The sequence below is a fragment of the Caulobacter sp. HJHS_5 genome (genome assembly GCF_056683955.1).
The window spans coordinates 441,707-497,242 of sequence record NZ_JBWZNC010000002.1; the positions used below are offsets into that span (position 1 = coordinate 441,707).

General features: G+C 68.6%; 50 protein-coding genes, 1 tRNA gene and 1 pseudogene (2 of these 52 only partly in view). 37 read left to right on the forward strand and 15 right to left on the reverse strand.

Annotation, left to right across the window (positions count from 1 at the left end; all coding sequences use genetic code 11):
* Positions 1 to 33: the 5' portion of an ArsR/SmtB family transcription factor gene (locus tag ACFLIT_RS05825; RefSeq protein ID WP_479910258.1), read on the reverse strand. 327 nt of this gene lie to the left of the window's left edge; 33 of the gene's 360 nt are visible here — the first part of the coding sequence; its start codon is at positions 31 to 33; the stop codon falls past the left edge of the window.
* A gap of 48 nt (positions 34 to 81) precedes the next feature.
* Between ACFLIT_RS05825 and ACFLIT_RS05830 the strand changes: the two genes are divergently transcribed.
* The 9 genes from ACFLIT_RS05830 (at position 82) to ACFLIT_RS05870 (ending at position 10,216) form a co-directional block, all read left to right on the forward strand.
* Positions 82 to 978, forward strand: a complete 897-nt coding sequence (locus ACFLIT_RS05830; protein ID WP_479910259.1) for an MBL fold metallo-hydrolase — start codon at positions 82 to 84, stop codon at positions 976 to 978.
* A gap of 167 nt (positions 979 to 1,145) precedes the next feature.
* Positions 1,146 to 1,856 (forward strand): VIT1/CCC1 transporter family protein, encoded by a 711-nt coding sequence (locus ACFLIT_RS05835; protein WP_479910260.1) that lies wholly within the window; start codon positions 1,146 to 1,148, stop codon positions 1,854 to 1,856.
* 135 nt (positions 1,857 to 1,991) lie between these two features.
* Positions 1,992 to 2,669 (forward strand): winged helix-turn-helix domain-containing protein, encoded by a 678-nt coding sequence (locus tag ACFLIT_RS05840; protein ID WP_479910261.1) that lies wholly within the window; start codon positions 1,992 to 1,994, stop codon positions 2,667 to 2,669.
* The gene (locus ACFLIT_RS05845; RefSeq protein ID WP_479910262.1) at positions 2,666 to 3,673 is read left to right on the forward strand and encodes a sensor histidine kinase; all 1,008 of its coding nucleotides are present in this window, start codon (positions 2,666 to 2,668) and stop codon (positions 3,671 to 3,673) included. The genes ACFLIT_RS05840 and ACFLIT_RS05845 overlap by 4 nt, the downstream gene beginning before the upstream one ends.
* Before the next feature lie 63 nt (positions 3,674 to 3,736).
* Positions 3,737 to 4,852: an efflux RND transporter periplasmic adaptor subunit gene (locus ACFLIT_RS05850; RefSeq protein WP_479910263.1), complete on the forward strand. Its 1,116-nt coding sequence runs from the start codon at positions 3,737 to 3,739 to the stop codon at positions 4,850 to 4,852.
* 5 nt (positions 4,853 to 4,857) lie between these two features.
* Positions 4,858 to 7,929, forward strand: a complete 3,072-nt coding sequence (locus ACFLIT_RS05855; RefSeq protein ID WP_479910264.1) for an efflux RND transporter permease subunit — start codon at positions 4,858 to 4,860, stop codon at positions 7,927 to 7,929.
* Complete coding sequence (locus ACFLIT_RS05860) at positions 7,922 to 8,221, forward strand: DUF3240 family protein (protein ID WP_479910265.1); 300 nt, start codon at positions 7,922 to 7,924, stop codon at positions 8,219 to 8,221. The genes ACFLIT_RS05855 and ACFLIT_RS05860 overlap by 8 nt, the downstream gene beginning before the upstream one ends.
* A 164-nt stretch (positions 8,222 to 8,385) precedes the next feature.
* Complete coding sequence (locus ACFLIT_RS05865; RefSeq protein WP_479910266.1) at positions 8,386 to 9,462, forward strand: TolC family protein; 1,077 nt, start codon at positions 8,386 to 8,388, stop codon at positions 9,460 to 9,462.
* A 190-nt stretch (positions 9,463 to 9,652) separates the two neighbouring features.
* Positions 9,653 to 10,216 carry a cytochrome b gene (locus ACFLIT_RS05870; RefSeq protein WP_479910267.1) on the forward strand — a complete coding sequence of 188 codons (564 nt, stop codon included), beginning with the start codon at positions 9,653 to 9,655 and terminating at the stop codon, positions 10,214 to 10,216.
* 329 nt (positions 10,217 to 10,545) lie between these two features.
* Here ACFLIT_RS05870 and ACFLIT_RS05875 read toward each other — a convergent pair.
* Positions 10,546 to 10,619, reverse strand: a tRNA-Cys gene (locus tag ACFLIT_RS05875).
* Positions 10,620 to 10,786: 167 nt separating this feature from the next.
* Between ACFLIT_RS05875 and ACFLIT_RS05880 the strand changes: the two genes are divergently transcribed.
* The 5 genes from ACFLIT_RS05880 (at position 10,787) to ACFLIT_RS05900 (ending at position 17,256) form a co-directional block, all read left to right on the forward strand.
* Positions 10,787 to 11,359: a protein-L-isoaspartate O-methyltransferase family protein gene (locus ACFLIT_RS05880; protein ID WP_479910268.1), complete on the forward strand. Its 573-nt coding sequence runs from the start codon at positions 10,787 to 10,789 to the stop codon at positions 11,357 to 11,359.
* Between the two features lie 146 nt (positions 11,360 to 11,505).
* A complete protein-coding gene (locus tag ACFLIT_RS05885; RefSeq protein WP_479910269.1) occupies positions 11,506 to 12,999 on the forward strand; it encodes a TolC family outer membrane protein in 1,494 nt (497 codons plus the stop codon).
* 145 nt (positions 13,000 to 13,144) lie between these two features.
* Complete coding sequence (locus ACFLIT_RS05890; RefSeq protein ID WP_479910270.1) at positions 13,145 to 13,735, forward strand: DUF2497 domain-containing protein; 591 nt, start codon at positions 13,145 to 13,147, stop codon at positions 13,733 to 13,735.
* Between the two features lie 124 nt (positions 13,736 to 13,859).
* Positions 13,860 to 16,517, forward strand: a complete 2,658-nt coding sequence (locus tag ACFLIT_RS05895) for a valine--tRNA ligase (protein ID WP_479910271.1) — start codon at positions 13,860 to 13,862, stop codon at positions 16,515 to 16,517.
* Positions 16,518 to 16,521: 4 nt separating this feature from the next.
* On the forward strand, positions 16,522 to 17,256 hold the full coding sequence (locus tag ACFLIT_RS05900) for a TlyA family RNA methyltransferase (protein ID WP_479910272.1): 735 nt from the start codon (positions 16,522 to 16,524) through the stop codon (positions 17,254 to 17,256).
* Between the two features lie 64 nt (positions 17,257 to 17,320).
* Here the strand turns inward: ACFLIT_RS05900 and ACFLIT_RS05905 are convergent, their stop codons facing one another.
* Positions 17,321 to 18,241: a glycine zipper 2TM domain-containing protein gene (locus ACFLIT_RS05905; RefSeq protein ID WP_479910273.1), complete on the reverse strand. Its 921-nt coding sequence runs from the start codon at positions 18,239 to 18,241 to the stop codon at positions 17,321 to 17,323.
* Between the two features lie 258 nt (positions 18,242 to 18,499).
* Here ACFLIT_RS05905 and ACFLIT_RS05910 point away from each other — a divergent pair, with 258 nt between their 5' ends.
* Positions 18,500 to 19,810, forward strand: coding sequence for a class I SAM-dependent RNA methyltransferase (locus ACFLIT_RS05910; RefSeq protein WP_479910274.1), 1,311 nt, complete (start codon positions 18,500 to 18,502; stop codon positions 19,808 to 19,810).
* Between the two features lie 119 nt (positions 19,811 to 19,929).
* Entirely contained in the window at positions 19,930 to 21,276 is a 1,347-nt protein-coding gene (gene gdhA, locus ACFLIT_RS05915; protein ID WP_479910275.1) for an NADP-specific glutamate dehydrogenase, read from the forward strand.
* A 57-nt stretch (positions 21,277 to 21,333) separates the two neighbouring features.
* Here the strand turns inward: gdhA and ACFLIT_RS05920 are convergent, their stop codons facing one another.
* Positions 21,334 to 22,398: a PA0069 family radical SAM protein gene (locus ACFLIT_RS05920; protein ID WP_479910276.1), complete on the reverse strand. Its 1,065-nt coding sequence runs from the start codon at positions 22,396 to 22,398 to the stop codon at positions 21,334 to 21,336.
* Between the two features lie 101 nt (positions 22,399 to 22,499).
* On the opposite strand from ACFLIT_RS05920, the gene ACFLIT_RS05925 reads away from it, so the two are divergent.
* The 4 genes from ACFLIT_RS05925 (at position 22,500) to ACFLIT_RS05940 (ending at position 25,701) form a co-directional block, all read left to right on the forward strand.
* Positions 22,500 to 23,798 (forward strand): Hsp70 family protein, encoded by a 1,299-nt coding sequence (locus tag ACFLIT_RS05925; RefSeq protein ID WP_479910277.1) that lies wholly within the window; start codon positions 22,500 to 22,502, stop codon positions 23,796 to 23,798.
* Between the two features lie 77 nt (positions 23,799 to 23,875).
* Positions 23,876 to 24,331, forward strand: a complete 456-nt coding sequence (locus tag ACFLIT_RS05930; protein WP_479910278.1) for a carboxymuconolactone decarboxylase family protein — start codon at positions 23,876 to 23,878, stop codon at positions 24,329 to 24,331.
* Between the two features lie 4 nt (positions 24,332 to 24,335).
* A complete protein-coding gene (locus tag ACFLIT_RS05935; protein ID WP_479910279.1) occupies positions 24,336 to 25,214 on the forward strand; it encodes a sigma-70 family RNA polymerase sigma factor in 879 nt (292 codons plus the stop codon).
* A 31-nt stretch (positions 25,215 to 25,245) separates the two neighbouring features.
* Positions 25,246 to 25,701 carry a hypothetical protein gene (locus ACFLIT_RS05940; protein WP_479910280.1) on the forward strand — a complete coding sequence of 152 codons (456 nt, stop codon included), beginning with the start codon at positions 25,246 to 25,248 and terminating at the stop codon, positions 25,699 to 25,701.
* Here ACFLIT_RS05940 and ACFLIT_RS05945 read toward each other — a convergent pair.
* A complete protein-coding gene (locus ACFLIT_RS05945; RefSeq protein ID WP_479910281.1) occupies positions 25,698 to 27,398 on the reverse strand; it encodes a lytic transglycosylase domain-containing protein in 1,701 nt (566 codons plus the stop codon). The genes ACFLIT_RS05940 and ACFLIT_RS05945 overlap by 4 nt on opposite strands.
* Before the next feature lie 55 nt (positions 27,399 to 27,453).
* The gene (locus ACFLIT_RS05950; protein WP_479910282.1) at positions 27,454 to 28,284 is read right to left on the reverse strand and encodes a uracil-DNA glycosylase; all 831 of its coding nucleotides are present in this window, start codon (positions 28,282 to 28,284) and stop codon (positions 27,454 to 27,456) included.
* A 111-nt stretch (positions 28,285 to 28,395) separates the two neighbouring features.
* Between ACFLIT_RS05950 and ACFLIT_RS05955 the strand changes: the two genes are divergently transcribed.
* The 4 genes from ACFLIT_RS05955 to ACFLIT_RS05970 all read left to right on the forward strand — a co-directional run bounded on the left by ACFLIT_RS05955 (position 28,396) and on the right by ACFLIT_RS05970 (position 33,592).
* Positions 28,396 to 30,057 (forward strand): electron transfer flavoprotein-ubiquinone oxidoreductase, encoded by a 1,662-nt coding sequence (locus ACFLIT_RS05955; RefSeq protein WP_479910283.1) that lies wholly within the window; start codon positions 28,396 to 28,398, stop codon positions 30,055 to 30,057.
* A 94-nt stretch (positions 30,058 to 30,151) separates the two neighbouring features.
* Complete coding sequence (locus ACFLIT_RS05960; RefSeq protein WP_479910284.1) at positions 30,152 to 30,874, forward strand: class I SAM-dependent methyltransferase; 723 nt, start codon at positions 30,152 to 30,154, stop codon at positions 30,872 to 30,874.
* Between the two features lie 110 nt (positions 30,875 to 30,984).
* Positions 30,985 to 32,724 carry a tetratricopeptide repeat protein gene (locus ACFLIT_RS05965; RefSeq protein WP_479910285.1) on the forward strand — a complete coding sequence of 580 codons (1,740 nt, stop codon included), beginning with the start codon at positions 30,985 to 30,987 and terminating at the stop codon, positions 32,722 to 32,724.
* Positions 32,725 to 32,731: 7 nt separating this feature from the next.
* On the forward strand, positions 32,732 to 33,592 hold the full coding sequence (locus ACFLIT_RS05970) for a 4-(cytidine 5'-diphospho)-2-C-methyl-D-erythritol kinase (RefSeq protein WP_479910286.1): 861 nt from the start codon (positions 32,732 to 32,734) through the stop codon (positions 33,590 to 33,592).
* Between the two features lie 62 nt (positions 33,593 to 33,654).
* On the opposite strand, the pseudogene ACFLIT_RS05975 reads toward ACFLIT_RS05970, so the two are convergent.
* Positions 33,655 to 35,055, reverse strand: a pseudogene (locus tag ACFLIT_RS05975) (ammonium transporter); the annotation flags it as partial.
* A gap of 67 nt (positions 35,056 to 35,122) precedes the next feature.
* On the reverse strand, positions 35,123 to 35,461 hold the full coding sequence (locus ACFLIT_RS05980; RefSeq protein ID WP_479910287.1) for a P-II family nitrogen regulator: 339 nt from the start codon (positions 35,459 to 35,461) through the stop codon (positions 35,123 to 35,125).
* Positions 35,462 to 35,787: 326 nt separating this feature from the next.
* On the opposite strand from ACFLIT_RS05980, the gene ACFLIT_RS05985 reads away from it, so the two are divergent.
* The 7 genes from ACFLIT_RS05985 (at position 35,788) to ACFLIT_RS06015 (ending at position 44,260) form a co-directional block, all read left to right on the forward strand.
* Entirely contained in the window at positions 35,788 to 36,102 is a 315-nt protein-coding gene (locus ACFLIT_RS05985) for a DMT family protein (protein WP_479910363.1), read from the forward strand.
* A 125-nt stretch (positions 36,103 to 36,227) separates the two neighbouring features.
* The gene (locus ACFLIT_RS05990) at positions 36,228 to 36,614 is read left to right on the forward strand and encodes a hypothetical protein (protein WP_479910288.1); all 387 of its coding nucleotides are present in this window, start codon (positions 36,228 to 36,230) and stop codon (positions 36,612 to 36,614) included.
* Between the two features lie 87 nt (positions 36,615 to 36,701).
* A complete protein-coding gene (locus ACFLIT_RS05995) occupies positions 36,702 to 37,421 on the forward strand; it encodes a fasciclin domain-containing protein (RefSeq protein WP_479910289.1) in 720 nt (239 codons plus the stop codon).
* Between the two features lie 116 nt (positions 37,422 to 37,537).
* Complete coding sequence (locus tag ACFLIT_RS06000; RefSeq protein WP_479910290.1) at positions 37,538 to 38,455, forward strand: glycine--tRNA ligase subunit alpha; 918 nt, start codon at positions 37,538 to 37,540, stop codon at positions 38,453 to 38,455.
* The gene (glyS, locus tag ACFLIT_RS06005) at positions 38,455 to 40,440 is read left to right on the forward strand and encodes a glycine--tRNA ligase subunit beta (RefSeq protein ID WP_479910291.1); all 1,986 of its coding nucleotides are present in this window, start codon (positions 38,455 to 38,457) and stop codon (positions 40,438 to 40,440) included. Before ACFLIT_RS06000 ends, glyS begins: the two co-directional genes overlap by 1 nt.
* An 84-nt stretch (positions 40,441 to 40,524) precedes the next feature.
* Positions 40,525 to 43,215, forward strand: a complete 2,691-nt coding sequence (ppdK, locus tag ACFLIT_RS06010; RefSeq protein ID WP_479910292.1) for a pyruvate, phosphate dikinase — start codon at positions 40,525 to 40,527, stop codon at positions 43,213 to 43,215.
* Positions 43,216 to 43,282: 67 nt separating this feature from the next.
* Positions 43,283 to 44,260, forward strand: coding sequence for an ATP-dependent DNA ligase (locus ACFLIT_RS06015; RefSeq protein WP_479910293.1), 978 nt, complete (start codon positions 43,283 to 43,285; stop codon positions 44,258 to 44,260).
* A gap of 34 nt (positions 44,261 to 44,294) precedes the next feature.
* On the opposite strand, the gene ACFLIT_RS06020 is transcribed toward ACFLIT_RS06015, so the two are convergent.
* Positions 44,295 to 44,771 (reverse strand): VOC family protein, encoded by a 477-nt coding sequence (locus tag ACFLIT_RS06020; RefSeq protein WP_479910294.1) that lies wholly within the window; start codon positions 44,769 to 44,771, stop codon positions 44,295 to 44,297.
* 90 nt (positions 44,772 to 44,861) lie between these two features.
* On the opposite strand from ACFLIT_RS06020, the gene ACFLIT_RS06025 reads away from it, so the two are divergent.
* Positions 44,862 to 45,773 (forward strand): M20/M25/M40 family metallo-hydrolase, encoded by a 912-nt coding sequence (locus ACFLIT_RS06025; protein WP_479910295.1) that lies wholly within the window; start codon positions 44,862 to 44,864, stop codon positions 45,771 to 45,773.
* A gap of 32 nt (positions 45,774 to 45,805) precedes the next feature.
* Here ACFLIT_RS06025 and ACFLIT_RS06030 read toward each other — a convergent pair whose 3' ends face one another.
* The 3 genes from ACFLIT_RS06030 to ACFLIT_RS06040 are packed head-to-tail and all read right to left on the reverse strand — an operon-like array spanning position 45,806 to position 49,351.
* On the reverse strand, positions 45,806 to 46,345 hold the full coding sequence (locus ACFLIT_RS06030; protein ID WP_479910296.1) for a hypothetical protein: 540 nt from the start codon (positions 46,343 to 46,345) through the stop codon (positions 45,806 to 45,808).
* Between the two features lie 3 nt (positions 46,346 to 46,348).
* A complete protein-coding gene (gene purL / locus ACFLIT_RS06035; protein WP_479910297.1) occupies positions 46,349 to 48,547 on the reverse strand; it encodes a phosphoribosylformylglycinamidine synthase subunit PurL in 2,199 nt (732 codons plus the stop codon).
* Between the two features lie 39 nt (positions 48,548 to 48,586).
* Positions 48,587 to 49,351 (reverse strand): hypothetical protein, encoded by a 765-nt coding sequence (locus tag ACFLIT_RS06040; RefSeq protein WP_479910298.1) that lies wholly within the window; start codon positions 49,349 to 49,351, stop codon positions 48,587 to 48,589.
* Positions 49,352 to 49,473: 122 nt separating this feature from the next.
* Here ACFLIT_RS06040 and ACFLIT_RS06045 point away from each other — a divergent pair, with 122 nt between their 5' ends.
* From ACFLIT_RS06045 to ACFLIT_RS06065, 5 genes are all read left to right on the forward strand, one after another.
* On the forward strand, positions 49,474 to 50,019 hold the full coding sequence (locus tag ACFLIT_RS06045; protein WP_479910299.1) for a peptidylprolyl isomerase: 546 nt from the start codon (positions 49,474 to 49,476) through the stop codon (positions 50,017 to 50,019).
* 169 nt (positions 50,020 to 50,188) lie between these two features.
* Positions 50,189 to 51,163, forward strand: a complete 975-nt coding sequence (locus ACFLIT_RS06050) for a sugar phosphate isomerase/epimerase family protein (RefSeq protein ID WP_479910300.1) — start codon at positions 50,189 to 50,191, stop codon at positions 51,161 to 51,163.
* A gap of 22 nt (positions 51,164 to 51,185) precedes the next feature.
* Positions 51,186 to 52,886: a GMC family oxidoreductase gene (locus ACFLIT_RS06055; protein ID WP_479910301.1), complete on the forward strand. Its 1,701-nt coding sequence runs from the start codon at positions 51,186 to 51,188 to the stop codon at positions 52,884 to 52,886.
* Positions 52,883 to 53,473, forward strand: a complete 591-nt coding sequence (locus ACFLIT_RS06060; protein ID WP_479910302.1) for a gluconate 2-dehydrogenase subunit 3 family protein — start codon at positions 52,883 to 52,885, stop codon at positions 53,471 to 53,473. The genes ACFLIT_RS06055 and ACFLIT_RS06060 overlap by 4 nt, the downstream gene beginning before the upstream one ends.
* An 8-nt stretch (positions 53,474 to 53,481) precedes the next feature.
* Positions 53,482 to 54,279 carry an alpha/beta fold hydrolase gene (locus ACFLIT_RS06065; RefSeq protein WP_479910303.1) on the forward strand — a complete coding sequence of 266 codons (798 nt, stop codon included), beginning with the start codon at positions 53,482 to 53,484 and terminating at the stop codon, positions 54,277 to 54,279.
* 141 nt (positions 54,280 to 54,420) lie between these two features.
* Here the strand turns inward: ACFLIT_RS06065 and purQ are convergent, their stop codons facing one another.
* The 3 genes in view from purQ to purC are tightly spaced (each overlapping or abutting the next) and all read right to left on the reverse strand, a layout consistent with a single transcriptional unit that may run on beyond the window.
* Complete coding sequence (gene purQ / locus ACFLIT_RS06070; protein ID WP_479910304.1) at positions 54,421 to 55,083, reverse strand: phosphoribosylformylglycinamidine synthase subunit PurQ; 663 nt, start codon at positions 55,081 to 55,083, stop codon at positions 54,421 to 54,423.
* Positions 55,080 to 55,310 (reverse strand): phosphoribosylformylglycinamidine synthase subunit PurS, encoded by a 231-nt coding sequence (purS, locus tag ACFLIT_RS06075; RefSeq protein WP_479910305.1) that lies wholly within the window; start codon positions 55,308 to 55,310, stop codon positions 55,080 to 55,082. Before purS ends, purQ begins: the two co-directional genes overlap by 4 nt.
* Positions 55,310 to 55,536 carry the final stretch of a phosphoribosylaminoimidazolesuccinocarboxamide synthase gene (gene purC, locus ACFLIT_RS06080; protein WP_479910306.1) on the reverse strand. It continues 532 nt past the right edge of the window, so 227 of the gene's 759 nt are visible here — the last part of the coding sequence; its start codon lies beyond the right edge, outside the window; it ends in the stop codon at positions 55,310 to 55,312. The genes purS and purC overlap by 1 nt, the downstream gene beginning before the upstream one ends.

Consider the following 55,536-nt stretch of genomic DNA (forward strand, 5'->3'; position numbering starts at 1 on the left):
CTGGGTGGTGTCGAACTTTGAGAGATCGATCATTTGGCCCATATATGCGCTTGTGCTAATTTAGCAAGTTGCCATATATCGATGGCAACAGGAGCCTTACCCGTGCAACTCGACATTCAGACCTTCTTCGACCAAGCGACGTCCACCGCAAGCTATCTTGTCAGCGATCCAGCGACGAAGGCGGCGGCGATCATCGATCCCGTGCTGGACTTCGAACCGAAGTCTGCTCGTCTCTCCACGGCCTCCGCCGACCGGGTGCTAAGCGTGGTCCGAGAGCGCGGACTTCGACTGCTTTATGTGCTTGAGACCCACGCGCACGCGGATCATCTCTCCGCCGCCGACTACATTCGCAACCGGACAGGCGCAGCCGTCGCCATCGGCGCGCAGATCGTCCAGGTGCAGAAGCAGTTCATCCCGGTGTTCGAGGTGGATGACATCCAGCCCGATGGCCGCGCCTTCGACCGCCTGCTCAACGAAGGCGACGAACTTCCGTTGGGCGAATTCAAGATCCGGGTTCTGCATACGCCGGGCCATACCCCCGCCGACGTGACCTACCTGATCGGTGATGCGGCCTTCATCGGCGATACAATGTTCATGCCTGACTATGGGACGGCTCGAGCCGATTTCCCCGGCGGCGATGCCCGCACGCTCTATCGCTCGATCCGGAAGATCCTCGACCTGCCGGCCGAAACCCGGCTGTTCGTCGGACATGACTATCTGCCGAAAACGCGCTCTGAGTTCAGGTGGGAGACAACGGTCGCGCAGCAACGCGCCGAGAATGTCCACGCTCGTCTGGGCGTGAGCGAGGACGAGTTCGTCGCCATGCGCGAGGCGAGGGACGCCACGCTGGCGGCGCCGGTGCTTATCCTGCCGTCACTCCAAGTGAATATCCGTGGAGGGGCGATGCCAACGCCGAGTTCTTCGGGACGATTTTTTCTGAGAATTCCAGTGACCGGCGCTGAAGGTCTATCCAGTTAGCGGGCAATATAGCCTTAACTGAAGAAATGCGTCGCGTTCTCATGGCGTGATGAGGATCCGCGAGTCAGTGGGTGGGGGATATGGTGATTCTATATTGTATTTTTCTACGTTCAGGCGCTCTATTGGCCAGCTTCGACGTGTGCGATTAATAGCTAATCTCAACGAATATGCCATCTAACGCCCGAACCGTCCGGCACCGCGAAGTTCACGCTGTGGACCGGATCGCGTGGTTGCGCCCAGCGGTACTCGGCGCCAACGACGGAATTATCTCAACCGCGAGCCTGATCCTGGGGGTCGCAGCCTCCTCCGCGGGGCGTGACGGCGTGGTGCTCACCGGCCTCGCCGGCTTGGTCGCCGGAGCCCTTTCAATGGCTGCGGGCGAATTTGTGTCGGTCAGCTCGCAGGCCGACACCGAGGCGGCGAGCCTGGATCGCGAACGCGAGGAGCTGCACAGCCAACCGGAAGCAGAAGAGCGCGAACTGGCGCGCATCTACGTGGAACGAGGCTTGGAGGTCGATCTTGCCGGACAGGTCGCGCGTCAGCTCACCGCCAACGGCGCCTTGCGCGCCCATGCTCGGGACGAACTCGGCATCCTTGAGCTCACCAAGGCGAGGCCTCTCCAAGCCGCCATGGCCTCGGCCCTAACCTTCGCCTTGGGCGCCGTCGTCCCGGTGATCGTCGCGATGACGGCGCCGCGCTCATGGCTCCAGCCCCTGACGGCTGGAACTTGTCTGGGGCTGTTAGCCATCCTCGGTGCAATCGGCGCTTACGCAGGCGGAGCGCCTCTCGGCAGGGCCAGCCTTCGCGTTGTTTTTTGGGGCGCCCTGGCGATGTCGGTCACCAGCGGCGTGGGTCATTTGTTTGGTGTCGCGGTTTGATCCGGGCGACCACCCCATGTGCACACTCCGACCTTGCGGGCGCGGGCTGGATGGCGGCGTAGGACACCCGTTCATGAACGTCAGGACGTTGTCAGGATCGTTAGCGGATAGATCGAGGCGGCAGTAGGGGGCGCCATGCGGTTGCTGGTGATCGAGGACAATCGGCGTATAGCCGCGCTCCTCGCGGAGGGCCTGCAGAAGCGCGGCTATGCCTGTGACGCTGTTCTGACGCTCGCTGAGGCGGACAACGCGCTCGCGGCCGCCAGCTACGATGCGATGCTTCTCGATCTCGGCCTACCGGATGGTGACGGTTTGACTTGGTTGTCGTCGAGACGGGCTCTCAGCTCGACGCCGCCGGCCATCATCCAGACCGCGCGGGGCGCCCTGGGCGATCGGGTCAAGGGCCTGGACGCCGGCGCCGACGACTATGTCGTAAAGCCCGTCGAACTCGAGGAACTGGCTGCCCGACTGCGCGCGTTACTGCGCCGTCCCGGGGCGCGGACGCATCCTGTGATCGAGGTCGGCGACCTTCGGTTCGATACCGCCTCCCGCTCGGCGACGGTGGACGGCGCGGGACTGGAGCTTTCCCGCCGCGAATCCGACCTGCTCGAGCTGCTGATGCGTCGGGCCGGCGCGGTCGTGCATCGCGCGGCGATCGAGAACGCATTGTACAGCTTCAACGACGCCGTCACGCCCAACGCCGTGGAGGCTTTGATCTCTCGGCTGCGGCGGAAGCTGGAGGACGTCGGTCTGGACGGCGTGCTCCACACCGTGCGTGGCGTCGGCTACGTGTTGAGGGACGCCTCGCGATGATCCAGCGGCGATCGGTGGTGCTACGCCTGAAGCGCGACCTCGCTCTGGTCGGGTTGGTCGGCGCCGTTACGCTGCTTATTGCGGTGGGGTACTTTTACAGCTTCGCCTTCAAACGCTTTCCGTTCGAGGTCGCTTTGGCCCGGACATTTAGGGAGATTTTGGAACACGTCGCGCTGCCCGTGGCGGTGCTGATGATCCCCGTCACGGTAGTCGTCCTGACAATTATCCGCCAGGCGCTCGCGCCCCTGGCGGAAGCGGCCGCCCATATCACGAACGCTCAGACTCAGGAGCGCGGCTATCGCGTGGATGACTCGCGGATGCCCTCTGAGGTCCTGCCCTTCACCTCGGCGGTCAATGATCTGCTGGCTCGAACCGATGAGGCGGCGCGGCGTCACGAAGCCTTCGCAGCCGATGTCGCCCACGAACTTCGCACCCCGCTGGCCCTGCTGTCGCTTGAACTCGACCGTCTGGACGATCCGGCCGCGTACCGGCTTCAGGCGGACGTCGCCGCCATGCGGCGCCTGATCGAGCAACTGATGCTCCTGGCGCAGATCGACGCGGACGCCATCGCCCAGACGCCCCTCGAGCGAGTCTGCTTGTCGCAGGTCGCCCGCGAAGGCGTCGCCTCCCTGGCGCCAGCGATCATCGACGGCGGCGCTACCCTCAATCTTGAGGACCATGGCGCGGACGTGGTCGCGGGGCGCCGCGAGGCGATTGCGGCGGCGTTGCGGAATCTCATCGAAAACGCCGCGCGCGTGACGCCGGCCGGCGGGGTGGTTGAGGTGATCGCTGGCCCCGGTCCGCTCATCGGCGTTCGCGATCAGGGGCCCGGCCTGGCGGCGGAGCAGCTCAGGGTGCTGGCTCGCCGGCATCATCGGGCCGACCACGCCAGCGCGTCCGGGGCCGGCCTGGGCCTGGCGATCGTCGATCGGATCATGGCCTCTCATGGCGGTGCGTTGGAAACCGCGCCTGAGCGGCGGGAACTGATCTTGCGTTTTCCATAGCCGCATTGCGCGGATTTGATCCGCGTCAGGTTGGCGTCAGGCGCCGCGACGTAGCTTGACCTTATGGTCAAGGGGTACCGTCTCGCCGCCCTCGCGGTTGTTTTCGCCGCCGCTGTCGCCCTGGCGATAGCGTGGGCGATTCATCGGCCTGCTCCCAAGCCGGCGGAGCCGCTCGAGAGCACGTCGGGCAGGGCCGGCGACGTGTTGATCGTCGATCCGGCGCGCGCCGCCCAGATGGGCCTCCTGGTGCAGGGCGTCGAGCCTGCGGGCGAGATTCCCCTGGCCGCGATTCCCGCCGTCATCCAGCCGCCGGTCAATGCGCGGGTGGCGGTGACGCCCATGGCGGCGGGCGTCGTCGAGCGCGTTCTCGTGGTTGAGGGGGATGCGGTGCGCCGGGGTCAGCCTCTCGCGCTCGTCGCCAGCCGCGAGGTTCTGAGCGTGGCCGCTGACCTGGCGGGCGCCCAAGCGCGCCTAAAGGTCGCCGAGGCGAACGCAGCGCGCCTGTCGACCCTCGCCGAGGAAGGCGTCATCGCCGCGGCGCGCGCCGACGAGGCGGAGGCCGCGGCGGCCGAGGCGCGGGCTGTGGCGTCCGAGCGCTCGCGTCTGCTGCGGATGATCAACGGTCGCGGCTCGAGCGGCGCATACACCCTGACGGCGCCGATCGCCGGCCGCGTGACCCACGCCGGAGTCGAGGCCGGAGTGGCGGTCGACGCCAGCGCCGCCGCCTTCATCATCGACGCGGCCGACCGCTACGAGGTCGTGGGCCAGGCGCCCGAACGGCTGGTCGGACAGATCCGGACCGGCATGGCCGTGCGGCTGCCGCCGGATGTCACGGGGCGGGTCATCGCCGTGGGCTCGACCCTCGATCCCCAGACGCGATCGGCCCTGGTGAAGGCTGAGATTCCGGCGGGTCCAGGGGTGATGGCGGGGCGCGCCACGACGATTCTCGTGTGGGGCGCCGCGCCCGCCGGCGCGGTCGTCGTGCCCGAGAACGCCGTGACCGAGATCGACGGACGGTCCGTCGTCTTCGTGGCGGAGCAGGGGGGCTACGCCGTCCGGCCCGTGTCCCGCGGCGGCGCCAGCGACGGCAAGGCGGTCCTGCTCTCGGGGCTGAAACTGGGGGAGCGGGTGGTGACAGTGGGGACGAGCGCCTTGAAGGCGCTCGCCCTGGCTCGGTAGGCGACATGCTTCGTCTTCTGGTCGCGCAGGCGCTCTCCTACCGAATCCTCGTCTTCGCCCTCGCGCTGGTCGTGGCGGCGCTCGGCGGTTGGGCGTTCCTCAAGCTGCCCGTCGACGCCTACCCCAATATCGCGCCGACCCAGGTCAAGCTGATCCTAAAGGCGCCCGGCATGACGCCCGAGGAGGTGGAAAGCCGGGTCATCATTCCGATCGAAATGGAGATGCTCGGCATTCCCAGCCAAGCGATCCTGCGCTCGACGGCGAAGTACGCCATCGCCGACGTCACCATCGACTTCAATGAGGGCGTCGACATCTACTGGGCGCGCCAGCAGGTGGCCGAACGCCTGGCCGGGGTCCTGAGCGATCTTCCCGCGACCGTGAGCGGAGGCCTGGCCCCAATCTCGACGCCGCTTTCCGACGTCTACATGTTCACGATCGAAGGGCCGCTTTCGCTCCAGGAAAAGCGTGAGTTGCTTGACTGGACAATCCGTCCAGCCCTGCGGACCGTGCCGGGCGTCGCCGACGTCAATGCGCTCGGCGGCCATGTGCGATCCTTCGAAGTGCGCCCTGATCCGCTGGCGCTCGCCAGCGCCGGGCTTTCGATCTCCGATCTGAGCGGGGCGATTCAGGCCGGCAATCGCAATGACGGCGCGGGCAGGCTGGTCAATGGCGAGGAGGCGCTCATCGTTCGCGCCGTCGGCGCGATCCGCGGCGTCGAAGACCTTCAGTCGATCATCGTCGCCAGTCGCAACGGTCGCATCGTGCGCTTGAGCGATGTCGCGACGGTTGGGACCGGCAGCCTGACCCGATACGGCGCGGTGTCTCGGGGAGGATCGACCGAGGCGGTGGAGGGCTTGGTCATCGCCTTGCGGGGCGCCGACGCGCGGCAGGTCGTCGACGGCGTCCGGGCGCGTCTCGCCGAGGTCGAGCGCAGTCTGCCGCCAGAGGTCAAGCTTCACGTCTTCTATGACCGGTCCGAGCTGATTGAGCGGGCGGTCGGCACGGTGGAGGAGGCGCTCCTCGAGGCGACGCTGCTCGTTGTCGTCCTGCTGATGCTGTTTCTGGGCGACTGGCGCGCGGCGGCGATCGTCGCCGTGACCCTGCCCATGGCGGCGCTGATCACCTTCCTCCTTATGCGGGGCATGGGACTTTCCGCCAACCTGATGAGCCTGGGCGGCCTTGCGATCGCCATCGGCATGCTGGTCGACGGCGCCGTCGTGGTGGTCGAGAACGTCGTCGAGCGCCTATCCCACGCCGATGCTGGCGACACGCACCGTCTCAATATCGTCTTTCGGGCCACCAGCGAGGTGGTCGTGCCGGTCTCGGCGGGTCTGTTGATTATCGCCCTGGTCTTCTTGCCCCTGCTCTCGCTGCAGGGTCTGGAGGGCAAACTCTTCGCTCCTGTGGCGCTGACCATCGTCTTCGCCCTGCTCGGCGCCCTGCTGATCGCCGTCACCCTGGTGCCCGTGCTGGCCTCGTTCGGTCTGAAGCCCGGCACGCATGGCGAACCGTGGTTCATGCGCCGTATCGCCCCGCCGTATCGCCGTCTTCTCGACGCCGCCTTCGCCCACAAGACCATCGTGTACGCCCTAGCGGCCGTGAGCCTGGCGTTGGCCGGTGTCGCCTATACGGCCGTGGGGAAGACCTTCATGCCGACCATGGACGAAGGTTCGGTGATCGTGCAGCTGACCAAGCTTCCGTCGATCAATCTCGACCGCTCGGTGGCCGGCGACCTGGCGGTGCAGCGCGCCTTGCTCGCCGTGCCCGAGGTCGAGGACGTCATCGCCCGGGTCGGATCGGACGAGATAGGGCTCGACCCCATGGGGCCGAATGAGACCGACAGCTTCGTGCAGCTGAAGCCGCGCGCCGACTGGCGGGGCGACAAGGCCTTTGTCGTCGAGGCCATGCGCAAGGCGCTCGAAGGTCTTCCGGGGATTCAGCCGAGCTTCACCCAGCCGATCGAAATGAGGGTCTCCGAGATGCTGACCGGCGCCCGCGGCGACTTGGCGGTGAAGATCTTCGGACCGGACCTTAAGACGCTGGCCGACCTCGCCGGGCAGGTCGAACATCAGTTGGCTGCCGTCCGCGGTGCCTCCGAGGTGCTCACCGTCGCCAACGACAGCGTCGACTATCTGCAGTTGGAAATCGATCGCACCGCCGCCGGGCGTTACGGCCTCAAGGTCGACGAGCTGCAGGACTCCCTGCGCGCGCAGGTGGAAGGCCTTCGCGTCGGGGTGGTCGCCGAGGGACAGAAGCGAACGCCGATCATCATACGCGGTGACGAGTCCCTGCGCAGCGACGCTTTCCGCTTCACCGACCTTCAGTTGAGAACCCCCGACGGCGGATTGGCTCGGGTCAGCGATCTGGCCGCCGTCGCCCGCACTCGGGGGCCCGTCAAGCTGGACCATGAGAACGGATCGCGCTTCGCCCTCGTGCAGGCCTTCGTCAGCGGCCGCGATCTGGTCGGCTTCGTGCAGGACGCCAAGGCGGCCGTCGCCCGTGAGGTCCAACTGCCGTCCGGCTATCGTATCGTCTGGGGTGGCCAGTTCGAAAATCAACAGCGCGCGTCCGCGCGCCTGATGACCGTGATCCCCGTCGCCCTGGTCCTGATCTTCCTGGTCCTGCTGGCGACGCTGCGTTCCGTTCGGGCCTCGATCCTGATCCTCGCCAACATTCCCTTTGCCCTGGTCGGCGGCGTGCTGTCGCTGTGGGTCTCGCGGGAATACCTTTCGGTGCCGGCCTCGGTCGGCTTCATCGCGCTTCTCGGCATCGCCGTGCTCAACGGCTTGGTCCTCGTCGCCTATTTTCGTCAGCTGCGCGCGGAGGGTTCCTCCATGGCGGACGCCGTGCGGGTCGGCGCCCAACGTCGCCTTCGTCCCGTGCTGATGACCGCAAGCATCACCGCCTTCGGTCTGGTGCCGCTGCTGTTCGCAAGCGGCCCCGGGTCGGAAATCCAGCGCCCCCTGGCGATTGTCGTCATCGGCGGCCTGATCACCTCCACGGCGCTGACGCTCATCCTGTTGCCGATTCTCTTCGAGCGTTTCGGCGAGAAAGCAGGGGCGGCGAGGCATGGCTGACCTGCTCCTCACCCTCCACTGCGCGGCCGGCGACACCGATATCATCGCCGAGGTTGTCCGGAGCGCCTGCGCCGCGCCGCTGCATATCCGGCCCGAGCGGGTGCGCGGTCGCGATTTCGAGGACGCCGTCACCGCCGAGAAGGTCAGCGGCGAGCTACGCCGCAACACTCTGGAGCTGATTGTCGACGATGAGCGCATTCCGTCGCTGCTCGAGGTGATCGGCCGTTGCCGAAAGGCATCTCCCGTCCGGTGGCGGGTCACGCCTGTTGTCGATCACGGGCGGATACCGTGATGCGTCGATGTCTTCTCGTATTGTGTGGCCTGGCCGCCGCTTCGCCCGCCTGGGCGGAGCGGGCCGACCTTCCGCCGGCCGAGATGGTCGCCAGGGCCCTCGACGAGCATCCCTTGGTCACCGCTGCCGCCGCTCGCCTGTCCTCAGCGCGCGCGAGGAGCGACATGCTGCGCGTCGGTCCGCAGGAGGTTGTCGTCAACAGCAGCCTGATGCGTCGCAATGTCGAGCGCGAGGGCGGGTTCGATGAGTTCGACACGACGGTCAGTCGCGCTGTTCGACTTCCCGGCAAGGCCGCGCTCGATCGCCAGGCCGGCGCGCTGGGGGTCGAGGTCGCGCAGAATCAGATGGAAGATGTGCGCCACCAGGCGGCGCTGACGCTCTCGGGTCTGTGGCACGATTGGATCACCTCGGCGGCCCATCACAACAACGACGGGGAGGCCGCGCGTGCGCTGGACGAAGCGGCGGCGGCGGTCCGCCGGCGGTTGGCGCTACGCGACGCGGCGCAGCTCGAGGTCGATCAGGCCATGGCCGCCCTGGGACAGGCGCAGGCCCAGGCCGCCTCCAGCCTCGCGCAGCAGGAGCAGGCTCGCGCGACCCTGGCCGCATCCTATCCCGAGATTTCCCTTCCGGCTGTTCCGCCGACGCTGGCGAGCCCGGAAGCGACTCCACTCGACCTTTCCGCGTTGAGGGCCCTCGTGATCGCCCGAAGCCACGAGATACGGGCGGCCGAGCGAGACGCACAGCGCCTGGAGATCCTTGCACGACGCGCCCGAGCGGACCGAACGCCCGATCCCTCGATAGGCGTTCGTCTGTTCAGCGAACGCGGCGGGGCGGAAACCGGGGCCGGCGTGGTCGCCTCCATACCGCTGGCCGGAAACTACCGCAGATCCGCCGACGAGGAGGCGGTGTCCGAGGCGAACGCCGCCCGGCTCACCCTGGCCGCCGTCCAGCGCGAAATCCAGGCCATCGCGGACGCAGATCGCACTAACGCCCGAGCGCGGCTCGAAGCCTGGCGCAGCGCCGAGGCGTCGGCGCTGAGCGCCTCGGCTGCGGTCGATCGAACAGAGCGGGGCTACAAGGCGGGTCAGATCGACCTTGTCGACCTGCTCTATGCTCGACGACAGGCGACCGAGGCGCGTCGGTTGGAGATCGACGCCCGATCCGCGGCCGATCGAGCCCTGCTCAAGATTCAGATCGACTCCCATACGGTCTGGGCGGCCGATGAGGAGGAAGAGCCATGACGCCTCGGTCGCGCAGCGGCGGAGAAATGACCACCGCCAGCCCGATCGGGGGGAGCCTGGTCGCCGTGGGCCTGACCTTCGCAGCCTTTGCTACCGCGCAAAGCGGTGCGGGTCCCTGCTCACCGCCATCGGCGTCGGGCTGGTCGCCTGATGCGCCGCCGAACTTCAACCCTAACCGGAAGCCACGCCCATGAACACCGACCGCTATTCCCGCGTCGCCATGGCCCTGCATTGGATCATCGCCGCCGCCATCGTCACTCAGATCGGTCTCGGCTGGTGGATGGGCACGCTGGGCCGCACGCCGATGCATCGCACCGTCGAAGGCGTGCATATTTCGCTCGGCCTGACCGTGCTGCTCCTCACCGTCGTCCGCCTAGGCTGGCGGCTGTGGAACCCAGCGCCGGCCCTGCCCGATACCATGCCACCCCTGGAGCGCCGCGCCGCGCACCTCGTGCACGTGCTGTTCTACGTGCTGTTGTTCGCCCTGCCGGTCTCGGGCTGGATCATGGAGTCCTTCGGTTCGCGACCGATCCCATTCTGGGGCCTCGCCTGGCCGCATTTCCCGGGGCTGGCCTCCATGACGCAGGGCGCCAACGTCCGCGAGTTGAAGGAGACCATCGAGGGTCTGCACGGCTCGCCCATGGTCTGGAGCATGATCGCCCTGATCGCTCTGCACGTCGTCGGCGCCCTCAAGCATCAGTTCGACGGACGTCCCGTGCTCTGGCGGATGGCCGGCTGGATGCGCCGGCCCTAGGGATCGATGGTCTGGTTTGCGTCCGTGTGGCGATTAAGTCTGCTTTTCGGAGAGTTAGGAATGTCTGTTCCTGTTGCCGAGCGAGCGTCCGCTCATGGCGCCATGCCGAGTCGTCTCGGTGGCTACGCCTGCCCTTGAACTGTTACAGCGCGTAAATATGACAGCGCGGCAACGTGCCGCTATGTCGCTTTTCATGTCGCGTCTAGCCGCCGCGAATATCTGTCATTCGCTGAAATTGCTTAGAAACTTCTGCGACACGCACGCGACACTGCCATGTGTGGCGCCAACCGCTCGTTGGCCACAAAGTGTTGTGATCATTAAGGAAACGTTGGAGGCCTGGCCCGGAATCGAACCGGGGTGCACGGATTTGCAGTCCGCTGCGTAACCACTCCGCCACCAGGCCATGGTGATCGCGAACCTTTCGGCGTGTGGCCGGCGGGTCGCGAAAGAGGGCGGATGGCTATCAGACCCCCCGCCTCGGGGCAATGTCTGACAGGCGCCGATTGCGCGAGCGTTAAGGCGCGCCCTATAAGCCACGCAACATTCCCGCTTGCCCGCAAGAGACGTCGTATGAGCCAGGATTTCACCGCCGCGCGGTTGAACATGGTCGAAAGCCAGATCCGTGTCAGCGATGTCACCGATCTGCCGCTGCAGGACGCCCTGCGCATCGTGGCCCGCGAAGCCTGCGTTCCGGCCGACAAGAGCCACCTCGCCTACGCCGACGCCGCCGTGGAATACGCCCCCGGCCGCTGGCTGCTCAGCCCGCGCGACGTCGGCAAGCTGCTGCAGGCGCTGCGCCCTCGCGCCGGCGAACGCGCCCTGGCGATCGCCGCGCCCTATGCCGCCGCGGTCATGGAGGCCATGGGCCTGATCGTCGAACGCGTCGACGGAGCCGATCTGACCGCGCTGCCGGGGGCCAACTACGATCTCGTGGTCTGCGAAGGCGCCGTGTCGTCCTGTCCCGCCGCCTGGACCGCCGTCCTGGCGCCGGGCGGCCGGCTCGGCGTCATCGAACGCCAGGGCCCTGTCGGCCGCGCCGCACTCTATCGCCGCGGGGAAGACGGTGTCAGCCGTGCAAACCTGTTTGACGCGACGCCGCCGCTCATGGCCGGCTTCGAGCTGCGACCCGCCTTCGCCTTCTAGCGACGGTAGCCAACATCGGTGCAGTTGCGTCGGCGGCGAAACAACTTCGCAACGCAGGCGTGACAAAAGCTTAATTGGGCGCAGCGCGCGTCCAGCCTTAGAGGCCGTTGTGGGGGCCTCGCGGCTTAGGTCATTTGGGGAATTGCATGTCGAAGAGCCGACGGGCGGGCTTGTCCGCCGCCGCTTGCAGCGCCGCCTTGGTCGCCGCGGGTGTTCTGTCCAGCGCCGGCGTGCACGCGGAAACCCTGGCCGACGCCATTGCGCTCGCCTATCAGACCAACCCCACCCTGCAAGGCCAACGCGCCACGCAACGCGCGCTCGACGAAACCGTGGTTCAAGCACGGACGGGTCTGCGGCCGACCATCAACGCCGTCGCCAACGCCACCACCAGCAACACCGAAGGCAACGCCGCCAACGTCGGGGTAGGCAACAGCTCGGTCGATCGTAAGGGCTCCCAGGGCAACCTCCAGTTCAACCAGCCGATCTTCACCGGCGGCCGTGTCAGTTCGCAAATCGACGCGGCGACAGCGGATGTCGAATCCGGCCGCGAAGGCCTGCGCCGCACCGAGGCCACCGTCCTCCTCAGCGTGATCCAGGCCTACGTCGACGTGCGCCGCGCCGAGGCAGCATTGCAGATCAGCACCGACAACGTCGCCGTCCTCAGCCGCCAGCGCGAAGAAGCCAAGGCGCGCTTCGACGTCGGCGAAATCACCGTCACCAACGTCGCCCAGGCGGAAGCCCGCCTCGCGGCCGCCCAGGCGTCGCTCTCTACGGCTCGCTCCACGCTTGCCACCGCCCGCGCCGCCTACGCCGCCGTCGTCGGCCAGAACCCGACCAATCTCGCGCCGGAGCCTTCGCTGGCTTCGCTGATCCCCGAGACGGTGGACGGCGCGTTCCAGGCCGCCGAGGCCACCAACCCGCAGATTCTCGCCGCCGAACTGACCGAGCAGGCCAGCCGCGCCCGTGTGCGTCAGGCCCAGGCCGCGCGTCGCCCCACCGTCTCCGCCACCGCCAGCTACGGTTATTCGGCCGCCCTGGTGAACGGCCGCGGTGAACAGTTCGGCGACTACGGTCGCTCGATCAGCACCGGGGTGACCGCCACCATGCCGCTGTTCAGCGGCGGCCTCGTCTCCTCGCAGATCCGCGCCGCCATCGAACGCAACAACGCCGATCGCATCGCCGTCGAAACCGCGCGCCGCGCGGTGCTGCAGTCGGTCTCGCAGGCGTGGAACCAGCTCCTGGCGGCCCGCGCCAACCTGGTGTCGAACCAGGAGCAGGTCCGCGCCACCACCGTGGCGTTCGAAGGCGTCCGCGCCGAGAATCAGGTGGGCCTGCGCACGACGCTCGACGTTCTGAACGCCGAGCAGGAGCTTCGCACCGCCCAGCTCGCCTTGGTGACCGCACGTCGCGATGAATACGTCGCCTCCGCCAATGTGCTGCAGGCCATGGGCAAGCTGGACGCCAAGACCCTGGCGCCGGACGTGCCGACCTACGATCCGACCAAGAGCTTCGAAGACGTCAATCACGCTTTCGGCTGGGTGCCCTGGGAGCCCGTTCTACATTTCACGGATCGTCTGGCCGGCCCCGGCGCGCGGCCCGCGCCGGCGGACGTTCCGGTGGTGACGTCGACCCCGCAATAGTCGATGCTTGCCTGAGCCGGAGGGCATGGTTCGGGATTCGCCGCTTCGGCGAATCCAGCGCTTGCGGAAATTGTCGCAATTGCCGGATGATGCAGCGGCGCCATAGGCTTGGCGCAAACTCGATTCTCCCGAACGGCGAGCGCGCATGTCCGATCAGAACGCCCAGGAACCGACGATGGAGGAGATTCTCGCCTCCATCCGACGGATCATCTCCGAAGACGACGCGCCGGCCGACGCCGCCGCGCCGGAGGCCGAAGCCGCTTCCGAACCTGCCGCCGCGCCCGCGCCGGAACCTGAGCCCTTCACGCCGGCTCCCGCCGCCGCCGCGCCCGCCGCTGTCGAAGAGGAAGAAGAGGATGACGACATCCTCGATCTCACCGATCCGATCGAGGCGGCTCCCGCGACCGAGACGCACGGCGACCTCGACATCTACACGCCCGCCGCGCCCGAACCGGCCGTCCAGGCCGCGCCGGAGCCGCCGCCCGCTCCAGCTCCGGCCTCCGCGGCGCGCGCGTCCTCGGGCAGTCTGGTTGGCGAACCCGCGGCCCGCGCCAGCGCGTCGGCCTTCTCGAACCTCGCCGCCCACATCGCCATGCCGGCCCCCGGCCTGACCCTCGAAGAGGTCACCCGCGAACTGCTGAAGCCGCTGCTCGCCGCCTGGCTGGATGAGCATCTGCCCCGCATCGTCGAGGCGAAGGTGGAAGAAGAAGTCCAGCGCATCGCCCGCGGCCGCTAAGGCCGATCAGCGCAGTCTATCGAAAAGGCCGTCCGCCTTGGCGGGCGGCCTTTTCTGTTTCCAGTCCCACCGCGTGGCCTCAAAGCCCTAGCGAAACCGGCCGTCCAGGCTCTAGAACCCGCCCATGCTCGATAAGACGTTCGATCCCAAGTCCGCCGAACCGCGCCTCTACGCCGCGTGGGAGGCCTCCGGCGCGTTCCAGCCCACCAGCGATCCGGCGGCCGAGCCGTTCAGCATCGTCATTCCGCCGCCGAACGTCACCGGCAACCTGCACATCGGCCATGCGCTGAACAATACCCTGCAGGACGTGCTGATCCGCTTCCAGCGCATGCGCGGCAAGGCCACCCTCTGGCTGCCGGGCACCGACCACGCCGGCATCGCCACCCAGATGGTCGTCGAGCGCCAACTCGCGGCCGCCGGCAACATCGGCCGCCGCGACATGGGCCGCGAGGCCTTCGTCGCTAAGGTCTGGGAGTGGAAGGCCGAAAGCGGCGGCCAGATCGTCCAGCAGCTGCGCCGCCTGGGCGCCTCCTGCGACTGGAGTCGCGAACGCTTCACCCTCGACGAAGGCCTGTCGGCCGCCGTCCGTAAGGTGTTCGTCACCCTCTACAAGCAGGGGCTGCTCTATCGCGATAAGCGCCTGGTCAACTGGGACCCGCAGTTCCAGACCGCCATCTCCGACCTCGAGGTCGAGACCCGCGAGGAGCCGGGTAAGATGTGGTGGTTCGCCTATCCCTTGGAAGGCGAGCCCATCGACGGCGTCTCCGAGATCGTCATCGCCACCACCCGCCCCGAGACCATGCTGGGCGACGGCGCCGTCGCCGTTCACCCCGACGACGAGCGCTACAAGAAGTTCGTCGGCCGCATGGTGCGCCTGCCCATCGCCGACCGCCTGATCCCGATCATCGCCGACGAGTATCCCGACCCCGAAAAGGGCTCGGGCGCGGTGAAGATCACCGGCGCGCACGACTTCAACGACTTCCAGGTCGCCGTCCGCCACGGCCTCTCCCTGATTTCGATCATGGACGAGCAGGCCCGCATGGCCGGCCCGATCCCCGAGCGCTACCTCGGCAAACCGCGCGAGGAGGCCCGCAAGATGGTCCTCGAGGAGATCGAGACCCTCGGCCTGCTGCGCGACATCGAGGAAAAGCTGATCGCCCGTCCGTACGGCGACCGCTCTGGCGTGATCATCGAGCCCTTCCTGACCGACCAGTGGTATGTCGACGCCAAGACCCTGGCCCAGCCCGCCATAAAGGCGGTGGAGCAGGGCGACATGGTCTTCGAGCCCCGCAACTGGGAGAAGACCTACTTCGAGTGGATGCGCAACATCGAGCCCTGGTGCGTCAGCCGCCAGCTCTGGTGGGGCCACCGCATTCCCGCTTGGTACGACGACGAAGGCGGCGTCTACGTCGAGGAGACCGAAGAGGCCGCCCAGGCCGCCGCCGGCAACAAGTCGATCCGCCAGGACGAGGACGTCCTCGACACCTGGTTCTCTTCCGGCCTCTGGCCGTTCTCCACCATGGGCTGGCCGGAAGAGACCGAGGATCTCAAGCGCTTCTACCCGACCAACACCCTGGTCACCTCCTTCGACATCATCTTCTTCTGGGTCGCCCGCATGATGATGATGGGCCTGCACTTCACCGGAGAGGTCCCCTTCAAGCGCGTGTTCATCAACGCCCTGGTGCGCGACGCCAAGGGGCAGAAGATGAGCAAGTCCAAGGGCAACGTCGTTGATCCGCTCGGCCTGGTCGACAAGTATGGCGCGGACGCCCTGCGCTTCACCCTCACGGCCATGAGCGGCCAGGCGCGCGACATCAAGCTCGCCGAGCAGCGCATTGAAGGCTATCGCAATTTCGGCACCAAGCTCTGGAACGTGGCGAACTTCTGCCAGCGCAACGGCTGCGTCCGCGTCGCCGGCTACGACCCCGCCGCCGCGCGCGAGCAGGTCAATCGCTGGATCGTCGGCGAGACGGCCAAGACCGCGGACGTCGTCACCAAGGCCCTGGAAGCCGCCGCCTTCGACGAGGCCGCCAGCGGCCTGTACCGTTTCATCTGGAATACGGTCTGCGACTGGTACGTCGAGCTCGCCAAGCCGATCCTCAACGGCCCGGACGGCGCCGCCAAGGACGAGACCCGCGCCACCGTCGCCTGGGTGCTCGACCAGTGCCTCGTGCTCCTGCACCCGGTCATGCCGTTCATCACCGAGGAGCTGTGGGCGCAAACCGCCGAAGGTGGTCCTGACCGCGACGGCTTCCTGATGTCCACCGCGTGGCCCGAGCTGCCGCTGTCGCTGGTCGACGCGACCGCCGAGCGCGAAATCGGCATGGTCATCGACGCCATCACCGAGGGCCGCTCGGTCCGCCAGGGCCTCAACGTCCCGGCCTCCGCCAAGCCGGCCCTGTTGGTCATCGAGGGCGCCGACTGGCAGCTCTCGACCCTGGACGCCAACGCCGCCCTGGTCGCCCAGTTGCTGCGGGTCAGCGAAGTGCGCCGTGAGCCGGTTGTGCCGGAGGGGGCGATCCCCTTCGTCGTCAACGGTGCGACGCTCGCCCTGCCGGTCGCCGAGTTCATCGACCTCGCCGCCGAGAAGGCCCGCCTCGCCAAGGAGGTCGCCGGTCTCGACAAGGAGATCGCGCGCTTCAACGGCAAGCTCGGCAACCCCGAGTTCGTCGCCAAGGCGCCAGAGGCGGTGATTGAGGAAAACCGCGAGAAGCTGGCCGAGGCCGAGACCGCCAAGTCCAAGCTGGAGTCGGCCCTGGCTCGCCTGGCCGCCGTCGGCTAGCCGGATGGGCCGCCAGCGCGCCGACCTCCTGCTGGTGGCGCGCGGCCTGTTCGACAGCCGCGCCAAAGCCCAGGCCGCCATCGCGGCCGGGGGCGTCTTCGCCGACGGCAGGCCGGTCGCCAAGGCGTCCGAGACGCTCGACGAGGCGGCCGACATCCGCGCCGAGGCGGCCCATCCCTGGGTCGGCCGCGGCGCCCTCAAACTCGATCACGCCCTAAGCCTTTGGCCGATCCCCGTCGAGGGCCGGATCGGTCTCGATGTCGGCGCGTCCACCGGCGGATTCACCGAAGTCCTTCTGTCCAAGGGGATTTCGCACGTATACGCGGTGGACGTCGGGCACGACCAGTTGCATGCTAGGATCGGTTCTGACGCCCGCGTCACCAATCTGTCGGGCGTCGATGCGCGCCAGCTGACCTCAGAACTGATCTCCCAAGCTCCGCAGATCGTCGTCTCCGACGTCAGCTTCATCGCCCTCGCCAAGGCGCTGCCCGCCGCCCTCGCCCTGGCCGCCCCGGGCGCCGATCTCGTCGCCCTCATCAAGCCGCAGTTCGAACTCGGCCGCGAGCACATCGGCAAGGGCGGCCTGGTGAAGGATCCCGCCGCGCGCCGCCGGGCCGTTGACGGCGTCCTCGCCTTCCTCGCCGCCTCCGGCTGGTCGGTGCAGGCCGAGACCGAGAGCCCAATTCTGGGCGGAGAGGGGGCCATCGAACACCTCGTGTGGGCGCGGAAGTCCGGCTGACACCCACGAAAAGCCGCCGACGCTTGCGCATCGGCGGCTCCTTCATGTCAGCAGTGCTGAACGGCTAGTCGACGACTTGGAAGCGGCCGTTGGCGTCCGGGCAGACGCGCACGAAGCGCTTCTGGGTGCGGCCGTCCGGCAGGTAGATCGGGCTCTCGGCCAAGGTGCAGCCGTTCACGTCGGGGCGGGCGTCGGCGACGGGGGCGTAGGTGTAGCCATCGTCACGACGGTCGCGAGGATAGCGGCTGTCGTAGCTCTGGTAGCCGCCCTGAGCGTAGGGCTGCTCGTAGCCGCCTTGATAGCCGTAGGCCGGCGGCGGAACCGAAGCGCCCGGGGCGCAGGCCGCGCCGTCGCGGCCGACTTTCGAGCCGAGAGCGGCGCCGGCGAGGGCGCCGAGCACGGCGCCTTCGGTGCGGGCGTTGCGGGCCGCGACATTGCCGCCGGCCAGGGCGCCGATGGCTGCGCCGGCAAGGCCGCCGGTGGTGCCGCGCGTGGTGCGGTCACGCTGGCAGGGGTCATAGTAGCTGCCTTGGGCGTAGGCGCCGCCCGAGGCGCCGTAGGCCGGAGCCTGGTAGTAGGCGCTCGGCGGCGGGGGAGGCGGCGGCGGGGGCTCCGGCGCGTAGTAGCTCGGGGCGGGAGCGCCGGAGTAGGCCGGGGTGCTGGAATAGCCGGGGGCGCAGGCCGCCGAGGCGTTGCCGATCCGGTTGCCGGCCACGGCGCCGAGCAGGCCGCCGAGCACGGCGCCTTCGGTCTTGGCGCCGCCGGCCGCCACGCTGCCGCCGATCGCCGCGCCCAGGGCCGCGCCGGCGAGGCCGCCGGTGGTGCCGCGGGTCGTGGTGTCGCGGGCGCACGGGTCGTAGGCGTAGCCGCGCTGGTCATAGGCTCCGCCGTAGGCCTGCGCCTGCACGGCGCCGGCGGCGGTCAGCGTCGCCATGGTGGCGGCCACGCCGAGCAGCCCCTTGGCCAGGTTCGAACGGATGGTCATGAGATGCCTCCCCTTGGAGTATGGAAGTCTAAGCTAGAAAAACTCTGAGGCCTAATCGGGGCCGGCGCCTGTCCAGGGATAGTCGCTCCTCTAAACGGCGCCGGAGACCGCTGGCAACGTTGCACCCCAACCCTAGGCAGCCAATCCTGAACGCCTGTTGAGCGGGGTGTTCATCTTCGTTCATTTTCAATGGCGCGAGCCGTGCTACTGCCCCCGCTTCGCCGCCGGTAATGGCTGAGCCGAAAGGAAAGTTCCGCCATGGCGCAGCGCCCGCACCGCCCCCAAGCCCGTCCGCCGCAGCCCTCCGAGCCCAAGCTCGGCCCGCCGCGCGAGGTCGAAATTCGAGGCGTCGGCGCCCAAGGCGACGGCGTCGTCGCCAACGATGACGGCGGCCCGCTGTTCGTGCCCCTGACCTTGGGCGGCGAGCGCGTGCGAGCCGCCTTCGACGGTCCGCGCGGCGAACTCATCGAGGTGCTGGCCCCCAGCGCGGAACGCGTCGCCCCGCCATGCCCGCACTTCGGCGACTGCGGCGGCTGCGCCGTGCAACACTGGGATCACGCGCCCTACCTCGCCTGGAAGGCCGATCAGGTTCGCTCGGCCTTGTCCCGCGAACGGATCGAGACCGAAATCCTCGCGCCCTTCGCCTCGCCGCCGGCTTCACGCCGCCGCCTCGCGTTGCATGCCCGCAAGGGAGGGCGCGACGCTGCTGTGATCGGCTTCAAGGCCCGCAAGTCGTGGCGTCTGGCCGAGATCGACGTCTGCCCGATCTCCGACCCGCGCCTCGTCGCCGCCTTCCCCGCCCTCCGCCGCCTGGCCGCGCCCTTGTTCGAAAACGCCAAGTCGGCTCCGACCCTGCATGTCACCTGGACAGCCACCGGCCTCGATGTCGACATCACCGGCGTCGAGCGCCGTAGCGGCGGTCTGTCGGCCGACGCCCGCCTGCAGATGGCCGAGGTCGCCCAGGCCGCCGACATGGCGCGCGTCACCCTCGGGGGCGAGGCGGTCTATATGCAGCGTCAGGCCATCGTGAAGATTGGCCAGGCGGTCGTGTCGCTGCCCCCGGGGGCGTTCCTGCAGGCTGTGCCCGAAGCGGAAGCCGTGATGACGGCCTTCGCCGTCGAGGCCGCCGCCGGCGCCCGCCGCATCGCCGATCTGTTCTGCGGCGTCGGCGCCTTCACCTTCCGCCTGGCCGAGATCGCCCCGGTTCACGCCGCCGACAGCGCCGCCCCCGCCATCGCCGCCCTGACCAGCGCCGCCGGCGCCGCCCCGGGGCTCAAGACCATCACCGCCGAGGCGCGCGATCTGGCCCGCCGTCCGGTGCTCGCCTCCGAACTGAACAAGACCGATGTCGTCGTCTTCGACCCGCCGCGCGCCGGCGCCGTCGAACAGACCGAGCAGATCGCCGCTTCCAGGGTCGGTCGCGTCGTGGGCGTGTCCTGCAATCCCGCCACCTTCGCCCGCGACGCCCGCGTGCTCATCGACGCCGGTTTCCGCCTCGACCGCGTGCTGCCCATCGACCAGTTCCTGTGGTCGCCTCACGTCGAGCTGGTCGGCGTCTTCTCGCGCTGACCGGACGTGGCTCCGGTTACCTTCACAGTGACGTGAGGTGTTCTCCCTGGCATAGCCGCGCCGTCCTCGCATAGAACTGCCCGATTTTTAAGCGTTGCTGTCTGTTTTGGGGGCATTTTGTGAGTATCGACGAGAAGCTGGAGGCCGTCCTGGCCGAGGTCCTGCGCCGCAACGCCGGCGAGGACGAGTTCCACCAAGCCGCGCGCGAAGTTCTTGAAAGCCTGGGCCGGGTGGTGGCCAAACACCCGGACTACGCGGAGAATGCGCTGATCGAGCGGATTTGTGAGCCTGAACGGCAGATCATTTTCCGCGTGCCGTGGGTCAACGATCACAACCAGGTCCAGATCAACCGCGGCTTTCGCGTGCAGTTCAATTCGGCGCTCGGTCCCTACAAGGGCGGTATCCGTTTCCACCCCTCGGTGAACCTGGGGATCATCAAGTTCCTCGGTTTCGAACAGACCTTCAAGAATGCGCTGACCGGCATGCCGATCGGTGGCGGCAAGGGCGGCTCCGACTTCAATCCCCGCGGGCGTTCCGATGGCGAGATCATGCGCTTCTGCCAGTCGTTCATGACCGAGCTGCATCGTCACATCGGCGAATACACCGATGTGCCAGCCGGCGACATCGGCGTCGGCGGACGCGAGATCGGCTATATGTTCGGTCAGTTCAAGCGTCTCTCCAACCGCTACGAGGCGGGGGTGTTGACGGGCAAGGGGCTGGTCTATGGTGGTTCTCAGGCCCGCCGCGAGGCGACCGGCTATGGGGCGGTGTACTTCGTCGAGAGCATGCTCGAGCGCCGAAACGAAAGCCTCGACGGCCGGCGCGTCGTGGTCTCGGGCTCGGGCAACGTCGCCATCTATACGATCGAGAAGATGCAGCAACTCGGCGGGCGAGTGGTCGCCTGTTCGGATTCGAACGGCTATGTCGTGGACGAGGACGGCATCGACCTCGAGTTGGTGAAAGACATCAAGGAAGTCCGTCGCGGGCGGATTTCCGACTACGTGGAGCGTAAGGGCGGCGTTGCCCGCTACATCGAGGGTGGTTCGATTTGGAACGTGCCCTGCGAGGTTGCGATGCCGTCGGCGACCCAGAACGAGCTGACCGGCAGGGACGCCAAGACGCTGGTGGCCAATGGTGTGGTCGCGGTCGGGGAGGGCGCCAACATGCCGAGCACCCCGGAGGCTGTGAAAATCTTCCAGGCGGCGGGCGTCCTGTTCGCGCCCGGTAAGGCCGCAAACGCCGGCGGCGTCGCGACTTCGGCGCTGGAGATGCAGCAGAACGCTTCGCGCGACAGCTGGACGTTCGAGCAGACCGAGACGCGGCTGGCCGCCATCATGCGCGGCATTCATGACCGCTGCGCCGAAACCGCCGACGAATATGGCGCGCCCGGCGATTACGTTCTGGGCGCCAACATCGCCGGTTTCGTGCGTGTCGCCGAGGCTATGCGGGCGTTCGGCGTGATCTGACGGCGTCCACGCCTGCGGGCGATCCGCTCGTCTCCCTTCGTGGGAGGCGAGCGGGCCTCAGAACAGCCCCATCTGGTCGCCCGCCTTGGGCGGCACGCGGAATTTGGTCAGGTCGTAGGGTGGGGAACGGCGGTCGAGCCCGAACCGCTTGCGAGCCTTCTTGAAGCGTTCGGCGATCAGGTCGGCCACCGGGCCTTCGCCGCGCATGCGCTTGCCGAACTCGCTCTGATAGGCCGCTCCGCCGCGTGTCTGCCGCACGAGGCTCATCACCCTTCGGGCGCGATCCGGGTGATCGGTCTCCAGCCACTCGGCGAACAGGTCCTTGATCTCCAGCGGCAGGCGCAGCAGCACATAGTGCGCCGACATCGCACCGGCCTCGGCCGCCCGCTGCAATACCCCCTCCATCTCGTGATCGTTCAGGCCGGGGATGATCGGCGCGAACATCACATTGGTCGGAATCCCCGCCGCCGCCAGGCGCCGCACGGCGTCCAGCCGCCGCTCGGGCGTCGCCGCGCGCGGCTCCATGCTGCGCGCCAGCCTTCGGTCCAGGCTGGTGATCGAGACCGAGGCGTGCACCAGCCCCTCGGCCGCCATCGGACCCATCAGGTCGATGTCCCGCGTGATCAGCGCCGACTTGGTGATGATCGAAAACGGGTGCCGAAACCGGCTCAGCGTCTCGATCACCGCCCGCGTCACCCGCAACGTCCGTTCCACCGGCTGGTAGGGATCGGTGTCGCCGCCGATATGGATGGTCGAGGGCTTGTAGCGCGGGTTGGAAAGCTCCTTCTCCAGCAGCGTCCCGGCCTCCGGCTTGAAGTAGAGGCGGCTTTCGAAATCGAGCCCGGGCGAGAGGCCCAGATATGCGTGGGCTGGCCGCGCGTAGCAGTAAATGCAGCCGTGCTCGCACCCCCGGTATGGATTGATCGACTTGTCGAAGCCGATGTCCGGGCTGTCGTTGCGCGCGATCACCGTCTTCGACTTCATCGCACTGACCGTGGTGGTCAGCTTGGGCGGATCGACATCCTCAGGCGTCCAGCCGTCGTCGAAGCTTTCGCGCTGCCGGGCTTCGTAACGACTGGAGATATTGGACCGCGCGCCGCGGCCATTGGGTGGGAGGGCCATGGGGATTTCGTAACGCCCCCATTGGAACATAACAAGAACATTTGGCCTTTCGGTCGAGCCTGGGTTAGAAGCCGCGCCCCTCTCATTCCGCCCCGGCTCCCATGCAGACGATCGGCATCGATTTCGGCACCACCAACACCGTCGTCGCGCGCGGCGACGGGAAGGGCGGAGCGGGTCTGGTCGACTTCCCGGTCGGTGACGATCGCATCTTCGCTTTCCGTTCGGCCCTGTCGTTCTACGAGAACGCCGCGACGGCGTCGGGGCGGACCATCGAGGCCGGCCCCTTCGCCATCGACGCTTACATCGAGGATCCGGCGGGCACGCGGTTCATCCAGTCGTTCAAATCCTACGCCGCCAGCGCCCTGTTCACCGAAACCCGGGTCTTGAACCGCCGCTTCACGTTCGAGGATCTGCTCTCGGCCTTTCTGCTGAAACTGCGCGACCATGCCGAGGGCGCGCTGGACGACCTGCCGCCCCGCGTCGTCGTCGGCCGTCCGGTCACCTTCGTGGGCAGTTCGCCCGACGAACGCCTGGCCCTGACCCGATATCAGGACGCGTTCGCCCGCCTCGGCTTCACGGAAGTTCTCTACGCCTACGAGCCCGTCGCCGCGGCCTTCTTCTTCGCCCGCCAGCTCAAGGCCGACGCCACCGTCCTGGTCGCCGACTTCGGCGGCGGCACCTCCGACTTTTCCATCGTCCGCTTCGAGCGCCGCGGCGGCCTCCTGAAGTCCACGGCGCTGGGGAACGCCGGCGTCGGCCTGGCGGGGGACGCCTTCGACTACCGCATCATTGACCATCTGGTCTCGCCAGCCCTCGGCAAGGGCTCGGAGTACCGGTCGTTCGAGAAGATTCTACCGATCCCCAACCGCTACTACAGCGCCTTCGCCCGCTGGGAGCAGCTGGCCCTACTGCGCACCGCCAAGACCATGCGTGAGATCGAGAGCCTCGTGCGCTCCGCTCTGGAGCCGGAAAAGATCGCCCGCCTCGTCGAGCTGCTCGACGAGAATTACGGCTATCGCCTCTACCAGTCCGTCTCGCGGCTGAAGGAAGCCCTGTCCGGCGCCGAGACGGCGATGTTCGCATTCCGCGAAGGCGGCATCGTCATCGAACGCGAAGTGGAACGCGCCACCTTCGAGGGCTGGATCGCCCCCGAGCTCGCCGCCATGGCCGGCGCTGTCGACCAGGCCCTGGCCGCCGCCCGCTTGGGTCCGGGCGAGATCGACAAGGTCTTCCTCACCGGCGGCACGTCCTTCGTCCCCGCCGTCCGCCGCCTGTTCGTCGAGCGCTTCGGCGAAGGTAAGGTCGAGTCCGGCGGCGAACTGGTGTCCATCGCCACCGGCCTCGCCATGATGGCCGAAGAGCCGGACCTCGACGCATGGACGCAGCGGGCGCCCGGCTGAAGAAAATTCGCGGCCTCGTGTCACACGGCGCGCAGGCTCCTCGTCTTGGCTGCATCAACCCGCAAAGGAGATGCACGATGAGCCGCCTGAACCCCTGGATCGCCGCCCCCGCCGAGATGCAGCGCCTGGTCGACTACGCGATGGCCGGGAACGACGGCCTCGACCTCACGCTCAAGCACCTGATCACCACCCGCGCTTCTCAGATCAACGGCTGCGCCATGTGTCTGCACATGCATACCCAGGAGGCCCGCGCGCATGGTGAGCGCGAGGAGCGGCTGTATCTCCTGGACGCTTGGCGCGAAGCGGAAATCTACACGCCTCGAGAGCGCGCCGCCCTGGCCTGGACCGACGCCTTGACCAAGCTTCTTGAAACCGGCGTGCCGGATGAGGCCTATGCCGCCGTCACCGCCGAGTTCAGCGACGCCGAGGTCGTTCAGTTGACCATGCTGATCAACGTCATCAACGGGTTCAATCGGATCGGCGTCGGCTTTCGGCGTCCGCCGATGAAGGCCGCTCCAGCCAAGGCGGCTTGATCCGATGCCCGCGCAGGACGCCGCTCTCAGCTTCGATCCCCTGCGGCCGAAGCTCACCCGCATCGCCTACCGCATGCTCGGCTCGCTCGCCGACGCCGAGGACGTGGTGCAGGAGGCGTTCCTGCGCTGGCACGCCGCCGACCGGGCGGCGGTGGAGGAACCGGCGGCCTATCTCGCCCGCACCGTCACCCGGCTCTGCCTTGATGTGCTGAAGTCGGCCCGCCGCAAGCGCGAGGTTTATGTCGGCCCTTGGCTTCCCGAACCGGTCGTCGAGGCCGAACAGGAGGCCGAGATGATGGCTGACGATATCACCCTGCCGCTGATGCTGGCCCTCGACCGCCTGTCGCCGCTCGAACGCGCCGCCTTCCTGCTGCACGACGTGTTCGGCGTCTCGTTCGAGGAAATCGCCGAGACCTTGGATCGCGAGCCTGCCGCTTGCCGTCAGCTCGCCAGCCGCGCCCGCACCCACGTGCGCGCCGCCCGACCGCGTTTCCCTACCCCGCCGGAGCGCGGCATGCAGATCGCCGAGGCCTTCTTCGCCGCCTCCCGCACGGGCGACATGTCCAGCCTCCAGGCGCTGCTGGCCGAGGATGTGGCCATGTACACCGACGGCGGCGGCCTGCGCTCGGCCTTCTATCGCACGTTGGTGGGCGTCGACGACGTCATGACGGTCCACGCCGCCCTCTACGACCGGGTGTTCCTGCGCCTGGGCGGGTCTGAACTGGTGCGCTACGGCCTGATCAATGGCCTGCCGGGCTTCGTCACCCGCGAGCCCGACGGTCTGCTGCAGACCACCGCCTTCCTCGTCGAGGATGGCGGCATCGCCGCCATCTATGTGATGCGAAACCCGGAGAAGCTGTCGCGGCTCGAGGCGGGCGCTTGACCCCGGACCATGGCGAGGCTTGAAGCGCGGCATGCTCACCGTGCTGCTCGCCGCCGACGATCCCAAGGCCCTGGCGGAAACGCTCGAAGCCCTGGTGCCTTCCGCCGTCGACGGTCTGGTCCGCCAGGTCGTGGTCTCGGTGACGGATGAGCCGATCCTGACGCTCCTCGCCGAGGACGCCGGGGCCGAGCTCGTCTCCGGTCAAGGCTCCCTGGGCCGTCGCCTGGCCGCCGCGGCCGCTCCGGCCCGCGCCCCATGGCTGCTCGTCCCGGCGGCGCTGCCCGTCGACTGGCGTCCGCGCGTCGAGGCGCACTTCAACAAGGGCGGCCCGGCCCGTTTCGCAGGCCGTTTGTTGGAAGGGCTGTCAGGGCGGCCGCGCGGCCTGCTTCTGCCCCGAACGGCCTATGACGCCGCCGGCGGCTTTCGCGACGTTCCGGCGGCCGAGGTCGATCTCGTCAAGCGACTCGGCCGGATCGCCCGCCTCTAGCTGCCCGCCAGGCTGTAGGTCAGGCTGCTGGCCAGGATGCCGTCATCCAGGCGGAAATCGGCCAGCTTCTCGCCGGTCGCCAGGGCGTCCAGCGTCCTCGTCTCACCCCCGAACATTCGGCGATACTGCCAGTAGGCCGCCGCCACTCGCTCGACATAGTTGCGGGTTTCCTGCGCCGGCAGGCTTTCGATCAGCAGCAGGCTGTCGCAGTCCTCGCCGAGCTGGGCGACCGTCTTCAGCAGCACGCTCGGTCCGCCGTTGTAGGCCGCCACCGTCCGCAGCATGTCGTAGCCGCCGCCGGCGCCCGCCGCGAGACCACGCTCCATCAGCCAGGTGAAGTAGTCCTGCCCAACCCGCAGGTTGAACGCCGGGTCGAACAGCGGTGTCACGTCCGCCTTCAACTTGTCGTCGCCAGCCGCCCGGGCGGCCGCTTCCGGCATCAGCTGCATCAGGCCGACGGCGCCGGCGCCGGATTGGGCCAGCGGGTTGAACGCGCTCTCCTGGCGGACCAGGGCGTAGACCATGGCCTTGTTGATGGTGAAGCCGCCCATCGGGGTCAACTCCGGCGTGGGCAGGGACACCGGCGACGTCTGCATGGCGGGAAGCAGGCGCGGCGTCGCCGAGGCGGGGGCGAAGGTCGCGGGCTTCGCCCCCGGCGGGTCGAAGGCCTCGGCCAGCGCTTGCCAGCGCTCCCGCGCGCTGTCGGTCTTGGCTAGGGCCATGCCGATCTTGGCCTCGGCCCGGGCTTCGTCCTTGTGGCCGAGCTGGAACAGGGCTTCGGCGCGGTGGGCGCGCGCATCGGTCGGCAGGGCGACCATCGAGGTCGGAACAGCGGCGGGCGTCCGCATCGACGCCCGGGTGATCAGGTCGGCGATCGGATCCGATCCGAGGTTCAGCGCCGGCTGCAGAAGGGGGGCGGCCACGCTCGCGGCCTGCAGCGCCAACTGCCGCTCGGCGATCATGCCGTAGAAGGTGTGTGGCGCCTGGGCGGCGACGCGCAGGTAGTCGGTCGCGTCGGGCAGGCCCGCGACGCCGCCCGACCGCGCGGCCCAGTAGGCGGCGGCCGACCGCAGCCACGGATCCTCGCTGTTGTTGTCGGCGACGGCGCGGAAATAGCCGAAGGCGTCGGCCGGGCGCGACAGGCGGAAGGCGGCCAGCCCGGCGATCCAGCGTTCCCCGGCGGCGGAGGCCAGGGTCAGGGCGCGGCGGACGTCGCCGGAATAGTATGCGTCTCGGGCGGCCTGGGCGGTGTTGACCTTGCGAGCCTTGCCGCCCTTTTTGGTCGAGACCTTCGGGCTCGCCTCGGCCTTGTCGGCGGCGGCGAGGGCGGCGACGAACAGCGGCGTCTTCGGGGCCGCGACGCCGCTCGGCTTGCGGCGCACCGCCAGGGCGTGGATGCGGTCGGCTCCCGCTTCGTCGCCGTGCTCCTTGAGCCAATTCGTCAGCTCGGCGTAGGTCGCGCTGTGGCGCGGGTGCATGAGCCGCGCATAGTCCAGGCTGCCGGCCAGCGTTGGATCGCTCACCTTGGCGAGGCGGTCGTCCATCGTCGCGAACTCGCCCTTGTCGGCCGCCTCGTACGCCTGGCTGTAGAGCTTGATGTCGGCCGCGCTCAGCGGCGCCGGGAGATCGGCGGCGAGCGCGGGCCGGCCAAGCGCCAAAACGGCGACGGCGGCGGTGAGGGCGGCGGCAAGCTTCAAAATGTTCGCCTGCGCGGCGAACCCGCGCAGTCCCATCCCGACGAAGAGGCGAGTCCTAGTGGGGCCGGGAGGGGCGATCAAGCCTCTCGGTCAGGGTCAGCAGGTCCGCCCACGCCTTCTTCTTGGCGGCAGGTTGTCGCAGGAGGAAGGCCGGATGCAGCGTCGGCAAGGCGGGCAGGGCGTGGCCATCGCCGTTTTCCGCCTTCCAGTCGAACCAGCGCCCGCGCAGCGACAGGATTCCCTCGTCGACCTTGAGCATCGCCTTGGCCGAGGCGCCGCCGGCGAACATCAACATCTGCGGCTTCACCAGTTCGATGGCCCGCTCCACGAACGGCGCGCAGACCGCCTGCTCCGCCGCCGTCGGGGTGCGGTTCCCCGGCGGCCGCCAGAACACGGTGTTGGTGATGAAGACGCGATCTTCCAGCCCGGCCGCTTTCAGCATCCGATCAAGCAGTTGGCCGGCGCGGCCGACGAACGGCTTGCCCTGGCGATCCTCGTCGGCGCCCGGGCCTTCGCCGATGATCATCAGCTCGGCGTTCGGATTGCCCCGCGCGAACACCGCCTGGGTCGCGCCCTCACGCTTCAGCCCGCAGCCATCGAAGGCCGCGATGGCGTTGGCCAGGGCTTCCAGGTCGCCGGCCGCCTCCGCCAGGGCGCGGGCCTCGGCCAGGCCGGCGGCGATGTCGGGCGCCGGCGCGGCGACGCGTCCGCGACCGACGGGGGAAGGCGGCGGCGCCGGCGCCGGCCGCGCCGTCAGTCGCGCCTTGCCCTCGGCCACCCGGTCGATGGGCGCATCCGCATAGGCCGCGTCGACCCCCGCCTCGGCCCAGAAGGCGAGCAGGCTTTCGACGGCCTTCAGGTCGGCCTGGGGATCGGCGGCGGTCATCGTCGCCAGTATGCCGTGGCGCCCGCGTCGCCGCCACCTCCGCGACGACTCTCGTCATCGGCCGCGTGGCGGCGTAACCATGGCGCCAGTAGGGACTCGAAAGGCGGGCAGATGAGTGACGGCGTTGAACGCGAGGCCATGGAATACGACGTGGTCATCGTCGGCGCCGGTCCAGCCGGGCTTTCGGCCGCCATCCGTCTGAAGCAGCTCAACGCCGACCTGACCGTCGCGGTGGTCGAGAAGGGCTCCGAGGTCGGCGCCCATATTCTCTCCGGCGCGGTGATCGACCCCAAGGGCCTAAGCGAACTGTTCCCCGACTGGAAGGAGCGGGGCGCGCCCCTGACCACACCGGTCACCAAGGATCGTTTCCTCGCCCTCGGCCCGCAGGGCGAACTCAACATTTCCTGGCTGCCGATGCCGCCGTTGATGAGCAATCACGGCTGCTACATCGGCTCCCTCGCCAACCTCTGCCGCTGGCTGGCCGAGCAGGCCGAGGCCCTCGGCGTCGAGGTCTACCCCGGCATGGCCGCCTCCGAGGCGGTCTACGATGAGGCGGGCGGGTTCAAGGGCGTCGTCGCCGGCGTGTTCGGCATCGCCAAGGACGGTCATCACAAGGGCGATTACCAGCCGGGGCTCGAACTGCACGGCAAGTATGTGCTGATCGCCGAGGGCGTGCGCGGCTCCTTGGCCAAGCAGATCATCGCCCGGTACGAACTCGACAAGGCCTGCGAGCCGCAGAAGTTCGGCATCGGCATCAAGGAGATCTGGCGCGTTCCGGGCGCCAACTTCCGACGCGGCCTCGTCCAGCACTCGTTCGGCTGGCCGCTGGACAACAAGACCGGCGGCGGCAGCTTCCTCTACCACTTCGACGACAACCAGGTGGCCATCGGCTACGTCGTCCACCTCAACTACGCCAACCCCTGGCTCTCGCCCTTCGACGAGTTCCAGCGCTTCAAGCACCACCCCTCGATCGCGCCCCACCTCGAAGGCGGCGAGCGCATCGCCTACGGGGCCCGCGCCATCACCGAGGGCGGCTACCAGTCGGTCCCCGAGCTGACCTTTCCGGGCGGCGCCCTGATCGGCTGCTCGGCCGGGTTCGTGAACGTGCCGCGCATCAAGGGCAGCCACAATGCGATGAAGAGCGGCATGCTCGCCGCCGAGGCGGTGGTGGCCGCCATCGCCGAGGGCCGCTCGGGCGACCGGCTCGTCGCCTACCAGAAGGGTGTCGAGACCTCGTGGATCGCCAGCGACCTCAAGCGCGTCCGCAACGTCAAACCGCTGTGGTCGAAGTTCGGCACCGTCCTCGGCGTCCTGCTCGGCGGCGTCGACATGTGGTGCACCACTCTGCTCGGGGGCTTTTCGTTCCTCGGCAGCCTGAAGCACGGCAAGACCGACGCCGCCTCCACGGGCCTCGCTAAGGACTTCAAGCCGATCGTCTACCCGCGCCCGGACGGCAAGCTGTCGTTCGACAAGCTCTCCAGCGTCTTCCTGTCGGCCACCAACCACGAGGAAGACCAGCCGGCGCACCTGAAGCTGAAGGACCCGTCGGTCCCGATCGACGTCAACCTGCCGAAATATGGCGAGCCCGCGCGGCTCTACTGCCCGGCCGGGGTGTACGAGGTGCTCTACGACGCGGCGGGCGCCAATCCGCGGTTCCAGATCAACGCCCAGAACTGCGTCCACTGTAAAACGTGCGATATCAAGGACCCGTCGCAGAACATCGTGTGGACGACGCCCGAGGGCGGCGGCGGGCCGAACTACCCGAACATGTGAGGCCGATCCGTCGCGCTTATAACCATAAGCTATGGCGCCCCGCCGGTTTCTCGTTAAAGCTGCCGGCAGGGAAGAACCTCAGGGAGCGCCTCGAATGCGCATCGCCATCGCCCTGGCCGCCGGCCTCTTGGCCACCGCCAGCCTCTCCACTCTTTCGTACGCCCAGTCGCCGTCCGCGGCGGTCACGGCCGCCGTCGCCGACGCCGGCCGCACCGACGCCGAAAAGGCCCGTGACGAAGGCCGCAAGCCGGCCCAGGTCGTCGCCGTCGCCGGTGTGAAGGCCGGCGACAAGGTGGGCGAACTCGCCCCCGGCGGCGGCTACTACTCCAAGATTCTGGCCAAGGTGGTCGGCCCCACCGGCAAGGTCTACGCTTTCAACTCGCGTCCCGCTTCGCCGGCCTACCAGGCGTTGCTGACCGCCAATCCGAACGTCGTCCTGAGCCAGGTGCCGAACTATGTCGAGCTCAAGGCGCCGGAGCCGCTCGACGTGGTGTGGACCACCGAAAACTACCACGATTTCAAGAACAACGGCGGCGACACCGCGGCCGTGAACAAGGCCGTCTTCGCGGCCCTCAAGCCGGGCGGCGTCTACTTCATTACCGACCACAACGCTCCGGGCACGGGCGTCTCGGCCACCAGCACCCTGCACCGTATCGACGTCGAGGCGGTGAAGGCCGAGGTCCTGGCCGCCGGCTTCACCCTCGAGACCCAGAGCAATGTCCTGGCCAACCCCGAGGACAAGCACACCAGCTCGCCGGGCCAGGAGCCGGGCGATTTCTCCGACCGCTTCGTCCTGAAGTTCCGCAAGCCGCGCTAAGGCTTGTTCCCCTGCCGACCGCCCGCTTCGGCCATCGCCGGGGCGGGCGGTTCTGCGTCCATGCTGGGGCGCTCTTGCCGCACGCAGCGAAAGCGCCCAGTTTGCTGGCCATGCGCGCTCTGAAAGCCCTGTTGCTCGCCGCTCCCGTGCTCATGCTGGGAGCCTGCGCCACCGCCACCCCGCCCGCCGAGACCGCGGCGCTCGTTCTGCGTCCCACCCAAGGCGTCGAGGGGCCTCGCGCCGGGGGCAGCCCGTTCGGCCTGTTCCTCGCCGGGCAGGCGGCGCTCAACGATGGCCGCGCCGACACGGCCTCCGCCTATTTCGGCCGCGCCGACATGGTGGGGTCCGACGCTTCCGAAATCCGCCAGCAGGCCTTCACCACCGCCGTCCTGGCCGGGGAGATCACCCGCGCCTCGGCCCTCGCGCCGACGGACCCCGACGCGCCGCCGATCGTCGAGCGGCTTGGTCGCCTCGTGCGCGCGGTCGAAGCCTTGGCCACCGACCATCCCAAGGACGGCCGCGCCCTGCTGGCCGAGCCGCTCGGCCCGCCGGTGCGCCGCGCCGCCGCCTTGCTGACCCCGTTCCTGGCCGCCGCCGCCGGTGACTCCGAAGGCGCGGTCGCCGTCAGCGACGTGCGCAACGACCGCATTCTCGAGGTCTTCGGCAAGCTGGGTCAGGCCCAGATGTACGAGCGCGCGCGCCGCTACGACGAGGCTGAGACGAATTACAAGGCGGTGATCAGCGCCGGCTTCGGCACGCCGCTGTTCCCACTCGACTACGGCGGATTCCTCGAACGTCGCCGCCGCTGGAACGACGCCCTCGCGGTCTACGACGCGGCGCTGGCCCAGGCCCCCAACGACACTGAGGTGCGCCTCGCCCGCGACCGCGCCGCCGCCCGCAAGGCGGCCCCTCCCGCGCCGACGCTGAAGCAGGGCGCCGCCCGCGCCCTTATCGCCGCCGCGGCGGGCGCCATGGCCGATCGCCAGGGACAACTCGCCCAGGCCTATCTGCAGTTGGCCCTCCGTCTCGAGCCCACCCGCGAGGAAGCCTCGATCCTGCTCGGCGACGTGCTGGCCGGCGCCGACGATCCGGAAGCCGCGCGCGTGGCCTACGCCCGCATCCCGGCCAAATCGCCGTCCTACATCTCGGCCCGCACCAAGCTTGCCTGGACCTATCAGTCGGCCGACGACAGCGAGACCGCCATCCGCCTCGCCGAGGAAACCCTGAAGACCGCGCCTCGCGACCGCCTGGCCGTCTCCACCCTGGCCGACCTCCTGCGCGCCAACGAGCGTTACGCGGAATCCGCCGCCGTGCTGAATCCGATCATCCCGGAAAAGCCCGCTGCCGGTGACTGGCGCCTGCTCTACATGCGCGGCATCGCGCTGGAGCGCTCCGGACGGACGGCGGATGGCGAGAAGGACCTGGTCGCGGCCCTGGCGCTGCGGCCCAACGAGCCGGAACTGCTCAACTACCTCGGCTACATGTGGATCGATCGCGGCGACCACCTCGATGAGGCGCAGAAGATGATCGAAAAGGCCCTGGCGACCAATCCACGCTCGGGCGCGATGATCGACAGCCTGGCCTGGGCCTACTACCGCCGCGGCGACTACGCGACGGCCGTCACCAAGCTGGAGCAGGCGGTCGAGCTCGAACCCGCCGACCCGGACGTCAACGATCACCTGGGCGACGCCTACTGGCGCGTCGGCCGCCGCACGGAGGCCGAGTTCCAGTGGCGCCGGGTGTTGAGCCTGGAGCCCACCGCCAAGCAGAAGGTCGATGTCGAGGCCAAGTTGGCGAATGGCCTCGGCCCCAGCGGTCCGGCCCAACGGCCCACCGTCGCCGGCCGCTGAGCCGATCGTGTCCGCCGTCGGGCTCGAAACCTTCGCTCCGGCGAAGCTGAACCTCTATCTGCACGTCGGGCCGCCGGGGGCGGACGGCTTCCATCCCCTCTCCAGCCTGATGGTCTTCGCCGACGTCGGCGACCGCCTGCGCCTGGAGCCGGCCGACGCCGTCTTCTTCGCCGCCGAAGGTCCGTTCAGCCGTTTCACGCCGATGGACGAGGGCAATCTCGTCGTTCGCGCCGCCCGCGTCGTCTGGCCGGAAGGCCGCACCGGCCGCCTGGTGCTCGACAAGCAACTGCCCATCGCCGCCGGTCTTGGCGGCGGCTCGGCCGACGCGGGGGCGACCCTTCGCCTGCTGCGCCAGGCCTTCGATCTGCCGCTCGACGACGCGGCGCTCGAAGCCCAGGCGGCTGCCCTGGGGGCGGACGGCGCCGCGTGCCTGTGGGCGCGGCCGGTGATCGCCGAGGGCAGGGGCGAGCGCCTCTCGCCGGCCCCCAGCCTCCCCACGCTCGACGCCGTGCTGGTCAATCCCGGCGTCCCGTCGCCGACCGGCGCCGTCTATCGCGCCTACGACGCCGCCCCGCGCGACGATCGTCGCGCCGAAGCCCCCGCAGCCTTCGCGAGCGTCGCCGAGGTGGCCGCATGGCTGGCCGGCGCCCGCAACGATCTGGAAGCCCCGGCCGTCGCCCTCACGCCGGCGATCGGCGAGACGCTCGCCATCCTCGCCGCCGAGCCCGAGGCCTTGTTCGTCCGTATGTCCGGCTCGGGCGCAACCTGCTTCGCCCTCTGCGGGGACCGCGCGGCCGCTGAGCGTTTGGCCGCCCGTCTGGCCCAAACCCACCCCGCCTGGTGGGTGCGCGCTGCGCGCCTCGGCTGACACAAAAAAAAGGGCGCGGAGATCGAAACCCCCGCGCCCAAGGATCGAATGATCCGATACGCTTACATGTGGTAGGCGCGCTCGCCGTGTTCGACGATGTCCAGGCCTTCTTCCTCGGTTTCCTTCGAGACGCGCAGGCCCATCAGCACCTTGATCAGGTAGAAGACGATGGCCGAGGCGATGGCCGACCACAGGATGGTGACGCAGACGCCCTTCAGCTGCGCCAGCACCTGCGTGCCGAAGCTGTAGACCGCGTTGTCGCAGGTGGTGATGTCGCCGTCCTTGGCGCAGGTCGTGTAGTCCACGATGCCGGCGCCGCCGAGGGCGGGGTTCACCAGGATGCCGGTCATGATCGCGCCGAAGATGCCGCCGATGCAGTGGATGCCGAAGGCGTCCAGGCTGTCGTCGTATTTCAGGGCGTTCTTCACCACGGTGCAGAAGAAGATGCACAGTGGGCTGACCAGCAGGCCGAGGACGATCGAACCGACCGGGCCGGCGAAGCCGGCGGCGGGGGTGACCGCCACCAGGCCGGCCACGATGCCCGAGGCCAGGCCCAGGGCCGAGGCCTTCTTGTGGGTGAACATTTCCACGGCCATCCAGGAGAAGCCGGCGGCGGCGGTGGCGACGAAGGTGTTGATCATGGCCAGCGAGGCGTAGCCGTTGGCTTCCAGGTTCGAGCCGGCGTTGAAGCCGAACCAACCCACCCACAGCAGACCGGCGCCCACCATCGTCAGCGTCAGCGAGTGGGGCGGCATGGCTTCAGTCTTGTAGCCGGTGCGCTTGCCGAGGATCAGGGCGCCGACCAGGGCGGCGATACCGGCGTTGATGTGCACCACGGTGCCGCCGGCGAAGTCGAGGGCGCCGAAGCTCCAGATCAGGCCCGACTGGATCGGGTCGTTCGGGTGCAGGGCCACGGCGTCCGGACCCGACCACCACCAGACCATGTGGGCGAGGGGGTAGTAGGAGAGCACCGGCCACAGCACGGCGAAGACGCAGACGGCGCCGAACTTCATCCGCTCGGCCACGCCGCCCAGCACCAGCGCCGCGGTGATGCAGGCGAAGGTCATCTGGAAGCAGATGAAGGTCAGTTCCGGAATGACGACGCCGGTCGAGAAGGTGGCGCCCATGCTGGCGGGGGTCACGCCGTTCATGAACAGACGACCGAAGCCGCCGACGAAGCTGTCGGCCGCGCCGCCGTCGGTGAAGGCGAAGCTGTAGCCCCACAGCACCCAGGCGATCATGCCGATCACCGTCACGGCGCCGACCTGCATCAGCATCGACAGCATGTTCTTGGTGCGCACGAGGCCGCCGTAGAACAGCGCCAGGCCCGGCAGGATCATCAGCAGGACCAGCAGGGTCGAGACCATCATCCAGGCGTTGTCGCCCTTATCCATCGCGTCGGTGATGGTGGGCGCCGCGTCCTGCGCGAAGGCCAGCACCGGGGCGGCGAGCGCTGCGAGCGCTCCCAATCCCGACAAGGCCGTAAGTTTGTTGAGTTTCATCAGCTAAATCCCCTTGTCCCCGATGTCGTTAGAGCGCTGCGGCGCCGGTTTCGCCGGTGCGGATCCGCACGGCTTCCTCGACGCTCAGCACGAAGATCTTGCCGTCGCCGATCTTGCCGGTGGCCGCCGCGGCCTTGACCGCCTCGACCGCCTTGGCGGCGGCGGCGTCATCGACCACCGCCTCGAGCTTTACCTTCGGCACGAAGTTCACCTGGTACTCGGCGCCGCGGTAGATTTCGGTCTGGCCCTTCTGGCGGCCGTAGCCCTTCACTTCCGAAACCGTCAGGCCTTCGATCCCGGCCGCGACGAGGGCTTCGCGCACCTCGTCGAGCTTGAAGGGTTTGACGATCGCAACGATCAATTTCATTCGACTGCTCCTCGCGGGCCCGAGGGCCGCGTCCCCGTTTGTTGGTCGATCCACACCGAGCGCGGCTGGCTCGGACACGCCGGGATCAACCGCTTGGCCAAGCTATCGGCAGGGGACGTGGGGGCAGGGGGCGGCGTTTAGGAATCCTTCAAGATTGAGGCGGGGCTGCACAAAGAGCGGTCAGTTCGTACTCGGCCGGCCTAAATCTTGGGCGAAACGGCCGTCGAGCGGGCGTGGCCGGGCGACCGCGGCCGCGCTAGCCTGGAGCGTTCGATTGGGGGAGGGCGGCCGTGGGGCCCATATCGCCGAAGCTTGCGCCAGTGCTGATGCTCCTGGCGTCCAACGTGTTCATGACCTTCGCCTGGTACGGGCACCTGAAGCACCGCGCGGCGGCCCTGATTCCGGTGATCCTGATCAGCTGGCTGATCGCCTTGCCGGAATACGCCCTGGCCGTGCCGGGCAACCGCATCGGGGCGAGCGTCTATTCCCCGGCTCAGCTCAAGACGATCCAGGAAGTCATCACCCTCACCGTCTTCGCCGTCTTCTCGGCCACCTACCTGGGCGAGCCGGTCAAGGTTTCGACTCTCCTCGGCTTCGGCCTCATCGCCCTCGGCGCCGGGGTCGTGTTCCTCGGAAAGTAACCCGAGATTAGCTTCACGAAGTCGTGATCCTGGGCAACCTCGGGCGCCGGTGGCGCGTACTCGGAGGGCCTCCGTACGGACGCCGATCCGCGCCCGCCAACCCGGAAAAGCCCTTGAGGACCGCCATGACCCCCACCCGCATCATTCTCGGCGCCGTAGCCGCCGTGACCCTGGGCGCCGCCGCCGCCCACGCCCAGGACGCCATGACCCCGCCGCCGGCCCCGTCGGCCGACACCGCCGTGAATCCGCCCGCCGCCACGGCTCCCGCCGCCGAAGATCGCAGCGCCGCGCCGATGGCCCCGATGGCTTCGGAAACCCCGGCCGCGCCCTCCGCCTCGGCCATGGGCGCCGACGCCTCGACCACCGTCAGCAGCAGCGCCACCCCCGTCGCCGGTTCGGTCACCGTCACGACCCTGACCAATGGCCCGGTGCCGGACACCGCGGAGAACCGCGCCAAGTACGGCGACCCCATGTCCCGCGCCGGAAAGATGACTCGCGCCGCGGGCAACTGATAAGAGGATCCGGTCGAGGACCCAGAGCTTCCGGGGGTCGTGGCGCAGGTCGCGACCCCCTCTGCTTGTAAAAAGGAAAAGAGATCGATGCTGAAACGCCTGTTCGCCACCGCCGCCGTCATGAGTTTCGTCGGTGGCGTCGCTTTTGCTCAAACCCCCGCCGCACCCGCCGCGCCGCCTGCCGCCGATCCGGCGCCGGTCGCGGCTCCGGCTGTTCCGTCCGGTCCGCCGGTCGTCGCCGCCGGCGATCTGGTGGCCACCGCCAAGGCCTCTGGCCAGTTCACCATCCTGCTGAAGGCGCTCGACGCCGCCAACCTGACCGCTGTTCTGCAGCGCAACCCGAACCTCACGTTGTTCGCCCCCACCGACGCGGCGTTCAACACTCTGCCGGCCGGCACGCTCGACATGCTGATGCAGACCGACAACGCTCCGGTTCTGCAGAAGCTTCTGACCTATCACGTGATCAACGCCCCGGTAGATTCCACCAAGATCAAGGGCGCCAAGGGCGGCGTGAAGACCGTTGAGGGCGCTGAAGTCCAGCTCGACGGCTCGGGCGACGCGCTGCTGGTCGATGGCGCCACCATCACCCAAGCCGACGTGCGCGCCACCAACGGCACCCTGCATGTCATCGACAAGGTGTTGATCCCTAGCGACGTGCCGCAACTGGCCTCAGCGGCCACGGCCTCGGCGGCGACGGCCTCGGCAGCCACCGGCACGGCGGCTCCGACCTCGGCCGTGGCTCCGACCGGCGCCCCGCAGTCGACCGCCCCGGTCAACACCCCGGCGCCCGGCGCGGCCGCTCAATAAGTCGCACTCGCCTGCATAAACCCAGGCAGTTTGCTTGAAGCTGGAGTCGGCGGGCCCTATGGTCCGCCGACTTTTTTCTGGGCGACCCCAGAGCCGCTTCGAGACCGCATCCGCGCATGGCTTCCGCCGCCAAATCGCTTCAAAAGCCCAAGTCCTTCCAGGGTCTGATCCTCACCCTGCACGAGTACTGGAGCAGCCGCGGCTGCCTCATCCTGCAGCCGCATGACGAGCAGGTGGGGGCCGGCACCCTGCATCCGGCCACCGTGCTGCGCGCCCTCGGGCCCAAGCCATGGAACGCCGCCTATGTGCAGCCCTCGCGCCGCCCCAGCGACGGCCGCTACGGCGACAACCCCAACCGCCTGCAGCACTACTACCAGTACCAGGTGATCCTGAAGCCGAACCCGGAGGACATGCAGGACCTCTACCTCGGCTCGCTGCAAGCCATCGGCCTCGACCTGTCGCTGCACGATATCCGCTTCGTTGAGGACGACTGGGAAAACCCCACGGTCGGCGCGTGGGGCCTCGGATGGGAGGTCTGGTGCGACGGCATGGAGGTGTCGCAATACACCTACTTCCAGCAGGTCGGCGGCCTCGACGTCAGCCCCGTCGCCGGCGAGCTGACCTACGGCCTCGAACGCCTGGCGATGTACGTGTTCGGCGTCGACAACGTCTACGACCTGCCGTTCAACGATCCGGACAGCCCGCTGGGCGCGGCCAGCTACGGCGACGTGTTCCTCGAGAACGAGCGCCAGTTCAGCCAGGCCAACTTCCACGGCTACGACGTGGCCACCCTCAAGCGTCAGTTCGAGGATATGGAAGCCCGCGTGCCCGAGATGCTGGCCCAGTCCTACGAGGGCCGCTCCCTGGTGCTGCCAGCCTACGACATGGTCCTCAAGGCCAGCCACCTGTTCAACCTGATGAACGCCCGCGGCGCCATCGCCGTGGCCGAGCGCGCCAGCTACATCGGCCGCATCCGCGATCTCTGTAAGGCCTGCGCCACCGCCTGGGTCGAGTCCCAAGGGGCCAATCACTGATGCCCCAGCTTCTTGTCGAACTGTTCTCCGAGGAAATCCCCGCCCGCATGCAGACGCAGGCGGCGAAGGACTTCGAACGCATGGCGCGCGAGCGCCTGGCCGAGGCCGGCCTGCTGCCCGAGGGGCTCAAGGCCTTCGCCGGCCCGCGCCGCCTCACCCTCATCGCCGAGGGGCTGCCGGTCGCCCAGAAGGATCGCCATGAGGAGCTGAAAGGCCCCCGCGTCGGCTCGCCGCCCCAGGCCATGGAAGGCTTCCTGCGCAAGGCCGGCCTGACCCAGGACCAGCTGACCGAGCGTGACGGCGTGTGGTTCGCCCACGTGCACAAGGCCGGTCGCCCGACGGCCGAGATCGTCGCTGAGATGGTCGAGGCCATCGTCCGGGGCTTCCCCTGGCCGAAGTCGATGAAGTGGGGAACGGGCACGCTGCGCTGGGTTCGCCCCCTGAAGCGCATCCTCTGCGTCTTTGACCGCGAGATCGTGCCGGTCAGCATCGACGGCATCGAAAGCGCCGACCTTACCGAAGGCCACCGCTTCATGGGCCAACGGGAAGTGTTCCGCGCCCGCGACTTCGACGAGTACCGTGAGGCCCTTGCCGGCCACTACGTCGTCCTCGACGTTGAGGAGCGGAAGGCCCGCATCCTCGAAGGCGCCCGCACGCTCTGCTTCGCCCGCAACCTCGAACTGGTCGAGGACGAGGGGCTTCTTGAGGAAGTCGCCGGCCTCGCCGAATGGCCGACCCCGATCCTCGGCGACATGGATCCGGCCTTCCTCGACCTGCCGCCGGAGGTGATCCGCACCTCCATGCGCACGCACCAGAAGTATTTCGCCGTCCGCAAGCCGGGCGAGAACGGCCTCGCGCCCCACTTCCTCGTGGTCGCCAATATCGAGGCGCCCGACGGCGGCCAGGAGATCGCCCGCGGCAACGCCAAGGTGCTGTCGTCCCGCCTCTCCGACGCCCGCTTCTTCTGGGACGAGGACATCAAGGTCGGCTTCGAGCCCTGGCTGAAGAAGCTGGAAGGCGTCACCTTCCACGCCAAGCTTGGCGCCATGGCCGAGCGCGTCGAGCGCATCGTCGCCCTGGCCAAGGAAATCGCCCCTCTGGTCGGCGCCGACCCGGCCAAGGCGGCTGAGGCCGCGCGGCTGGCCAAGGCCGACCTGACCAGCGAGATGGTCGGCGAGTTCCCGGAACTGCAGGGCCTGATGGGCGGCTATTACGCCCGCGCCGCCGGCGTCGACGCCGAGATCGCCGCCGCCATCCAGGACCATTACCGCCCGCAAGGCCCCGGCGACGCCGTCCCGACCGCCCCGGTCTCCATCGCCGTCGCCCTGGCCGACAAGCTCGACACCCTCGTCGGCTTCTTCGCCATCGACGAGAAGCCGACCGGATCGAAGGACCCGTTCGCCCTGCGCCGCGCGGCGCTGGGCGTGATCCGGATCATTCTCGAGAACGGCCTGCGCCTTCCGGTCCGTCCTGAACTGAGCGAGTTCTTCGCCGATCGTCTGAAGGTGGTCCTGCGCGACCAAGGCAAGCGTCACGATCTTGTGGACGCCGTCTTCGCCCTCGGCGATGACGACCTCGTGCGCATCGTCGCCCGGGTCGAGGCGCTCGACGCCTTCCTCAAGACCGAGGACGGGGCGAATCTGCTGGCCGGCTATCGCCGCGCTTCCAACATCCTCAAGGCCGAGGAAAAGAAGGGCCCGCTGCCCGAGGGCGCGCCGGTGCATGTCGCCGCGCCGGCGGAGGAGGGCGCGCTCCACGACGCCCTGGCCGCGCTTGGCCCGAAACTTGATGACGCCCTGGCGAAAGAAGATTTCGTGGCCGCCATGACCGCGCTTGCTGCGTTGCGGTCTCCGGTGGATGCTTTCTTCGACAAGGTGCTGGTCAATTCGGATGTTGCGTCGGAACGAGACAACCGATTGAGGCTCTTGCGTTTGGTGAGAGAAGCGATGGGTCGTGTGGCTGACTTTTCGCTTGTGACGGTTTAACGGCTAGGCGGCCTCGCTGCGCTGCAATATAACGGCGTCTGTATACAGTTCGCCGGGCGTGGGGCGATCAAAGGGAGCTTCGATATGGCGGTTGCTGACACCCTGACCCGGACGAAGTGGGTCTATGGTTTCGGAGCGGGCGGTTCGGACGGCGATGCGTCCATGAAGAACCTGCTCGGCGGCAAGGGCGCCAACCTGGCGGAAATGGCGTCGCTGGGCCTGCCGGTGCCTCCGGGCCTGACCATCACCACCGAAGCCTGCGTCCACTACTACTCGAACGGCAAACAGTACCCGGCCGAGCTGAAGGCCCAGGTCGACGCCGGCCTGAAGAAGGTCGAGGAGGCCGTAGGCAAGACGTTCGGCGATCCGAAGAACCCGCTGCTGGTCTCGGTTCGCTCGGGCGCCCGCGCCTCGATGCCGGGCATGATGGACACCGTGCTGAACCTCGGCCTCAACGACGCGACCGCCGAGGGCCTGGCCGAGCTGGCCGGCGACCGTCGCTTCGCCTTCGACAGCTATCGCCGCTTCATCACCATGTACTCCAACGTGGTGCTGGGCCTGGAGCATCACACCTTCGAGGAGATCCTCGACGACTGGAAGGATCGCCTCGAAGCGCGAGTCGACACCGACCTGACCGCCGACGACTGGATCAAGGTCATCGCCGACTACAAGGCCGCCGTGCAGGAGGCGCTGGGCAAGCCCTTCCCGCAGGACCCGCAGGAGCAGCTGTGGGGCGCCATCGGCGCCGTGTTCGCCAGCTGGATGAACGACCGGGCCAAGTTCTACCGCCGCATGCACGACATCCCCGAGAGCTGGGGTACGGCCGTCAACGTGCAGTCGATGGTGTTCGGCAACATGGGCGACACCTCGGCCACGGGCGTGGCCTTCACCCGCAACCCCTCGACCGGCGACGCCCGCCTCTATGGCGAGTTCCTGATCAACGCCCAGGGCGAGGACGTGGTGGCCGGCATCCGTACGCCGCAGTCGCTGACCAAGGCGGCCCGCGAGGAGATGGGCGATGTCGCCCCCTCGATGGAAGAGGCGATGCCGGAGGTGTTCGGCCAGTTCAAGGCGGTGGTCGAAAAGCTCGAGCGCCACTATCGCGACATGCAGGACATCGAGTTCACGGTCGAGCGCGGCCGTCTCTGGATGCTGCAGACCCGCAACGGCAAGCGCACCGCCAAGGCCGCGCTGAAGATCGCCGTCGACATGGCGGCCGAGGGGGTCATCTCCAAGGCCGAAGCCATCGGCCGCGTGGAACCCTCGTCGCTCGACCAGTTGCTGCACCCGACGATCGACCCCACCGCCGAACGCGACGTCGTCGCCGTCGGCCTGCCGGCCTCACCCGGCGCCGCCACCGGCAAGGTCGTGTTCGACTCCGACGAAGCCGAGCGCCTGGGCGCCGCCGGCGAGGCGGTGATCCTGGTCCGCGACGAGACCAGCCCGGAAGACATCCACGGCATGCACGCCGCCCGCGGCGTCGTCACGGCCCGTGGCGGCATGACCAGCCACGCCGCCGTGGTCGCCCGCGGCATGGGCCGCCCCTGCGTTTCCGGCGCCGGCGAAATCCAGATCAGCCCGCGCGACGGCAGCTTCCGCGCTCGCGGCCGCGTCTTCCGCGCCGGCGACGTCATCACCATCGACGGCTCGAAGGGCGAAATCCTGTTCGGCTCGCCGAAGATGATCGAGCCGGAGCTGACCGGCGACTTCGCCCAGTTGATGGAATGGGCCGACGGCGCCCGCCGCATGAAAGTGCGCGCCAACGCCGAAACCCCGCTCGACGCCCGCACCGCCCGCCAGTTCGGCGCCGAGGGCGTCGGCCTTTGCCGCACCGAGCACATGTTCTTCGACGAAGACCGCATCGCCGCCGTGCGCGAGATGATCCTCGCCGATGACGAAGCCGGCCGTCGCAAGGCCCTGTCGAAGATCGCCCCCTTCCAGAAGGCCGACTTCGTCGAGCTCTTCACCATCATGGAAGGCCTGCCGGTCACCATCCGCCTGCTCGATCCGCCGCTGCACGAGTTCCTGCCGCACACGGAGGAAGATGTCCGCGCCGTGGCCGCCGCCACCGGCCTCGACGCCGCCAAACTGATGCAGCGCGCGCGCGACCTGCACGAGGTCAACCCGATGCTCGGCCATCGCGGCTGCCGTCTCGGCGTCTCCTATCCGGAGATCTACGAGATGCAGGTGCGAGCGATCATGGAAGCCGCCTGCGAGATCGCCAAGTCGGGCAAGGCCGCCCCGGTGCCCGAGATCATGCACCCGCTGGTCGCCAAGGGCGAGGAGATGGCCTTCCTCAAGAAGCTGACCGACGACACCGCCCAGGCCGTGCTCGCCGAGCAGGGCGTCAAGGTCGACTACATGGTCGGCACCATGATCGAACTGCCCCGCGCCGCCCTGCGCGCCGCGGACCTGGCGGAGGTCGGCGCCGAGTTCTTCTCGTTCGGCACGAACGACCTGACCCAGACCACCTTCGGCATCAGCCGCGACGACGCCGGCAAGTTCCTCGGCGCCTACATCGCCAAGGGCGTCTTCGAAAAGGATCCCTTCGTCACCCTCGACCAGGATGGCGTCGGCGACCTCGTCCGCCTGGCGGCCGAGCGCGGTCGCGCCGTCACCCCGGGCCTCAAGCTCGGCATCTGCGGCGAACACGGCGGCGATCCGGCGTCCATCGCGTTCTGCGAAAAGGTCGGCCTGGACTATGTGTCCTGCTCGCCCTTCCGCGTCCCGATCGCCCGCCTCGCCGCGGCCCAGGCGGCGCTGGCCGGCAAGTAGAGCCAAACCTCTATCGGTGATTTCGAACGGGGCGGAACCGCAAGGTCCGCCCCGTTTTGAATCGCCGATGCCCATCCCCCTCTCAGCCGTTCCCATGGAAGCCCGCTCGGCGTCACAGCTGCCGGCGGGAGAGGGCTGGTGGTACGAGCCGAAGTGGGATGGCTTCCGCTGCCTCGTGTTCAAGCAAGGTGATCAGGTCGCCCTGCAGGCCAAGTCCGGCAAGCCGCTTGGCCGCTACTTCCCCGAAGTCGTCGCCCGCATCGCCGCCATTCCCGAAGACGGCTTCGCCCTCGACGGTGAGCTCCTGATCCCCATCGGCGAGGGCTACAGCTTCGAAGCCCTGCAGATGCGGCTTCACCCGGCCGAAAGCCGCATCCGCAAGCTCTCGGTCGAGACGCCCGCGCGCCTGGCGCTGTTCGACATGCTGACCGCGCCCTGCGGGCAGGACCTGCGCGGCGAGCCGCTGCGCAAGCGGCGTAAGGCCGTCGCCGCCTTCGTTCGCCGTCATGGCGACGCCCAGTTGTTCCTCACCGAGGGCACGGACGATGTCGCCGAGGCCCAGGACTGGCTCAAGGGCGGCAAGCTCGAGGGCGTGATCGCCAAGCGGCTCGACGAGCCTTATCGCGAGGGCGAACGGGCCATGGTCAAGGTCAAGCGCATCCGCACCGCCGACTGCGTGGTGGGTGGCTTCCGCTACGGCGCTGAGAGCGACCTCGTCGGCTCTCTGCTGCTCGGCCTATACGATCACGCCGGTCGCCTCGACCATGTCGGCTTCACCTCCGCCATCGCCGCGGCCGACAAGCCGGCCCTCACGAAGCAGCTCGAAGCGCTGCGCGGCGAGCCCGGCTTCACCGGAGATGCGCCGGGCGGACCGAGCCGGTGGTCGGATGAGCGTTCCAGCCAATGGGTCCCGCTGCGACCGGAGCTCGTCGTCGAGGTTTCGTTCGACCACGTCAGCGGTGGGCGTTTTCGGCACGGAACGAAACTGCTCCGCTGGCGGCCGGACAAGGCTCCGGAACAATGTCGGCGGGAGCAGATCGCCTGACCCGCATCATCGAAGCGTGGGCGGCCGAGAAGGCTCACTCGCCGTCGAACGCTTTCTGCAGGGCGGCGATGTCGAGCTTGGTCATTTTCAGCATCGCCTGCGTCGCGCGACGCGCCGCCTCGCGGTCGGGCGATTTCATGGCGTCGTTGAGCATGCGCGGCGTGATCTGCCAACGCAGGCCATAGCGGTCCTTCAGCCAGCCGCATTCCTCGGGCTCGCCGCCGCCTTCCATCAGGCCGTCCCACAGCCGGTCGACCTCGTCCTGGGTGTCGCACTCGATCTCGAAGGAGACGGCGTGGTTGAAAGGATCGAGTTTGCCGGCCGACATCGCCCGCATCTCCTGGCCCGCCAAGGTGAATTCCACGACCTTCACCGAGCCTTCCGGCCCGCTCGGGCTCTCGCCCGGCATGACGGTGACGTCGCCGACGCGGGAGTTCGGCACGACGGAGGCGTAGAACCGCGCCGCCTCCTCGGCCTGGTCGGTGTACCAAAGGAAGGGTCTAACGCGCATGCGGGCCTCCATGGTGGGCAAGCCTCGGGAACGCGCCGGGCCGCCCAGCGATCCGCTTCCGCCTCACCGGCGGTCGGCGTATGCAGCGGGATGACCCCTCGTCGACTCCTGTTTTCGGCCCTCCTCGCCCTGCTGACCACCGCCGCCCATGCGGCCGACGTGGTCGATCCCAAGCCGCTGCTGAACGACGTCCGCGTGCTGTCGGCCGACGACATGCAGGGCCGCCTGATCGGCTCGCCCGGCGGCGCCAAGGCGAGGGCCTATCTGATCGAACGCCTCGAGGGGATGGGCCTGACGGTGACCGAGCAGCCGTTCGACACCCTGATGCGCGACAACCGCACCGTGCGCGGCGTCAACCTGATCGCTCGTGTGGAGGGCGCCGCGCCCGGCGGCAAGGTCATGGTGGTCAGCGCGCATTACGACCATCTCGGGGTGCGCAATGGCGAGATCTACAACGGCGCCGACGACAACGCCTCGGGCGTGGGCGCCGTCCTGGCCCTGGCGGCGGCGCTCAAGGCCGAGCGGCCGAAGCACACGGTGATCCTCGCCCTGCTGGATGGCGAGGAGGGCGGCCTACGCGGCGCCCGCGCCTTCGTGGCGAGACCGCCAGTCCCGTTGGCCACCATAGGGCTCAACGTGAACTTCGACATGCTCAGCAAGAACGGCCGGAACGAGCTCTACGTGAGTGGGGCCTCACCGCAGCCGTTCCTGCGTCCAACGCTGGAGGCGTTGGCCAAGGCCGCGCCGGTTACCCTGAAGCTCGGGCACGACACCGACGCCGACGGCAAGGAGAACAACTGGACCAACCAGTCGGACCACTACGCCTTCGCCGAGAAGGGCGTGCCGTGGGTCTATTTCGGGGTGGAGGACCATCCCGAGTACCACAAGCCGAGCGACGACTTCGCCACCATCCCGCAGGACTTCTACGTGCGGGCGACCCGCACGGTCATCGCCGCGGTGCGGGCGCTCGACGCGGCGATGGACGGCTTTCCGGCGCGCTGAGGCCAGCCGGTTGGCCTTTCACCAGCGCAGTGTCAGAACCGCGTCGCGAAGTACTCGCGGCTGGCTCTCGCAAAGAAGTAGTTCGCATAAACCACGTCTTCGACGGCCGCTGGCGGAAGAGCGGTCGCGGCACGCCTCAGGGCCGCTTCGATCGCCTGCCGAGCTTCACTAGACGGAGTTGGCGATGTTTCTGCGAGCCTTACGCCCCTGAGGCCATCCGGGCGGTACAGCGCCATGCCCTCGTCAAGACGAGCCTGGGTTACGCCCCTTTCCGCGAGCACTCGCGCGGTCGCAAGTTCAAGTTTGTAACTGGCCACTGCACGGCCGATCAGGCGGCCGAACTCTTGCAGTTGTTCTGGCGGAGGGGCTTTTGCGCAACTTAGAACGGCCGGGTAGCCGACCCCGTCCTTGACCGCCGTCACGGCTGGAACGCCACCCTGCTTATAGGCGACGGCGAGTTGATTGACACTGGGCGACGGCGGCAGGTTGAAGAGGCATTCCACGTCACCAGCGCGGGCCGACACGCTCTGAACGAAGAACAGAGCGACGACTGCAGCCCAACTCCAGCGCATCGGTCAGCCTTCCATATAGGCTGGCAGCCAGGCCTCGTTGGCGTCGCGCAGCGTGGCCAGCGGAATCTCAAACAGGCCCGGCGAAGCGAAGGCGGCGCCGCCGACCTTGCCGGCATGGTTGGCCGGGACGCCGGCGTTCTTGGCGGCTTCGATCAGGGCGTCGGCGTCCGGCGTCGCCACCAGGTAGCGGGCTTGGTCTTCGCCGAACAGGTAGGGGTGGGCGTGGGCTTCGCTGCTGGCGTTGACGGTGATCCCGACGCCCGAGGCCAGGGCCATCTCGGCCGCCGCGGCCACGAGGCCGCCGTCCGACAGGTCGTGCACCGCGCCGACGAGGCCCGAGGCGATCAGGCCGCGCACGAAGTCGCCGTTCCGGCGCTCGATCGCCAGGTCGACCGGGGGCGGGGCGCCGTCCTCGCGGCCAAACAGCTCACGCAGATAGATCGAGGCGCCCAGTTCGCCATGGGTGACGCCGATCAGCACCAGGTCGTCGCCCTCGACGGCGCCGGAGAAGCTCATGCGCAGGTCGTAGTTGTCCAGCAGGCCGACGGCGCCGACGGTCGGGGTCGGCGGGATCGCGACCCCGGCGGTCTCGTTGTAGAGGCTGACGTTGCCGCTCACGACGGGGAAGTCGAGCGCGCGGCAGGCCTCGGCCATGCCGTCGATGGCGCGGACGATCTGACCCATGATCTCCGGGCGTTCCGGATTGCCGAAGTTCAGATTGTCGGTGATGGCGATGGGGGTCGAGCCCACGGCCGTCAGGTTGCGCCAGGCCTCGGCGACGGCCTGCTTGCCGCCTTCGTAGGCGCCGTTCTGGACGTAGCGCGGGGTGCAGTCGCTGGTGACGGCCAGGGCCTTGTCGGTCTCAAAGACGCGGACCACGCCGGCGTCGGCGCCGGTGGCGCTGTCCTCCAGGGTGTCGGCCATGACATGGCGGTCGTACTGCTCCCAGAGCCAACGCTTGGAGGCCATGTCGGGGCAGCCCATCACCTGCAGCACCGCCGCCTGCCAGTCGGCCGGGGCGGGGATTTCGGCCGGGTCGAGGCGCGGCTCGGCATGGGGTTCGACCCACGGGCGGTCGTAGAGCGGGGCGTCGTCGCTGAGCGGGGCCAGCGGCAGGTCGCAGACCACCTCGCCCTTGTGCTTCAGCACGATGCGGCCGGTGTCGGTGGTCACGCCGATGATGGCGGCGTCGAGGCCCCACTTCTCGAAAATGGCGTGGCCGTCCTTCTCACGGCCCGGCTTCAGGATCGCCAGCATGCGCTCCTGGCTTTCCGACAGCATCATCTCATAGGCGGTCATGCCGGTTTCGCGCTGCGGCACGGCGTCGAGGTCGAGTTCGATGCCGACGCCGCCCTTGCCGGCCATTTCGACCGACGAGGAGGTGAGGCCCGCCGCGCCCATGTCCTGGATGGCGGCGACGGCGCCGGTGGCCATCAGCTCCAGGGTGGCTTCGATCAGCAGCTTCTCGGCGAAGGGGTCGCCGACCTGCACCGTCGGGCGCTTCTCGTCGGAGGCGTCGTCGAACTCGGCGCTGGCCATGGTCGCGCCGTGGATGCCGTCGCGTCCGGTCTTCGAGCCGAAGTAGACCACCGTCAGGCCGGCGGCCGGGGCGGCCGAGTAGAAGATCTTGTCGGCGTCGGCCAGGCCCACGCACATGGCGTTGACCAGGATGTTGCCGTCGTAGCCGCGGTGGAAGTTGGTCTCGCCCGCCACGGTGGGAACGCCCACGCAGTTGCCGTAGCCGCCGATGCCGGAGACCACGCCGGAGACCAGGCGCTTGGTCTTCGGGTGTGACGGATCGCCAAAGCGCAGGGCGTTGAGCAGGGCCACCGGGCGGGCGCCCATGGTGAACACGTCGCGCATGATGCCGCCGACGCCGGTCGCCGCGCCCTGGTAGGGCTCGATGAAGCTCGGGTGGTTGTGGCTCTCCATCTTGAAGATACAGGCCTGGCCGTCGCCGATGTCGATCACGCCGGCGTTCTCGCCGGGGCCGCAGATCACCTTGGGCCCGGTGACTGGGAACTTGCGCAGGTGCATGCGCGAGGATTTGTAGGAGCAGTGCTCGCTCCACATCACCGAGAAGACGCCGAGCTCGACGTCGTTCGGCTCGCGGCCCAGCCGCTTGAGGATGAGGTCGTATTCCTCCGGCTTGAGGCCGTAGTCCTTGGCCTTCTCGGCCATCGTCTTGCTGGGCGCGGTCATGGCGCGCCTTCTAAGGCTTAGGCGCGAGTCTGTGAACCTCTAGGTCGCGCCGCGCAGGCTCGGCGGCGGCCGGCGACGCAGGATCAGGCCCCCCGCCAGGCAGACAAGCGCGGCGGCCAGGGCGATGCCGGCGACCAACGGCCGCGACGGGCGCTCGGCCACGGCCACCGCCACCAAGCCCCAGGCGATCAGCAGCGGGTAGGAGAGGCTGCGGATTGTGAGCCCGACGAACAGCGACAGGCCGATGAGCGCCACGGCCAGGGCGCCCACGATGACCACGGGCGAAGCGTCGGCCAGCAGGTGATAGCGCTCGGCCGTGCTGACGGCGTTCAGTCCCGAGGCGATGGTGAGCCAGCCTGCGAGCGTGGCCAGGGGCCAGAGCACGAACCACTCGTCGCCTCGCTCGGCCGCGCGGGCGTCCGCGCCGGCCAGGCCCGTCAAGCGCGCGACCAGGATCGTCGCCGCGACCACGATCACCGCCAGGGTGACGGCGTAAAGTTGCAGGCTGGCGACGATCACCCACAGGCCACAGGCCGCGAAGGCGCCGGCGGCCGGCCAGGCGGTGCGCTGGGCCAGGATCGAGCGGTCGCCCGCCGGGGTGGCGTGGTAGACGGCGAAGGCCAGCATGCCGATGTAGAGCAGGCCCCAGACGGCGAAGGCGTAACCGGCGGCGCGCAGAGTCGTGTCGGCGTCGGCCGAAAACTGGGCGATGGAGACGCCGAGGCCGGTGATCTCGTGGAACTGAGAGGCGACGATGGCGAAGACCGCCGCCGCCAGCAGAGCCAGCTTACGGACGAGCGTCATGGGCAGGTGTCCCGGCCTCTTGTAGATTCGGCAACGCGCAGCACGGCGGAAAGTCTAGCATGGTCAGCCCGGGACGCAGGAGCCTTATGGTCGCGCTTGCGATGCTGATGGCGGGTCCGGCCATGGCTCAGACGACGCATCCCCGTGTGGTGATGACCACCACGATAGGCGACATCGAGATCGAGCTCTATCCCGACCGCGCGCCGATCACGGCGGGCAATTTCCTGGTCTATGTCGACCGGGGTCTGTGGAAGGGCGCGAGCTTCTACCGCGTGGTGCGGCCCGACAACGACCGGATCCCGGCGATCAGGGTCATCCTGGGCGGTCTTATGAGGGACGACGGTCCTCTGCCGTCCATCGCCCACGAGACGACCAGGGCGACGGGCCTGCCGCACACTGATGGCGTGCTTTCCATGGCGCGGGGCGAGCCGGGGACGGCGGCCTCGGAGTTCTTCATCAGCGTGGGGGCCAATCCGAGCCTCGACTTCGGCGGTGCGCGCAACCCGGACGGCCAGGGCTTCGCCACCTTCGGCAAGGTGCTGCGCGGCATGGAGGTGGTCCGCCGCATCAACGCCCTGCGCGACCCCATCGCCGGCAAGAGCGAGTTCATGTCCGGCCAGGAACTGGCGCACCCGGTGGCGATCACGGCGGTGAAGCGGGTAAGGTAGAGCGGTCAGTCGGCATTAACCGTCGGGAAGGCGCGGCGCAGGGGGCTGAAGCGAGGAAGCAGACTCGGTCAATGGCCCTTCCCAAAATCTCCTGTTCGATCTCTAGTCCTGGTCGGGCGCCCGACTTGCGGTCGACAGAACCGCGGCATGACGCCCCCGGGAGGACGACATGCTGACTCGCAGACGGGTTCTGGAAGGCGCCGCCGTGGGCGTGTTGGCGACGCCCGCCTTGGCCCAGGCGCAGGCCTCACAGTTGTGGATTTCGATCACAGGGGCGGCGTGCCCAGGTGTGGCGGCCTGGCCGGAGAAGGCGCGGCTGGCGGCGAGGATCGGCTACGGCGGGGTGGACTGGGACTTCGCCCCGGCCAAGGCGGCCGGCCTGGAGGCGACCAGGGCGCTGTTCGCCGAGCTGAAGATTCGCCCGACGATCTGCAGCCTGCCCGTGGCCCAGCCGCTGGGCGGCGAGGACCAGGCTTTCAGGAATAAGCTGCCCCAGTTGGCCGAGGACGCCGCCTTTGCCGCCGCCATCGGCTGCGAGCGGATGATGCTGGTGATGCAGGCGACCGGCCCCTTGCCGAAGGACGAGCAGCGCAGGCGGGTGCGCGACCGCCTGGCGGCGATGTCCGAGGTGCTGGCGACGTCGCAGATTCGGTTGGGCCTGGAGTTCCTCGGGCCCTCGTACATGCACTCGCCGACTCCGCCGCCGCCCGCCCCCGGCGCGCCGCCGCCCACCGCGCCGCCGGCCCCGCGCATCCCGTTCATCTGGACACTGCCGGAGACGCTGCAACTGGCCCAGGACAGCGGGCCGAACATCGGGGCCGTGCTGGATATCTGGCACTGGCATCACTCGGGCGGGTCGATCGCCGACATCCTGGCGGCCGATCCGGCGCGGATCGTCCATGTGCACCTATCGGACGCCAAGCCGATGCCGGCGGAGGATGTGCGCGACAACATGCGGGTGCTGCCGGGCGAAGGTCTGGTCGATGTGACAGGCTTCCTGAGGGCGGTGCAGCGGATCGGCTATCGCGGGGCGATCTCGCCGGAGCCGCTGGGTCGCTTCCCGCCAAGCTTCCCGCCCGAGCAGGCGGCGAAAATGAGCTACGACACCGCGCTGGCGGCGATGAAAAAGGCCGGCGTGATCTGATCGCGAAAGGGGAGGGCGGGCCATGGCGGACGAACCCTATGACGCGATCGTCGTCGGCTCCGGGGCCGGCGGCGGGATGGCCGTCTATCACCTGGCCAGGTCGGGGATGAAGGTGCTGCTGCTGGAGGCGGGGCGTCACTACGACCCGACCACCGAAACGCCGATGTTCAACATCGACGCCGAGGCGCCGCTGAGGGCGGTCTCGACGCCGGACAAGCAGGGCGGTTTCTACGACGCCACCGTCGACGGCGGCTGGGAGGTGCCGAACGAGCCTTACACCCTGGCCGAGGGCTCCGATCCTTTCCGTTGGTGGCGGCCGCGCATGCTGGGCGGCCGGACGAACCACTGGGCGCGCGTGTCGCTGCGCTTCGGCGACCTGGATTTCAAGCCGCACAGCCGCGATGGCCTGGGCTACGACTGGCCGATTACCTATGCCGAGGTGGCGCCCTGGTACGACCGGACCGAAAAGCTGATCGGGGTGACCGGCGCAGGGCCGGCCCGCAACCTGGTGAACATCCCGGACTCGCCGCCGGGCTGCCTGATGGAGTCGCCGCCGCCGCGGGCGTTCGAGCTGTTCTACTCGCGGGCGCTGGCGGCCATGGGCATTCCGGTATTGCCCGGTCGCGGGGCGGTGGTCAGCCAGCCGATGGAGGGGCGCAACACCTGCGTGTTCGCCACGCCCTGCGGGCGCGGTTGCTCGATCGGCGCGAACTTCCAGTCGACGACGGTGCTGTTGCCGCCGGCCATGGAGACCGGCAACCTGACCATCGTGACCAATGCGCTGGTCTATCAGGTGGACCTCGACCGGGCGGGCAAGGCCAAGGGCGTGAGTTACGTCGACCGGGTGACCGGCGAGCACCGCTCGGCGGCGGCCCGCTCGGTGGTGCTGGCGGCGGGTTCCGGCGAGACGGCGCGCATCCTGCTGAACTCCAAGAGCTCGCTGTTTCCCGACGGAATCGGCAACGGAAATGGCGTTGTCGGGCGCTATCTGATGGACAGCGTCGGGCTGGGCGTGACCGGCCAGTTTCCGGCCCTGGAGGGCCTGCCGCCGACCAACGACGACGGCATGAGCGTGCACCACCTCTACGCGCCCTGGTGGGGCCACGACCGGCAGAAAGAGTTCGGCTTCCCGCGCGGCTATCACATGGAGATCGGGGGCGGGCGGCGGATGCCGTCGATGAGCGTGGCCGGACTACTGCCGGACGACGAGGACAGCGTGGGCGACGCGCTGCGCGGCAAGCTGAGACAGCGTTTCGGGAGCACCATCGGCTTCAACGGGCGGGGGGAGATGATCCCCAACGATGACTGCTACTGCGAGATCGACCCGACGGTGAAGGACAAGTGGGGCATCCCGGTGCTGCGCTTCCATTGGAGGTGGGGCGAGAGCGAGACCTTGCAGGCCGCCCACATGGTCAAGACCTTCCTTGAGGTGATCGACCGGCTGGGCGGCAAGCCGGTGGGGAATGTCGAGACCGATGGGAAGAAGGCCATCCGCCCCGGCGGGGCGATGATCCACGAGGTGGGCACAGCGCGCATGGGCGCCTCGGAGAAGGACTCGGTGGTCAACGGCTTCGGCCAGGCCTGGGCCGTGCCCAACCTGTTCGTGATGGACGGGGCCGTGTTCACCTCCAGCCCGGACAAGAACCCGACGCTGTCGATTCTGGCGCTGTCCTGGCGCTCGGCCGACCATCTGGCGACCATGGCCAAGCAGGGGGCGCTATGAGCGACGACGGCTACACCTCCCGAATCGATCGGCGGACCGCGCTGGCCTGGATGGGCGTCGTCGCCGCCGCGACGGCGGTGGACGCGGGGGCGGTGTTCGGGGCGCGGGCGGCCGAGGCCAAGGGCTATGGCTCCGATCCGAGGTTGAACCCGCCGGTGAAGGCGGCGTGGCCGCGTATCCTGTCGAGGGACCAGCTGCAGGCGGCCGCGACGCTGTGCGACTTCATCCTGCCGGCCAGCGGGACGGCGCCCTCGGCCAGCAGCCTGGGCATCCCGGACTTCTTCGACGAATGGGTGAGCGCGCCCTATCCCAACCAGGTGGCGGACCGGCCGCTGCTGGTCGACGGTCTGACGGCGCTGTCGGCGGCGCTGAAGGACCCGGCCCGGCGCGGCGGGGCCCCGGCCGCCCAGGTCGGCACGCCGTTCTTCAAGCGGTTCCGCTACCTGACGATCGGGGCCTATTACACGACCGAGGCCGGGTTCAAGGACATCGGCTACATCGGCAATGTGGCGCGCGCCTCCGACCCCGGCCCGTCCGCCGAGGTGAAGGCGGTGATCGAACAGCAGCTGAAGGCGCTGGGACTCTAGGAGCGGGCGTGGCGGACATCTCTCAGCATTCGACCCAGGCCGCCGACGGCGTGGAGATCGGCTACTTCCGCCGCGGGACGGGGCCGGCGCTGGTGATCACCCACGGCAGCATCGCCACCAAGGAGCAGTGGCTGCCGGCGACGGAGCACCTGGCGCGCGACTTCACCTGCTTCGTCCATGACCGGCGGGGACGCGGGGCGAGCGGCGACGCCGCGGACTACAGCCTCGACACCGAGGTGGGCGACATCGCGGCGATGATGGCCGTGGCGGGTCCGGGGGCGAACCTGCTGGGGCATTCCTTCGGGGCGCTGTGCGCCCTGGCCTATGCGGAGCGCCACGCCATGGGCGGGATGCTGGTGCTCTACGAGCCGCCGCTGGCGGTCGATGGGCCAGTGGCCGGACCCCCGCTGGCCGTCTATCGCGACCTGGTCGTGGCCGGCGACCTGGACGGGGCGCTGGAACACGCGATGATTCACTTCGTGCGGATGCCGAAGGCGGCGATCCCCATGGTGCGGCAAACGCCGTTGTGGGGATTGTGCATGCCCCTGACCCCGACCTGGGTGCGGGAACTGGAGCAGATCGACGCCTTGGGCGCCGACCTCCGCCACTATGCGTCGATCGCGGCGCGTACGCACATCCTGGCCGGACTGGCGACGACGCCTTTCCTGCGCGACGGGGCGCATCAGCTGCGCGGGATGATCGCGGGCGCGAAGATCACCGACATGCCGGGCGACGGGCATTTCGCCCACGTCGCCAACCCACGGAACTTCGCGGCGGCGGTGAAGGCGGCGATCGAGGGCGGGTGAGGGGCGAAATCCTCGTCCTTCGAGGCTCGCTTCGCTCGCACCTCAGGATGAGGATTTCGAATGATGCTTTGAGCTGGAAGTAGTCCTCATCTTGAGGCGCCCGCGCGAGCGGGCCTCGAAGGACGAGGGCGGTCCTTCCGCCTAGGCGCTGGCCAGGATGCTTTGGAACACCAGAGCGCCGTCGGCGGAGCCGAGGTCGGTCTCGAAGGCGCGGTCGGGGTGCGGCATCAGGCCGAGGACGTTGCCCTGGGCGTTGACGATGCCGGCGATGGCGCGGGCCGAGCCGTTGGGGTTGTCGCGATAGCGGAACACCACCTGGCCCTCGCCTTCTAGACGGTCGAGCGTCTCTTCATCGGCGAAGAAGTTGCCTTCGCCGTTGCCGACGGTCATGCGGGCCTGGCGCTGCTCGCCGAAGGCGGCAGTGAAGCGCGTCTGGCCGTTGACGACATCGAGGTCGACCGGCTTGCACACATACTTCAAGCCGGCGTTGCGCAGCAGCGCGCCAGGCAGCAGGCCTGCTTCGCAGAGGATCTGGAAGCCGTTGCAGATGCCAATCGTGGCGACGCCGTTCGTGGCGGCCTTGACGACCTCGGGCATGACCGGGCTGAGGGCCGCCATGGCCCCGCAGCGCAGGTAGTCGCCGTAGGAAAAGCCGCCGGGCAGGACGATCAGGTCGAGGTCGTTGGGCAGGGCGGTCTCGCCGTGCCAAACCATCTCCACCTTGCCGCCGACGGAGCGTTCGACGGCGACCTTGCAGTCCCGGTCGCAGTTGGAGCCGGGAAAGACGATGACGGCTGCTTTCACGACATCTCCACGCGGTAGCTTTCGATGACGGTGTTGGCGAGCAGCTTCTCGCACATCGCCTTGACGTCGTCGGCGCCGCCTTCGCCCAGGTCGAACTCGATGACCCGGCCGACGCGGACGTTCTCGACCGTCGGCCAGCCGAGGCCGTGCAGGGCGCTTTCGACCGCCTTGCCCTGAACGTCGAGCACGCCGGGCTTGAGGAAGACGTGGATCTTGGCCTTGGCCATCAGGAAATGCCCCCTTGGATCACGGTCGGCATCTCCTTCATGATTCCGAGACGGCGAGCGACTTCAGCGTAGTTCTCGATGATGTCGCCCAGATCGCGGCGGAAGCGATCCTTGTCCATCTTCTCGTTGGTGGCCTGGTCCCACAGGCGGCAGCTGTCAGGGCTGATCTCGTCGGCCAGGATGACCCGGCTGAACTCGCCCTCGTAGACGCGCCCGAACTCGATCT

Coding starts and splice junctions, on each gene's coding strand:
- purS (WP_479910305.1), bottom strand. CDS start 55,310: ATGGCCAAGGCCAAGATCCACGTCTTCCTCAAGCCCGGCGTGCTCGAC.
- ACFLIT_RS05865 (WP_479910266.1), top strand. CDS start 8,386: ATGCTGCGCGTCGGTCCGCAGGAGGTTGTCGTCAACAGCAGCCTGATG.
- ACFLIT_RS05895 (WP_479910271.1), top strand. CDS start 13,860: ATGCTCGATAAGACGTTCGATCCCAAGTCCGCCGAACCGCGCCTCTAC.
- glyS (WP_479910291.1), top strand. CDS start 38,455: ATGCCCCAGCTTCTTGTCGAACTGTTCTCCGAGGAAATCCCCGCCCGC.
- ACFLIT_RS05830 (WP_479910259.1), top strand. CDS start 82: ATGGCAACAGGAGCCTTACCCGTGCAACTCGACATTCAGACCTTCTTC.
- ACFLIT_RS06000 (WP_479910290.1), top strand. CDS start 37,538: ATGGCTTCCGCCGCCAAATCGCTTCAAAAGCCCAAGTCCTTCCAGGGT.
- ACFLIT_RS06055 (WP_479910301.1), top strand. CDS start 51,186: ATGGCGGACGAACCCTATGACGCGATCGTCGTCGGCTCCGGGGCCGGC.
- ACFLIT_RS05985 (WP_479910363.1), top strand. CDS start 35,788: ATGCTCCTGGCGTCCAACGTGTTCATGACCTTCGCCTGGTACGGGCAC.
- ACFLIT_RS05910 (WP_479910274.1), top strand. CDS start 18,500: ATGGCGCAGCGCCCGCACCGCCCCCAAGCCCGTCCGCCGCAGCCCTCC.
- ACFLIT_RS05950 (WP_479910282.1), bottom strand. CDS start 28,284: ATGACCGCCGCCGATCCCCAGGCCGACCTGAAGGCCGTCGAAAGCCTG.
- ACFLIT_RS05980 (WP_479910287.1), bottom strand. CDS start 35,461: ATGAAATTGATCGTTGCGATCGTCAAACCCTTCAAGCTCGACGAGGTG.
- ACFLIT_RS05935 (WP_479910279.1), top strand. CDS start 24,336: ATGCCCGCGCAGGACGCCGCTCTCAGCTTCGATCCCCTGCGGCCGAAG.
- ACFLIT_RS05995 (WP_479910289.1), top strand. CDS start 36,702: ATGCTGAAACGCCTGTTCGCCACCGCCGCCGTCATGAGTTTCGTCGGT.
- ACFLIT_RS06045 (WP_479910299.1), top strand. CDS start 49,474: ATGGCTCAGACGACGCATCCCCGTGTGGTGATGACCACCACGATAGGC.
- ACFLIT_RS05870 (WP_479910267.1), top strand. CDS start 9,653: ATGAACACCGACCGCTATTCCCGCGTCGCCATGGCCCTGCATTGGATC.
- ACFLIT_RS06015 (WP_479910293.1), top strand. CDS start 43,283: ATGCCCATCCCCCTCTCAGCCGTTCCCATGGAAGCCCGCTCGGCGTCA.
- ACFLIT_RS06050 (WP_479910300.1), top strand. CDS start 50,189: ATGCTGACTCGCAGACGGGTTCTGGAAGGCGCCGCCGTGGGCGTGTTG.
- ACFLIT_RS05885 (WP_479910269.1), top strand. CDS start 11,506: ATGTCGAAGAGCCGACGGGCGGGCTTGTCCGCCGCCGCTTGCAGCGCC.
- ACFLIT_RS05920 (WP_479910276.1), bottom strand. CDS start 22,398: ATGGCCCTCCCACCCAATGGCCGCGGCGCGCGGTCCAATATCTCCAGT.
- ACFLIT_RS05840 (WP_479910261.1), top strand. CDS start 1,992: ATGCGGTTGCTGGTGATCGAGGACAATCGGCGTATAGCCGCGCTCCTC.
- purL (WP_479910297.1), bottom strand. CDS start 48,547: ATGACCGCGCCCAGCAAGACGATGGCCGAGAAGGCCAAGGACTACGGC.
- ACFLIT_RS05925 (WP_479910277.1), top strand. CDS start 22,500: ATGCAGACGATCGGCATCGATTTCGGCACCACCAACACCGTCGTCGCG.
- ACFLIT_RS05960 (WP_479910284.1), top strand. CDS start 30,152: ATGCGCATCGCCATCGCCCTGGCCGCCGGCCTCTTGGCCACCGCCAGC.
- ACFLIT_RS06040 (WP_479910298.1), bottom strand. CDS start 49,351: ATGACGCTCGTCCGTAAGCTGGCTCTGCTGGCGGCGGCGGTCTTCGCC.
- ACFLIT_RS05905 (WP_479910273.1), bottom strand. CDS start 18,241: ATGACCATCCGTTCGAACCTGGCCAAGGGGCTGCTCGGCGTGGCCGCC.
- ACFLIT_RS05890 (WP_479910270.1), top strand. CDS start 13,145: ATGTCCGATCAGAACGCCCAGGAACCGACGATGGAGGAGATTCTCGCC.
- ACFLIT_RS05855 (WP_479910264.1), top strand. CDS start 4,858: ATGCTTCGTCTTCTGGTCGCGCAGGCGCTCTCCTACCGAATCCTCGTC.
- ACFLIT_RS05860 (WP_479910265.1), top strand. CDS start 7,922: ATGGCTGACCTGCTCCTCACCCTCCACTGCGCGGCCGGCGACACCGAT.
- ACFLIT_RS05850 (WP_479910263.1), top strand. CDS start 3,737: ATGGTCAAGGGGTACCGTCTCGCCGCCCTCGCGGTTGTTTTCGCCGCC.
- ACFLIT_RS05930 (WP_479910278.1), top strand. CDS start 23,876: ATGAGCCGCCTGAACCCCTGGATCGCCGCCCCCGCCGAGATGCAGCGC.
- ACFLIT_RS05955 (WP_479910283.1), top strand. CDS start 28,396: ATGAGTGACGGCGTTGAACGCGAGGCCATGGAATACGACGTGGTCATC.
- ACFLIT_RS05835 (WP_479910260.1), top strand. CDS start 1,146: ATGCCATCTAACGCCCGAACCGTCCGGCACCGCGAAGTTCACGCTGTG.
- ACFLIT_RS05845 (WP_479910262.1), top strand. CDS start 2,666: ATGATCCAGCGGCGATCGGTGGTGCTACGCCTGAAGCGCGACCTCGCT.
- ACFLIT_RS05965 (WP_479910285.1), top strand. CDS start 30,985: ATGCGCGCTCTGAAAGCCCTGTTGCTCGCCGCTCCCGTGCTCATGCTG.
- ACFLIT_RS06025 (WP_479910295.1), top strand. CDS start 44,862: ATGACCCCTCGTCGACTCCTGTTTTCGGCCCTCCTCGCCCTGCTGACC.
- ACFLIT_RS06020 (WP_479910294.1), bottom strand. CDS start 44,771: ATGCGCGTTAGACCCTTCCTTTGGTACACCGACCAGGCCGAGGAGGCG.
- ppdK (WP_479910292.1), top strand. CDS start 40,525: ATGGCGGTTGCTGACACCCTGACCCGGACGAAGTGGGTCTATGGTTTC.
- ACFLIT_RS05990 (WP_479910288.1), top strand. CDS start 36,228: ATGACCCCCACCCGCATCATTCTCGGCGCCGTAGCCGCCGTGACCCTG.
- ACFLIT_RS05940 (WP_479910280.1), top strand. CDS start 25,246: ATGCTCACCGTGCTGCTCGCCGCCGACGATCCCAAGGCCCTGGCGGAA.
- ACFLIT_RS05900 (WP_479910272.1), top strand. CDS start 16,522: ATGGGCCGCCAGCGCGCCGACCTCCTGCTGGTGGCGCGCGGCCTGTTC.
- ACFLIT_RS06060 (WP_479910302.1), top strand. CDS start 52,883: ATGAGCGACGACGGCTACACCTCCCGAATCGATCGGCGGACCGCGCTG.
- ACFLIT_RS05880 (WP_479910268.1), top strand. CDS start 10,787: ATGAGCCAGGATTTCACCGCCGCGCGGTTGAACATGGTCGAAAGCCAG.
- ACFLIT_RS06030 (WP_479910296.1), bottom strand. CDS start 46,345: ATGCGCTGGAGTTGGGCTGCAGTCGTCGCTCTGTTCTTCGTTCAGAGC.